At 65.8% G+C, this 41,163-nt stretch carries 39 protein-coding genes, 1 tRNA gene and 1 pseudogene; 26 read left to right on the top strand and 15 right to left on the bottom strand.

Annotation, left to right across the window (positions count from 1 at the left end; all coding sequences use genetic code 11):
* Positions 1 to 123: 123 nt before the first annotated feature.
* A complete protein-coding gene (locus ACN4E0_RS05275) occupies positions 124 to 276 on the bottom strand; it encodes a hypothetical protein (RefSeq protein WP_370033535.1) in 153 nt (50 codons plus the stop codon).
* Positions 277 to 443: 167 nt separating this feature from the next.
* On the opposite strand from ACN4E0_RS05275, the gene pspF reads away from it, so the two are divergent.
* From pspF to ACN4E0_RS05205, 14 genes are all read left to right on the top strand, one after another.
* Positions 444 to 1,466 (top strand): phage shock protein operon transcriptional activator, encoded by a 1,023-nt coding sequence (gene pspF / locus ACN4E0_RS05270; RefSeq protein ID WP_419566369.1) that lies wholly within the window; start codon positions 444 to 446, stop codon positions 1,464 to 1,466.
* A 172-nt stretch (positions 1,467 to 1,638) separates the two neighbouring features.
* Positions 1,639 to 2,202 (top strand): ribosome maturation protein RimP, encoded by a 564-nt coding sequence (gene rimP, locus ACN4E0_RS05265; protein WP_419566367.1) that lies wholly within the window; start codon positions 1,639 to 1,641, stop codon positions 2,200 to 2,202.
* Entirely contained in the window at positions 2,202 to 3,863 is a 1,662-nt protein-coding gene (gene nusA, locus ACN4E0_RS05260; RefSeq protein WP_419566366.1) for a transcription termination factor NusA, read from the top strand. Before rimP ends, nusA begins: the two co-directional genes overlap by 1 nt.
* Positions 3,844 to 4,530, top strand: a complete 687-nt coding sequence (locus tag ACN4E0_RS05255) for a DUF448 domain-containing protein (RefSeq protein ID WP_419566364.1) — start codon at positions 3,844 to 3,846, stop codon at positions 4,528 to 4,530. The genes nusA and ACN4E0_RS05255 overlap by 20 nt, the downstream gene beginning before the upstream one ends.
* A gap of 75 nt (positions 4,531 to 4,605) precedes the next feature.
* Positions 4,606 to 7,116 carry a translation initiation factor IF-2 gene (gene infB / locus ACN4E0_RS05250; RefSeq protein ID WP_419566361.1) on the top strand — a complete coding sequence of 837 codons (2,511 nt, stop codon included), beginning with the start codon at positions 4,606 to 4,608 and terminating at the stop codon, positions 7,114 to 7,116.
* Between the two features lie 141 nt (positions 7,117 to 7,257).
* A complete protein-coding gene (locus tag ACN4E0_RS05245; RefSeq protein WP_419566358.1) occupies positions 7,258 to 7,671 on the top strand; it encodes a PaaI family thioesterase in 414 nt (137 codons plus the stop codon).
* Entirely contained in the window at positions 7,671 to 8,207 is a 537-nt protein-coding gene (locus tag ACN4E0_RS05240) for a DUF1697 domain-containing protein (protein WP_419566355.1), read from the top strand. Before ACN4E0_RS05245 ends, ACN4E0_RS05240 begins: the two co-directional genes overlap by 1 nt.
* Positions 8,207 to 8,608 (top strand): 30S ribosome-binding factor RbfA, encoded by a 402-nt coding sequence (gene rbfA / locus ACN4E0_RS05235; RefSeq protein ID WP_419566353.1) that lies wholly within the window; start codon positions 8,207 to 8,209, stop codon positions 8,606 to 8,608. Before ACN4E0_RS05240 ends, rbfA begins: the two co-directional genes overlap by 1 nt.
* Positions 8,609 to 9,187, top strand: a complete 579-nt coding sequence (locus ACN4E0_RS05230; RefSeq protein WP_419566351.1) for a thymidine kinase — start codon at positions 8,609 to 8,611, stop codon at positions 9,185 to 9,187. It abuts the gene before it with no gap.
* 24 nt (positions 9,188 to 9,211) lie between these two features.
* The gene (locus ACN4E0_RS05225) at positions 9,212 to 9,904 is read left to right on the top strand and encodes a site-2 protease family protein (RefSeq protein ID WP_419566349.1); all 693 of its coding nucleotides are present in this window, start codon (positions 9,212 to 9,214) and stop codon (positions 9,902 to 9,904) included.
* Complete coding sequence (gene truB, locus ACN4E0_RS05220; protein ID WP_419566347.1) at positions 9,901 to 10,899, top strand: tRNA pseudouridine(55) synthase TruB; 999 nt, start codon at positions 9,901 to 9,903, stop codon at positions 10,897 to 10,899. Before ACN4E0_RS05225 ends, truB begins: the two co-directional genes overlap by 4 nt.
* A gap of 5 nt (positions 10,900 to 10,904) precedes the next feature.
* The gene (rpsO, locus tag ACN4E0_RS05215) at positions 10,905 to 11,174 is read left to right on the top strand and encodes a 30S ribosomal protein S15 (RefSeq protein WP_221600731.1); all 270 of its coding nucleotides are present in this window, start codon (positions 10,905 to 10,907) and stop codon (positions 11,172 to 11,174) included.
* Positions 11,175 to 11,347: 173 nt separating this feature from the next.
* The gene (gene pnp / locus ACN4E0_RS05210) at positions 11,348 to 13,651 is read left to right on the top strand and encodes a polyribonucleotide nucleotidyltransferase (RefSeq protein WP_419566345.1); all 2,304 of its coding nucleotides are present in this window, start codon (positions 11,348 to 11,350) and stop codon (positions 13,649 to 13,651) included.
* Between the two features lie 68 nt (positions 13,652 to 13,719).
* Complete coding sequence (locus ACN4E0_RS05205; protein ID WP_419566343.1) at positions 13,720 to 14,400, top strand: spermidine synthase; 681 nt, start codon at positions 13,720 to 13,722, stop codon at positions 14,398 to 14,400.
* Between the two features lie 10 nt (positions 14,401 to 14,410).
* Here the strand turns inward: ACN4E0_RS05205 and ACN4E0_RS05200 are convergent, their stop codons facing one another.
* The 3 genes from ACN4E0_RS05200 to ACN4E0_RS05190 all read right to left on the bottom strand — a co-directional run bounded on the left by ACN4E0_RS05200 (position 14,411) and on the right by ACN4E0_RS05190 (position 17,028).
* Positions 14,411 to 14,932: a DUF1993 domain-containing protein gene (locus tag ACN4E0_RS05200; RefSeq protein ID WP_419566341.1), complete on the bottom strand. Its 522-nt coding sequence runs from the start codon at positions 14,930 to 14,932 to the stop codon at positions 14,411 to 14,413.
* Positions 14,933 to 15,012: 80 nt separating this feature from the next.
* A complete protein-coding gene (locus ACN4E0_RS05195; RefSeq protein WP_419566339.1) occupies positions 15,013 to 16,194 on the bottom strand; it encodes a diguanylate cyclase in 1,182 nt (393 codons plus the stop codon).
* 156 nt (positions 16,195 to 16,350) lie between these two features.
* On the bottom strand, positions 16,351 to 17,028 hold the full coding sequence (locus tag ACN4E0_RS05190; protein WP_419566337.1) for a GcrA family cell cycle regulator: 678 nt from the start codon (positions 17,026 to 17,028) through the stop codon (positions 16,351 to 16,353).
* A 72-nt stretch (positions 17,029 to 17,100) separates the two neighbouring features.
* On the opposite strand from ACN4E0_RS05190, the gene ACN4E0_RS05185 reads away from it, so the two are divergent.
* Positions 17,101 to 18,006, top strand: a complete 906-nt coding sequence (locus ACN4E0_RS05185; protein ID WP_419566335.1) for an ABC transporter permease — start codon at positions 17,101 to 17,103, stop codon at positions 18,004 to 18,006.
* A 13-nt stretch (positions 18,007 to 18,019) separates the two neighbouring features.
* Here ACN4E0_RS05185 and hspQ read toward each other — a convergent pair whose 3' ends face one another.
* Positions 18,020 to 18,400, bottom strand: coding sequence for a heat shock protein HspQ (gene hspQ / locus ACN4E0_RS05180; protein ID WP_221600716.1), 381 nt, complete (start codon positions 18,398 to 18,400; stop codon positions 18,020 to 18,022).
* A gap of 162 nt (positions 18,401 to 18,562) precedes the next feature.
* On the opposite strand from hspQ, the gene ACN4E0_RS05175 reads away from it, so the two are divergent.
* Positions 18,563 to 18,652: transfer RNA gene (locus ACN4E0_RS05175), tRNA-Ser, on the top strand.
* 74 nt (positions 18,653 to 18,726) lie between these two features.
* Here ACN4E0_RS05175 and ACN4E0_RS05170 read toward each other — a convergent pair.
* Complete coding sequence (locus ACN4E0_RS05170) at positions 18,727 to 18,984, bottom strand: hypothetical protein (protein WP_419566332.1); 258 nt, start codon at positions 18,982 to 18,984, stop codon at positions 18,727 to 18,729.
* A 437-nt stretch (positions 18,985 to 19,421) separates the two neighbouring features.
* On the opposite strand from ACN4E0_RS05170, the gene ACN4E0_RS05165 reads away from it, so the two are divergent.
* Complete coding sequence (locus tag ACN4E0_RS05165) at positions 19,422 to 19,997, top strand: TMEM165/GDT1 family protein (RefSeq protein WP_419566330.1); 576 nt, start codon at positions 19,422 to 19,424, stop codon at positions 19,995 to 19,997.
* Positions 19,998 to 20,208: 211 nt separating this feature from the next.
* Here ACN4E0_RS05165 and ACN4E0_RS05160 read toward each other — a convergent pair whose 3' ends face one another.
* The 3 genes from ACN4E0_RS05160 to ACN4E0_RS05150 form a co-directional block, all read right to left on the bottom strand.
* A complete protein-coding gene (locus ACN4E0_RS05160; RefSeq protein WP_419566328.1) occupies positions 20,209 to 21,474 on the bottom strand; it encodes an amidohydrolase family protein in 1,266 nt (421 codons plus the stop codon).
* Entirely contained in the window at positions 21,471 to 22,865 is a 1,395-nt protein-coding gene (locus ACN4E0_RS05155; RefSeq protein WP_419566326.1) for a M20/M25/M40 family metallo-hydrolase, read from the bottom strand. The genes ACN4E0_RS05160 and ACN4E0_RS05155 overlap by 4 nt, the downstream gene beginning before the upstream one ends.
* A 179-nt stretch (positions 22,866 to 23,044) precedes the next feature.
* Entirely contained in the window at positions 23,045 to 24,547 is a 1,503-nt protein-coding gene (locus ACN4E0_RS05150; protein ID WP_419566324.1) for a sulfatase, read from the bottom strand.
* A 369-nt stretch (positions 24,548 to 24,916) separates the two neighbouring features.
* Between ACN4E0_RS05150 and ACN4E0_RS05145 the strand changes: the two genes are divergently transcribed.
* On the top strand, positions 24,917 to 25,924 hold the full coding sequence (locus ACN4E0_RS05145; protein WP_419566320.1) for a formylglycine-generating enzyme family protein: 1,008 nt from the start codon (positions 24,917 to 24,919) through the stop codon (positions 25,922 to 25,924).
* Here the strand turns inward: ACN4E0_RS05145 and ACN4E0_RS05140 are convergent.
* Together ACN4E0_RS05140 and ACN4E0_RS05135 are read right to left on the bottom strand one after the other, a co-directional pair.
* Positions 25,921 to 27,528: a phytoene desaturase family protein gene (locus ACN4E0_RS05140; protein WP_419566317.1), complete on the bottom strand. Its 1,608-nt coding sequence runs from the start codon at positions 27,526 to 27,528 to the stop codon at positions 25,921 to 25,923. The genes ACN4E0_RS05145 and ACN4E0_RS05140 overlap by 4 nt on opposite strands.
* Positions 27,525 to 28,691 carry an aromatic ring-hydroxylating oxygenase subunit alpha gene (locus ACN4E0_RS05135; RefSeq protein WP_419566315.1) on the bottom strand — a complete coding sequence of 389 codons (1,167 nt, stop codon included), beginning with the start codon at positions 28,689 to 28,691 and terminating at the stop codon, positions 27,525 to 27,527. Before ACN4E0_RS05135 ends, ACN4E0_RS05140 begins: the two co-directional genes overlap by 4 nt.
* A 39-nt stretch (positions 28,692 to 28,730) precedes the next feature.
* On the opposite strand from ACN4E0_RS05135, the gene ACN4E0_RS05130 reads away from it, so the two are divergent.
* A complete protein-coding gene (locus ACN4E0_RS05130; RefSeq protein ID WP_419566313.1) occupies positions 28,731 to 29,327 on the top strand; it encodes a TetR family transcriptional regulator C-terminal domain-containing protein in 597 nt (198 codons plus the stop codon).
* Here ACN4E0_RS05130 and ACN4E0_RS05125 read toward each other — a convergent pair.
* The 4 genes from ACN4E0_RS05125 to queF form a co-directional block, all read right to left on the bottom strand.
* Complete coding sequence (locus tag ACN4E0_RS05125; RefSeq protein ID WP_419566311.1) at positions 29,324 to 30,607, bottom strand: amino acid permease; 1,284 nt, start codon at positions 30,605 to 30,607, stop codon at positions 29,324 to 29,326. The two genes, ACN4E0_RS05130 and ACN4E0_RS05125, sit on opposite strands and share 4 nt — an antisense overlap.
* Positions 30,608 to 30,611: 4 nt before the next feature.
* A complete protein-coding gene (locus tag ACN4E0_RS05120; RefSeq protein ID WP_419566309.1) occupies positions 30,612 to 33,095 on the bottom strand; it encodes a TonB-dependent receptor in 2,484 nt (827 codons plus the stop codon).
* A gap of 154 nt (positions 33,096 to 33,249) precedes the next feature.
* On the bottom strand, positions 33,250 to 35,022 hold the full coding sequence (locus ACN4E0_RS05115) for a sulfotransferase (protein ID WP_419566307.1): 1,773 nt from the start codon (positions 35,020 to 35,022) through the stop codon (positions 33,250 to 33,252).
* 3 nt (positions 35,023 to 35,025) lie between these two features.
* Positions 35,026 to 35,484: a preQ(1) synthase gene (gene queF / locus ACN4E0_RS05110; RefSeq protein ID WP_419566304.1), complete on the bottom strand. Its 459-nt coding sequence runs from the start codon at positions 35,482 to 35,484 to the stop codon at positions 35,026 to 35,028.
* Between the two features lie 116 nt (positions 35,485 to 35,600).
* Between queF and ACN4E0_RS05105 the strand changes: the two genes are divergently transcribed.
* The 7 genes and pseudogenes from ACN4E0_RS05105 to ACN4E0_RS05075 form a co-directional block, all read left to right on the top strand.
* Entirely contained in the window at positions 35,601 to 36,695 is a 1,095-nt protein-coding gene (locus tag ACN4E0_RS05105) for a hypothetical protein (protein ID WP_419566303.1), read from the top strand.
* A gap of 37 nt (positions 36,696 to 36,732) precedes the next feature.
* Positions 36,733 to 37,566 carry a sulfurtransferase gene (locus tag ACN4E0_RS05100; RefSeq protein ID WP_419566300.1) on the top strand — a complete coding sequence of 278 codons (834 nt, stop codon included), beginning with the start codon at positions 36,733 to 36,735 and terminating at the stop codon, positions 37,564 to 37,566.
* A 2-nt stretch (positions 37,567 to 37,568) separates the two neighbouring features.
* A complete protein-coding gene (gene metC, locus ACN4E0_RS05095; protein ID WP_419566298.1) occupies positions 37,569 to 38,780 on the top strand; it encodes a cystathionine beta-lyase in 1,212 nt (403 codons plus the stop codon).
* Between the two features lie 2 nt (positions 38,781 to 38,782).
* Positions 38,783 to 39,850, top strand: a complete 1,068-nt coding sequence (locus ACN4E0_RS05090; RefSeq protein WP_419566296.1) for a mechanosensitive ion channel family protein — start codon at positions 38,783 to 38,785, stop codon at positions 39,848 to 39,850.
* Positions 39,851 to 39,947: 97 nt separating this feature from the next.
* Complete coding sequence (cobA, locus tag ACN4E0_RS05085; RefSeq protein WP_419566294.1) at positions 39,948 to 40,706, top strand: uroporphyrinogen-III C-methyltransferase; 759 nt, start codon at positions 39,948 to 39,950, stop codon at positions 40,704 to 40,706.
* The gene (locus tag ACN4E0_RS05080; protein ID WP_419566292.1) at positions 40,703 to 40,999 is read left to right on the top strand and encodes a DUF2849 domain-containing protein; all 297 of its coding nucleotides are present in this window, start codon (positions 40,703 to 40,705) and stop codon (positions 40,997 to 40,999) included. Before cobA ends, ACN4E0_RS05080 begins: the two co-directional genes overlap by 4 nt.
* Positions 40,999 to 41,163 (top strand): annotated as a pseudogene (locus ACN4E0_RS05075) (nitrite/sulfite reductase); the annotation flags it as partial. The gene ACN4E0_RS05080 and the pseudogene ACN4E0_RS05075, both read left to right, overlap by 1 nt.

The raw sequence follows: 41,163 nt of genomic DNA, 5'->3' as shown, positions 1-41,163 counted from the left end.
GTTCTACCTCTTCCTCGATCCGCGACAAGCGGGGGCGGGCCGAAGCGCCTTCGGCATCGCTGCCGCGGGGACTGTCGGGGGAGCGGCGCTCCGGCCCAAGGGGATCGTGGTCGGGAGGCAGGGTCATGCGATCTCGACCTGTTCATAGGCGGCCAGCGCCGGGCTGGGGGCGGTTACCGCGATCTGCGTGCTCAGCAGGACGAAGGTGACCATCGCCGCGATGCTGGCGATGGCGGCCTGTCCGAGCTGGCTGCGGAAGAAACTGCGGTTGTACATCTGGGCTACCTCCCTCGGGGCCATCTGGCCGATTGCTGTTGTCCCTTGTTCAGCAAGCGCCATGCCAAACCCGAAAAACGGGAGAATTGCTGGGGTCGTTGACCTTTCGACCAACGACTTGTTGGTTTCTGTTGCCAAGTATCGGGAAAAATTCCTATCTCTTGGTCATGGAGCGGGAAAACCAGTTCATTGGCCAGTCCGGGGCCTTCCTCGATGCGGTCGAGCGGGCCAGCCGCGCCGCGCCGATGCGCCGCCCGGTATTGGTCATAGGCGAGCGCGGGACCGGCAAGGAACTGATCGCTGAACGCCTGCACCGCCTGTCTACCCGCTGGGACGAACCACTCGTCACCATGAACTGCGCCGCCCTGCCGGAAACGCTGATCGAGGCCGAACTGTTCGGCCACGAAGCCGGCGCGTTTACGGGTGCTACCAAACAAAGGGTCGGAAGGTTCGAGGAAGCCGACAAGGGGACGCTTTTTCTCGACGAACTGGGCACGCTCTCGATGGGCGCGCAGGAACGACTGCTGCGCGCGGTCGAATATGGAGAGGTTACCCGCATCGGAGCGAGCCGCCCGATCCGCGTCGACGTCCGCATCGTCGCCGCCACGAACGAGGACTTGCCGGCCAAGGCCGATCGCGGCGATTTCCGCGCCGACCTGCTCGACCGGCTGAGCTTCGAGGTCATCACTCTTCCGCCCCTGCGCGTGCGCGAGGGCGACGTGCAGGTCCTGTCCGACTATTTCGGCCGTCGCATGGCCGCCGAACTCGGCTGGGAAGGCTGGCCCGGCTTCGCCACGCATGTCGCCGAGCAGCTCGAGAAGCACGACTGGCCGGGCAATGTCCGTGAATTGCGGAATGTCGTCGAGCGCGCGATCTATCGCTGGGACGACTGGAGCCAGCCGATCGGCCATGTCGTCTTCGATCCCTTCGACAGCCCGTGGAAGCCGGTGGACCAGCCTTCGCGCCAGGCCGAGGTGTCTGCGCCGCGTGCCGCAGCAGCTCCGCAAAGGGCCGATTTCGAGAGTGTCGACGACCTCCGCGCGGCGGTCGACGCGCATGAGCGTTCGATCGTCGAGTTCGCGCTCGGCAAGCATCGCTGGAACCAGCGCCAGACCGCCAAGGCGCTGGGGCTGAGCTACGACCAGCTGCGCCATTGTATCAAGAAGCACGCCCTGACCGACGACGAGTGACCCGCGGCGGAGGGGAGGGGTGTCATGCCCTCTTGCCTTTCTCGGGACTCGCGCCTATCTGCCTGTTCATCCCGACATTGTCGCGACACTGGAGGGGCTGGCGCCGCGAGGGGCCGGCCACAGAGACCTGTCGCAATCGCAGTGTCGCATGGGACCTGTATTTGGAGACCGAATGGCTGATCTTGCACGCTTGACCGAAGTGATCGAACCCGAGGCGCAGGCGCTCGGATTCGAGCTCGTGCGCGTCAAGATGATGCCCTCCGAAGCCGGTGACGGCGGCGAGGCGCTGCAGATCATGGCCGAGGATCCGGCGACCGGGCAGCTGATCATCGACCAGTGCGCCGCACTCTCGCGCCGCGTCTCGGACCGCATCGATACGCTCGAGGAGCAGGGCGAGGTGCTGATCGACGGTGCCTATCACCTCGAGGTTTCGAGCCCCGGCATCGACCGTCCGCTGACCCGTGCGAAGGATTTTTCCAACTGGGCCGGCCACGAAACGAAAATCTCGATGGCGAAGGGCTGGGACGGCCAGCGCAATCTGCGCGGGCTTCTCAAGGGCATCGACGGCGATATGGTCACCATCGAGGACCGCAAGGCGGGGGAGGTATCCGTTCCCCGCGACCAGATTCATTCGGCGCAGCTCGTTCTTACCGACGCGCTGATCGCCGCCACCCAGCCGCTCGATACGAGCGGTGCCGACGAAATCGTCGAAACTGAAGAAAAGGCAGACGACTGATGGCCAGTGCCATTTCCGCCAACAAGGCAGAACTCCTCGCGATCGCCAACTCGGTCGCTTCGGAAAAGATGATCGACAAGGCCATCGTCATCGAGGCGATGGAAGAGGCGATCCAGAAGTCCGCCCGCAACCGCTATGGCGCGGAAAACGACATCCGCGCCAAGCTCGACCCGCAAACCGGCGACCTGCGCCTGTGGCGCGTCGTCGAGGTGGTCGAGGAAGTCGAGGACTATTTCAAGCAGGTCGACCTCAAGGCTGCCGCCAAGCTCGACGCCAATGCCAAGGTCGGCGACTTCATCGTCGATCCGCTCCCGCCGGTCGACCTCGGCCGCATCGACGCGCAGAGCGCCAAGCAGGTGATCTTCCAGAAGGTCCGCGACGCCGAGCGCGAGCGCCAGTACGAGGAATTCAAGGATCGTGCGGGCGAAGTCATTACCGGCGTGATCAAGTCGGTCGAATTCGGTCACGTGATCGTCAACCTCGGCCGCGCCGAGGGCGTCATCCGCCGCGACCAGCAGATCCCGCGCGAAGCCGCCCGTGTCGGCGAGCGTGTGCGTGCGCTGATCACCAAGGTCGAGCGCAACAACCGCGGCCCGCAGATCTTCCTCAGCCGCGCGCACCCCGACTTCATGAAGAAGCTGTTCGCGCAGGAAGTGCCCGAGATCTACGACGGCATCATCGAGATCAAGGCTGCCGCCCGCGATCCGGGCAGCCGCGCCAAGATCGGCGTCATCAGCCATGACAGCAGCATCGACCCGGTCGGCGCCTGCGTCGGCATGAAGGGCAGCCGCGTCCAGGCGGTTGTTCAGGAACTGCAGGGCGAAAAGATCGACATCATCCCCTGGTCGGAAGATGGCGCGACCTTCATCGTCAACGCGCTCCAGCCGGCGACCGTCAGTCGCGTCGTGCTCGATGAGGAAGACGGCCGCATCGAAGTCGTCGTGCCCGACGATCAGCTGTCGCTCGCCATCGGCCGCCGCGGCCAGAACGTGCGTCTTGCCAGCCAGCTGACCGGCAACCAGATCGACATCATGACCGAGGAAGAAGCCTCGGAGAAGCGCCAGAAGGAATTCTCTGAGCGCTCGAAGATGTTCGAAGAGGAGCTGGATGTCGACGAAACGTTGTCGCAGCTGCTCGTCGCCGAAGGCTTCGCCGAACTCGAGGAAGTCGCCTATGTCGAACTCGACGAGCTTGCCGGCATCGAGGGCTTCGACGAGGAACTCGCCGAGGAACTCCAGAGCCGCGCCCAGGAGGCGATCGAACGCCAGGAAGCCGCGCACCGCGAGGCGCGCCGCGAACTGGGGGTCGAGGACGATCTCGCCGAGCTGCCGCATCTTACCGAGGCCATGCTGGTCACGCTGGGCAAGGCGGGCATCAAGACGCTCGACGACCTGGCCGATCTCGCGACCGACGAACTCATCCAGAAGAAGCGCGAAGCCCCGCGTCGCCGCAACAACGCCGATGGCCCGCCGATGCGGCGCCCCTCGATGCGCGAGCAGGACAAGGGCGGCGTGCTGGGCGAGTACGGGCTGAGCGAAGAGCAGGGCAACGAGATCATCATGGCTGCCCGCGCACATTGGTTCGACGACGAAGAGGAAGCTCCGGCCCCCGCCGAGACGACCGACACGCAGGAGGCCGCCGATGCGGACTCCACCCAATGAGCGCCTGACGTCCGACATCGCTGACACGCCCAAGGCCCGGAAAGCTTCCGAGCCCGAACGGCGCTGCATTCTTTCGGGCGAGACGGCCCCGCGCGAGACGCTCGTGCGGCTGGTCGCCTCGCCCGCAGGTCTGGTGCTGCCCGACGCCCATGAAAAGGCGCCCGGCCGCGGAGCCTGGATCGGCGTCACGCGCGACGAGTTGGCCGAGGCGCAGGCCAAGGGCAGGCTGAAGGGTGCACTCGCGCGGGCCTTCAAGACCGGCCATCTCGAATTGCCGGACGACCTGCCGCAAATGGTCGAGGACGCGCTGACTCGCGTGCTGCTCGACCGGCTGGGGCTCGAAATGCGCGTCGGAAGCCTTATCTTGGGGACGCAGCGCATTGCCGAAGCGGCACGCGGCGGAGCCGTTGCGCTTCTGCTGCATGCCCGCGACGCGAGCGAGGATGGCCGCAAGAAGCTCGATCAGGCCTGGCGCGTGGGGCGCGAGGCGGAAGGTTCAGGCGAACGCGGGCTCGAACTGCCTCTGGACCGGAACGCTTTGTCTGTGGCATTGGGCCGCGACAATGTCGTCCATCTGGCCGTTGCGGGCTCCGGGGCCGATGATGCTGCGGCCGCGAGGGTCATGAAACCCATGACGCGCCTCATGCACTATCTGGGGCAGGCTTAGCCGACCAACGATGGCCGCGCTTGCGCGCGGGCCGGATGACGAATTGAACGATACGAAGAAGAGAAACGAGCAAGAATGAGCGACGACGACAAGAAACCAACCCGTAAACCGCTGACCCTGAAGGGCGCGCAGCCGGGCGAGGTCAAGCAGACCTTCAGCCACGGCCGCACCAACAAGGTCGCGGTCGAGGTGAAGCGCCGCCGCAAGCTCGTGAAGCCCGGCGAGGCGGCTCCGCCTCCGCCGCCTCCGGCACCCGAGGTCGAGGCCGCACCCGCCCCGGCGCCTGCGCCCGCACCCAAGCCTGCGGCGCCCAAGAAGGCCGCGCCCGCCGGTGAAACGCCGCAGGAACGCGTTGCTCGCCTCCAGCGCGAGGCCGAGGAAGATCGCCTGCGGCAGGCCGAGGAAGCGCGCAAGCGTGAGGAAGAGCAGGCCAAGCAGGCCGCCGAGGACGAAAAGAAGCGCGCCGAAGACAACAAGAAGGCCGAAGCCGAGGCTGCCAGGAAGGCCAAGGAAGAGGCCCAGAAGGCAGAGGAAACTCCCGCCGCCGAGGAAGCTCCGGCCGAAGAAAGCGACAGTGGCACGCCGGCGCCCGCGCCGCGCCGTTTCACGCCTGTCGCGCGTCCCGAACCCAAGAAGCCCGAGCGCAAGAAGAAGGAGGAGAAGCCCGCCCGCGGTGCCGAAACTCCCGACAAGCGCCGGTCGGGCAAGCTATCGGTCAAGAAGGCTCTCAATGAGGACGAAGGCCGCCGTGCCCGCAGCCTCGCCGCCCTGAAGCGTGCGCGCGAAAAGGAACGGCGCCTGCAGGGCGGTGGTTCGAACAAGCCGCGCGAGAAGCAGGTGCGCGACGTCGTCGTGCCCGAAGCGATCACCGTCGGCGAACTGGCCAAGCGCATGGGCGAGAAGGGCGCCGATCTGGTCAAGGAACTCTTCAATCTCGACATGATGGTCACCGTCAACCAGACGATCGACCAGGATACGGCAGAGCTGCTCGTCGAACAGTTCGGCCACAACATCCAGAAGGTATCCGAAGCCGACGTCGATATCTCGGCCGAGCAGGATGTCGATCCCGAAGAGACGCTCAAGCCGCGTCCGCCGGTGGTCACCATCATGGGCCATGTCGACCACGGCAAGACCAGCCTGCTCGACGCGCTGCGCGGCGCCAATGTCGTCAAGGGCGAAGCCGGCGGCATCACCCAGCATATCGGCAGCTACCAGGTGAAGACCAAGGGCGGCGACACCGTCACCTTCCTCGACACGCCGGGCCACGCCGCCTTCACCCAGATGCGCCAGCGCGGTGCCAACGTCACCGATATCGTGGTGCTGGTGGTCGCGGCCGACGACGGCATCATGCCGCAGACGATCGAAGCCATCAATCACACCAAGGCGGCGGGCGTCCCGATGATCGTGGCGATCAACAAGATGGACAAGCCCGAGGCCGATCCGGACAACGTCCGCACCCGCCTGCTCGAACACGAGATCATCGTCGAGAAGATGTCGGGCGACGTACAGGATGTCGAAATCTCGGCCAAGACCAAGGCCGGGCTCGACGACCTGCTCGACAAGATCGCGCTCCAGGCCGAACTGCTCGAACTGAAGGCCAACCCCGACCGCATGGCCGAAGCGACCGTGATCGAAGCCCAGCTCGACAAGGGCCGCGGCCCCGTCGCGACCGTGCTCGTCACGCGCGGAACGCTCAAGCGCGGCGACACCTTCGTCGTCGGTACCGAGAGCGGCCGTGTCCGTGCGGTGGTCAACGACCAGGGCAAGCAGATCAAGGAAGCCGGTCCGTCGATGCCGGTCGAGGTCCTCGGCCTCGGCGGCGTGCCGAGCGCCGGCGATACGCTGACCGTGGTCGAAAACGAGCAGCGTGCCCGCGAGGTCGCCTCCTACCGCCAGGAAAAGGCGACCGAGAAGCGCACCGCACTCGCTCCGACCAGCTTCGACACGATGTTCAACAATCTCGCGTCGAACGTCGTCGAATTCCCGGTCCTCGTGAAGGCGGACGTCCAGGGCTCGGTCGAAGCGATCACCACCGCGCTCCACAACCTTTCGAACGATCTCATCAAGGTCCGCGTGCTGCATGCGGGCGTGGGTGCGATCACCGAAAGCGATGTGCAGCTGGCCGCCGCCTCGAAGGCGCCGATCATCGGCTTCAACGTCCGCCCCAACGCCAAGGCGCGCGAGCTGGTCAAGCGCGACGGCGTGGAGATGAAGTATTACGACGTCATCTACCACCTGACCGAGGAAATCGCGAAGGAGATGGCGGGCGAGCTGGGTCCGGAGCGGATCGAACACGTCGTCGGCCGTGCCGCGGTCAAGGAAGTGTTCCGTTCGGGCAAGAAGGACAAAGCCGCCGGCCTGCTGGTCGAGGAAGGCGTCATCCGCAAGGGGCTGCACGCCCGTCTCACGCGCGACGATGTCATCGTCTCGGCCACCACCATCGCCAGCCTGCGACGCTTCAAGGACGACGTGGACGAGGTCCGCACCGGTCTCGAATGCGGTGTGGTCCTTGCCGACACGAACGACATCCAGCCGGGCGACCAGCTCGAAGTCTTCGAAGTCGAGGAGCGTGAGCGCACTCTGTGAGCGAGCAGTCGGAGGAGGGCGAACCCGAGGATTTCAAAGCATTCGACAAATTGAGCGGATGCGGTTTTGATTTCCTTCGGGGATGCCTGCCTCTGGTAGCTGTCGTTCTTGTACCCATGGTGATGCTGGCGAGCCGATGAAATGAGTGATCTGACCACCCATGCTCTCGGCGCGGCGCATGCCGACCTGATGGGCGTGAAGTTCGAGAGCTTCGACCGGGAGCGCGAGGAAATCACCTTGCGCTTCCACGCGCCCGCCAGCTTCATCACTCCGCGCGGCAGCGTGCAGGGCGGCCTCGTCGCAGGCTTTCTCGACGAGGTCATGGGCTGGGCGCACGTCTGGGCGACCGACCAGGCCGAGGCCCCGCTCAACCTCGAGATTTCGATGAGCCTGCTCAAGCCCGTGCTCGCCGGTCCGCTGGTGGGGAAGGGACGCGTGGTGCGTCGCGGGCGCAAGGTCATCTTCCTCGAGGGCGAGCTGTTCGACGAGGCGGGCAATCTGCTCGCGCGTTCGACCAGCACCGCGATCCCGACCCCGCGCCCGGTGGCGAAATAGTGGCGCGCTACGCCGCGCTGCTGGGCTCGATCAACGTCGGCGGGAATCGGCTCAAGATGGCCGACCTCGTGGCGGCGATGGAAAAGCGCGGCTTCGCCAATGTCGAGACGGTCGTTGCCAGCGGGAATGTCCTGTTCGACCACGATCGCGCGCCCGACGCCGAATTGCAGGAGGCAATCGCAGGCCTGGTGACGGCGGATTTCGGGATCGACACCTTCGCTGCGGTCAGGACCCCGGATGAACTCGAATCCGCGCTGACCGAGAGCCCCTTTGCCGGCAAGGGCGAGGACAAGTTGGTGCACGTCCACTTCCTTGCCGACCAGCCCTCGCAGGCGCAGTTCGCCGCGCTGATTGCCGATCACGAGGGCCGCGGCCCGGAAAAGCTTGCTCCGGGCCGCCGGGCACTGCACATCGACTACGTGTCGGGCGTGGGGAACAGCAAACTCACAGGCCCTTTCATCGAGCGTCGTCTGGGGTGCAAGGGGACCGCGCGCAACGTCCGTTCGCTCAAGAGAATTATCGAGAAGCTTTCCTGATGGCCAAGCACCCGCAATCCACCCCCGAACAGCAGTCGGTTCGCGTCCTCAAGGTCGGCGAACGCGTGCGCCATATCCTGTCCGAGCTGCTCGCCCGCGGCGAGGCGCATGACGAGGTGCTCTCGGCCAGCAACATCGCCATCACCGAAGTGCGCATGACCCCGGATCTCCGGAACGCGAAGGCCTATGTGAAGCCACTGCTGGGAGAAGACGAGGGCGTGGTGCTCAAGGCGCTGCGGACCAACACCGCCTTCTTCCAGAAGGAGGTCGCGCAGCGGCTCGGCCTCAAATTCGCGCCGCGGCTCAGCTTCCAGCCCGACGAGAGCTTCGACGAGGCCGACCGGATCGAGCGGCTGCTCAACGACCCCAAGGTCGCGCGCGATCTCGACGACGAGGGCTGAGTGGCCAAGCTCTATTTCTACTATGCCAGCATGAATGCGGGGAAGAGCACCACGCTGCTGCAGACCGCCTTCAATTACGGCGAACGGGGGATGCGCGTGTCGTTGTGGACCGCGGCGCTCGACGACCGGCCCGGTTTCGGCGCTATCTCGAGCCGCATCGGCCTGTCCAGCGATGCGCACCGCTACGAGCCGGATACCGATATCGAGGCGCGCGTGCTCGCCGACCATGCCGAGGACCCCATCGCCTGCGTGCTGGTCGACGAGGCGCAGTTCCTGACCGACGACCAGGTCTGGCAACTCGCCCGGCTGGCCGACGATGCGGGCATTCCCGTGCTCTGCTACGGCCTGAGGACCGATTTTCAGGGGGAGCTCTTCCCCGGATCGGCCGCGCTGCTCGGCATTGCCGATTCGCTGGTCGAGATGAAGGCGGTGTGCGACTGCGGGCGCAAGGCAACGATGAACCTGCGCGTCGACGCCGACGGCAAGGCGGTGAGCGAGGGCGCGCAGACCGAGATCGGCGGCAATGATCGCTATGTCGCCATGTGTCGCAAGCATTTCCGCGAAGCGCTGGCGGGCTGACACCGCGCTCCCTATCTAGCCGCCATGACCGAAACGCTCCTCGTCGCGGTGATCCTGATCCCGTGCCTGATCGTCGCCATCGTCTTCCACGAGGTCGCGCATGGCTGGACCGCGCTCGCCCTCGGCGACCCGACGGCGAAGGAGCAGCGCCGCCTGTCGCTCAACCCGCTGCGTCACGTCGACCTCGTCGGCACGCTGCTGGTGCCCGGTGCGCTGGCGCTGTTCGGCGGGCCGGTGTTCGGCTGGGCCAAGCCCGTGCCGGTGCGCGGCGACCGGCTGCGCAACCCGCGCTACGGCATGGTCGCGGTCGCGGCAGCGGGGCCGGGTACGAATCTGCTGCTGGCGCTGGTCGGCGCGGTGCTGTTCGGCTTGATCTCCGGCGCAATCATTGCCGGTGGCGGAATGCCTCCCGAGTGGCTGTTGACCGCGGGCGGGATGTTCATCCTGATCAATGTCTTCCTTGCGCTGTTCAATCTGCTGCCGATCCCGCCATTCGACGGCTCGCACATCGTCGGCGGCCTTTTGCCGCGCAAATGGGCGGTCAACTGGCAGAAACTGCAATCACTCGGCATGCTGTTCTTCATCGTGCTGATCGCGGCGACCTGGGCATTCCCCGACAGCGGGCTGATCGAGCACACCGTGCTGCCGCCGGTTGTGTGGCTGCAGGAACGCTATTTCGAACTCGCTGAGTGGGTCGCTCGCGGGATCGCCGGATGAATCCGCAAAGACCCGCACCCCACGGCTGGCTGATCCTCGACAAGCCGCGCGGGCTCGGTTCGACGCAGGCGGTGTCGGCGGTCAAGCGCGTGCTGCGCCAGGGCGGCTATGCGAAGACCAAGGTCGGGCATGGCGGCACGCTCGATCCGCTCGCCGAGGGCGTCCTGCCGATCGCGCTGGGCGAGGCGACCAAGCTCGCCGGACGCATGCTCGAGAGCGACAAGATCTACGCCTTCACCATCCAGCTCGGCGAGGAGACGGACACGCTCGATACCGAGGGCGAGGTGATCGAACGCAGCGATCGCCGCCCGCCCATGGCCGCCATCGCTGCCGTGCTCGATCATTTTACCGGCGAGATCGAGCAGGTCCCGCCGGCCTATTCGGCCGTGAAGATCGACGGCAAGCGGGCCTATGACCGGGCGAGGGCAGGCGAGGAAGTGCCCATGAAGACCCGCGCGGTGACCATCCATTCGCTAGGTTTCGTTGGCGAACGCGACGACGCCGAGCTGCGCTCGGCCTTCGCCACCACGGCCGGACGGCCCGATCCCTACGACGCGCAGGCTCCGCTCGAGCTGGCCGACAGTGTCACGCTCGTCGCGCATGTATCGAAGGGAACCTATATCCGAAGCCTCGCACGGGATATCGCGCGGGCGCTTGGAAGCGTGGGGCACGTCACCTATCTCAGGCGCATCAAGGCCGGGCCGTTCCGCGAGGAACAGGCGATTTCGCTGGACAAGCTGGAGGAAATCGCTAAGGGCGCGGCCATCGAAAACCTCCTCCTGCCGCTCGAGGCGGGGCTGGACGACATCCCGGCCTTGCAACTCGATCCCGACAGCGCGCAGGCGGTCCGCCAGGGCCGGGTATTGTCGGGGCTGCCCCATGCCGACGGGCTCCACCTTGCGACACTGGACGATGTGCCGGTGGCCCTGATGGAACTCTGCGGAGGCACGGCCAAGGTCGTGCGGGGTTTCAACCTACCGGATGTCGCGGAGTAGAATACATGTCGGTTACCGCCGAGCGTAAAGCTGAAATCATCAAGGACAACGCCGTCGCCAAGGGCGACACCGGTTCGCCCGAAGTCCAGGTCGCCATCCTCACCGAGCGCATTCGCAACCTGACCGAGCACTTCAAGTCCAACCACAAGGACAACCACTCGCGCCGTGGCCTCCTGATGATGGTCAACAAGCGTCGCAACCTGCTCGCCTATCTCAAGAAGACAGACGTCGAGCGGTACAACGCGCTGATCCAGAAGCTGGGTCTTCGCAAATAAGAGTTTCTCGAAGGGGCGGCTCAGGTCGCCCCTTCGTTTATCCGGCATCCGCGCAATCCGGTGCGGAAGCGGAAAATGGAGGCGAGAAACGCCTCGAACCGGACCGGGACGGCATACCCGGCACTGTAGGCCCCGCCCGGCAATCAGGCCCGGCGGGTTCATAAGGAAACTTCATGTTCGACACGAAAACCGTATCGCTGGAGTGGGGCGGAAAGACCCTCACTCTGGAAACCGGCCGCATTGCCCGTCAGGCTGACGGCGCGGTCCTCGCCACCTATGGCGAAACCGTCGTTCTGTGTGCGGTCACTGCCGCCAAGAGCGTCAAGGAAGGCCAGGACTTCTTCCCCCTGACCGTCCACTATCAGGAAAAATTCTCCTCGGCCGGCCGCATCCCCGGCGGCTTCTTCAAGCGCGAGCGCGGTGCGACCGAAAAGGAAACGCTGACCAGCCGCCTGATCGACCGTCCGGTCCGTCCGCTGTTCCCCGAAGGTTTCTACAACGAAATCAACGTCATCGCACAGGTCTTCAGCTATGACGGCGAGTGCGAGCCCGACGTGCTGGCGATGATCGCTGCCTCGGCCGCGCTGACCATTTCGGGCGTTCCCTTCATGGGCCCGATCGGCGCCTGCCGCGTCGGCTTCAAGGACGGCGAATACATCCTTAACCCGAAGCAGACCACCGCGCTGGCCGATGACGGCCGCCTCGACCTCGTCGTCGCCGCGACCGGCGATGCCGTGATGATGGTGGAATCGGAAGCCAAGGAACTAACCGAAACCGAAATGCTCGGCGCGGTCGCCTTCGCCCACGACAACATCCGTCCGGTCGTCAACGCGATCATCGACCTTGCCGAACAGGCCGCCAAGGAACCGTGGGACGTCGCCTCGCAGGACGGCAACGACGACATGAAGGCGGCTATCAAGGCGATGATCGGCAAGGACATTGCCGAAGCCTACAAGCTGACCGACAAATCGGCCCGATCGGACGCGCTCAATGCGGCGCGCGACAAGGTCAAGGCGCACTACGCCAGCGAGGAATTCGACGGCCAGGCGCGCATGACCGCGATCAAGCTGACCAAGAAGCTCGAAGCGGAAATCGTCCGCGGCGCCATCCTCAAGGACGGCACCCGCATCGACGGACGCAAGCTCGACCAGGTTCGCCCGATCGAGGCGATGGTCGGCGTGCTCCCGCGTGCGCACGGCTCCTCGCTCTTCACCCGCGGTGAAACGCAGGCGCTGTGCTCGACGACGCTCGGCACCAAGGACAGCGAGCAGATGATCGACGGCCTCGAAGGCCTGTCGTACGAACGCTTCATGCTGCACTACAACTTCCCGCCCTATTCGGTCGGTGAAGTCGGTCGTTTCGGTGCGCCTTCGCGTCGCGACACCGGCCACGGCAAGCTCGCCTGGCGCGCGCTGCACAACGTGCTGCCGACGCATGAGGACTTCCCCTACACGATCCGCGTCCTGTCGGACATCACCGAGTCGAACGGCTCGAGCTCGATGGCGACGATCTGCGGTGGCTGTCTGTCGATGATGGACGCCGGCGTTCCGATCGAACGTCCGGTTTCGGGCATCGCCATGGGCCTGATCCTCGAAGGCAGCGACTTCGCGGTCCTTTCGGACATCCTGGGTGACGAAGACCACCTCGGCGACATGGACTTCAAGGTCGCGGGTACCGAGACGGGCATCACCACGATGCAGATGGACATCAAGGTTGCCGGCATCACGCAGGAAATCATGCAGAAGGCGCTCGAGCAGGCGAAGGCCGGCCGCGCGCACATCCTGGGTGAGATGAACAAGGCGCTGACCGGTTCGCGCACCGAGGTTTCCAAGCACGCTCCGCGCATCGAGACGATCCAGATCGACAAGTCGAAGATCCGCGACGTCATCGGCACGGGCGGCAAGGTGATCCGCGAGATCGTCGCCGAAACCGGCGCCAAGGTCGACATCGACGACGAAGGCGTGATCAAGATCAGCTCGTCCGACAGCGCCCAGATCGAAGCCGCCAAGGCCTGGATCCAGGGCATCGTCGAAGAGCCCGAGGTCGGCAAAATCTACAACGGCAAAGTCGTCAACATCGTCGACTTCGGTGCCTTCGTGAACTTCATGGGCGGCAAGGACGGTCTCGTCCACGTCAGCGAAATGAAGAACGAACGTGTCGAAAAGCCGACCGACGTCGTGTCGGAAGGCCAGGAAGTGAAGGTCAAGGTCCTCGAGATCGACCAGCGCGGCAAGGTCCGGCTGTCGATGCGCGTGGTCGACCAGGAAACCGGCGAAGAGCTGGAAGACACCCGTCCGCCGCGCGAACCGCGCGGTGACCGTGGTGACCGGGGCCCGCGCGGCGGTGGCGGCGACCGTCGCGGCGGACGCGGCGGCGGCGGTGGCCGTGGCGGCGATCGCGATCGCGGCCCTCGCCGGGATCGCGGCGATCGCGACGGCGGTGGCGAAGCCCACGTGCCGGACTTCCTGAAGGACTGATCCTTCGCTAATCGGTAACGGAGGGGTCGCAGGTCCGCCTGCGACCCCTTTGCTTTGGAGACCATGCAATGCTGCCCCGCGAAACGCTTGCCACCGCGGAAGTGCCCGATGGAGAGACGCTGACGCTCGTCAGCCACGGGCGCGATTTCATCATCATGCTCGGCCGCGACGAGTTGATGGGCACGCGCATGCAGTTTTCGGAAGAGCAGCTCGCGATACTCACGCTGGCCGAGCTCGATGCGCCGCGCCCGCGCGTCCTGATCGGCGGCTATGGCATGGGCTTCACCTATCGCGCCGCGCTCGCGAACCTGCCCGAAAAGGGCTCGGTGACCGTGGCGGAAATCGTCCCCGAGATCCTCGATTGGGCCGAGGGGCCGCTGGCTCACCTGACCGGCGACAGTCTCGCCGATCCGCGTGGGGAGGTTGTCATCTGCGACGTCGCTGCGCTGATCGACGATGCCAATGACGGCACCACTGCCAAATACGATGCGATCCTGCTCGACGTCGACAACGGCCCCGATGGCATCGTCCGCGACGCCAACTACCGCATCTATTCGAAGACCGGCCTCGGCAAGGCGCGCGACGCGCTCAAGCCCGGCGGAATCCTCGCGGTATGGTCGGCGGCGCCGGACCACAAGTTCACCGTCCGGCTGAAGGAAAGCGGCTTCGACGTCGAGGTGCGCGAAGTGCGCGCGCGGCCCAACAACAAGGGTCCGCGCCACACGATCTGGTTCGCCCGCAAGCGGTAGGCAACGGGCTTCAGGCGATGATCCGCAGGCGCCCCATGAAATCGCGCTTGCCCACTGGCACGCCCTTCATCCGCAGGATGTCGTAGGCGGTCGCGCAGTGGAAATAGAAATTCGGCTGGCTGAAGCTGAGCAGGAAATCTTCGGCGGTGAAATCCATGCGCGCGTCCTTGAATTCGAAGCGCATGGGTTGGCCGATGAAGCCTTCCATCTCCTCTACGGTCAGCGCTTCCATCGCCGCGACCGCGCCGTCCAGCTTGGCGCGCAGGTCGTCGAAACTCGTCGGTGGCGGGTTGAGATCGGGCGAATAGACGCCCTCGCGCACGCCTTCGATCGATCCCTGCGTGTGTTCGGCCACGCATTTGATCTGGTAGCACCAGGGCAGCATATCTTCGTAGACGCGGGCGCCGATGAAGTCGGCGTGTTCGCGATCGTGCTCCGCGCACCATTTTTCGGCCGTGTCGATCAGGTGGTGGGCGGTGCCCAGCATTTGCAGCGCGCTCGGGACATAGGCGGCGTGAAGTGACAGTGGCATCCGGTTCCTCCCTCGGTGTCTCAGCTTCGGCATAGCCCGCTGACGTCGGCTTGCCAGTATAAATACCGGTCCGGGCGCGCTCAGGCGGTCCGGACCAGATGTGCTCCCACCGTCCCGCAAGGCGAATGCACCAGCAGCGTATCGCGCCCCGCATCCTTGGCAGCATAGAGCGCGATGTCGGCGCGCTTGATCGCTGAATCGAGTGTGTCATCGGCGGTCACCTCCGCTACGCCCGAGCTGGCGGTGACAGGGAAGGGCAGCTTGGGCACCAGCTCGAGCACCGAGATCGAGATCCTGCGGCGGATGTTTTCTGCGAGATTGAGCCAGTTCGGGCCATACAGCAGGGCGACGAACTCCTCGCCGCCGTGCCTCGCAACGAACACGTCTTCGTGCTTCAGCCCCTGGGCCACCGCACAGAGAACCTCATCGCCGACATCGTGACCAAACATGTCGTTGATTCGTTTGAAATGGTCGCAGTCGATGACCGCCAACCCGCTAGGCCTGTCCAGCTTCGGATTGGCGAAGGTTTCGACCAGCCCGCGCCGGTTGGCGATCTGCGTCAGCGGGTCGATCGCGTTCGCTTTCACCGCCGCGCGCATGCCGGCGCGGGCCTCGTCGCGCTCCTGCTCGATGCGCGCCAGCCCATCGCCGATACCCGCAGTGGTGACCACGAACTCGATAGAGAACGCGATCAGCATCGCCTCGGCGTAGAAAGGCATGGCCTCCAGCCTTACCAGTTCGAAATAGAAGGCGACGAAGCCGATCGCCAGCGACGGTGCCCAGGCACAGGCCTGGAACGCCGCCCTGCGGCTGCCGGCGCGAACCGCGCTGGTGAGCCCCACGACCAGCGCGACGACCAGGCTGGCGAGGATGAGATCGTGCAGCCAGTCGAGTGCAGTCGAATGGGCTACCGGACCTGCAAAAAGCGAAATGAAGACGCCGACTGGGAGCATTGACCACAACAGGATCCGGGTTTTCCTCAATCCGAACTCGGCACCGATGTAGGTCGCGAGGAGCGGGCCGGTGATCGCCACCATGAGATCGGTGGCGAAGACGCGGACCGCATGCCACTGTACCGGGTTGTCGTAGAGTGCCCCTGCCGCGGGTTCGAAGGTCAGGGCGAGCAAGCCGATCGAAAGGCCGCGTACCGTCATCCACAGCAGGAATTGCTGCCGCATGATGATGGCCAGCGATAGCGACGAGGCGGCAAAGACCACGACGAGCGCCAGGAAGGCCCCGAAAGTGATGCTTGTCCAGTCCATGTTCCCCCCACGCCCCTTTTGCGGTCTCGAACGAGACCGTTCCCCCACAGCAGTCGTGGCCCCGCGAATCCGCAGGGCCAGTCGTCTTGCCTAGCGATGTTGCCGCCGCAATATCTTGCTGGAGGCCGGAGCGATCCGAAGGGACTTAAACCTTGGTCAGCGCACCCGCGGGCCGCCGAAGGGGAGCGGCGGAGGGGGACGGCGCGCGCCGCGCGGCAGCTGTGCCTGATAGGCCCGACCGCAATGTTCGACGCAGTACGGGAAGCCGGGGTTCACGGCTTCGCCACAGAAATGGAAATCGGGTTCGCCCGGGTGGCCCATCGGCCAGCGGCAGACCTTGTCCGAAAGGTCCAGCAGGCTGGTCTTGTCGGCGATCTCGGGGCTCGGCTTGGCCGGCACCAGGCGGCGCGGCGGAGCGGGGGGAATCGGCGCTTGCTGGTCGCCGGGGCCCTGGCGCAGGAAGCCGCCCGGGCCGACCGAGACGATCTTGGGCAGATCGGAGTTCTTGTTGGGCAGCGGCTGCGAGGGAACTGCGGCATCCGCCTTGGGTGCGGGCGTGGCTGCCGGCTTGGCCGGCGCGGGAGCGGGGGCCTTGGCGGCGGGTTTCGCGACCTTCTTGGCGACCGGCTTGGGCGCGGCTGGCTTGGGCTTGGACGCGGGCTTCTTCTCGTTCGCCTTGACCGGCGAGGGACGCGATTTCAGGCCGAGGCGATGCGCCTTGCCGATCACGGCATTGCGGCTGACACCGCCCAGTTCGTCGGCGATCTGGCTGGCGGTCGAGCCGCCTTCCCACATCTTCTTCAGCGTTGCGATCCGTTCGTCGGTCCAGCTCATTGCGCAGTCCTGTTAGTCGTGTCTCGACGCCACGGCTTGCATGCCGCGGCGCTTGGGCCTAGTCGCGCCCCCATGGTCGATCAAGCCCAGCCCGCGCCGCCCGGAAGCGATCACCCGGACGCATCCTTCATCGAAGAAAATGCCGGAGGGAAGGGCCGGTTTCCGCCGCGGGGGCGCCCGGTGATCCGTGGGATCAACGGGATTGGCCTGTGGAGCCTCTATATGAAGGAGGTGCGCCGGTTTCTCAAGGTCCAGACGCAGACAATCTGGGCTCCGGCGGTCACCACGCTGCTTTTTCTTGTGATCTTCTCGGTTGCGCTCGGTCGCGGCGGGCGTGAAGTGTTGGGAGTCGGCTTCCCGACCTTCGTCGCGCCGGGGCTGATCGCGATGGCGATGATGCAGAATGCCTTCGCCAATTCCAGCTTTTCGCTGCTTTCGGGGAAGATCCAGGGGACCATCATCGACCTGCTGATGCCACCCCTGTCGGAAGGCGAACTGATGGCGGGTATCGTCGGTGCGGCGATAACACGCGCGGTGGCGGTCGGCTTCGTCGTGGCCGGCGCCATGCTGCTCTATCCCGGCATCAGACTCGCGATGGCGCACCCCTGGGCGGTGGCGTGGTTCGGGCTGATGGGTGCCGCGATGCTGTCGCTGCTCGGTCTGCTGGCATCGATCTGGGCGGAAAAGTTCGATCACAATGCCGCTGTGACCAATTTCGTCATCGCGCCGCTGGCGATGCTCTCGGGCACCTTTTACGTGATCGACCGGCTCGCACCCGCCTTCCAGGCGATCAGCCACGCGAATCCGTTTTTCTACGTGATATCGGGCTTCCGCTACGGGTTCCTCGGCCAAAGCGATATCGGTGACGGCGCCGCCGGTGCGGTGGCGCTCGCCGGTGCCGGCCTGCTGGCGCTCAACGCGCTGATCGCGCTGGGCACCTACGCGCTGCTGCGATCGGGCTGGAAGATCAAGAACTGAGCGCGTCCGGCGCTCAGTGCGTCATGCTCCGCCGCAGGCGATAGCGGCCGTTCTCGAAATGCTCGAAATACTGGTGCACGTCGGGGTGCGAGACGGGGCCCGAAATCGAGTCCGTCACCAGGTTCTGCTGGCTGACGTAGGCGACGTAGTCGCTCTCGTCGCTTTCGGCGAGCAGGTGGTAGAAGGGTTGGTTCCGGTCGGGCCGGATGTCTTCGGGAATCGCCTCGTACCACTCGTCGCTGTTGGCGAAGACCGGATCGATGTCGAAGATCACGCCACGGAAATCGAACACCCGGTGTTTGACCACGTCGCCGATGGCGAAGCGGCTCTTGACGCGGCGGGGGGCATCGATGGTGCGACCGGCCTGGGCTGAGAAATACTGTGCTCGATCCATGGGAAGCAAGGATATGGGGCCTGGGGCGGCGCTTACAATGGGGGCGGGGCGATGTTCCCCCGAATTCTCGCGAAAAGGGGCTTGGCAAGGCAGGGGTGCTCGGCTAATCGGCGCGCCTCGCTTCGACCGGGGCCCCTGGCCCGCAAGCGCACCCGACAGAGCGGAGAGGTGGCAGAGTGGTCGAATGCGCCGCACTCGAAATGCGGTATACGGGCAACCGTATCGAGGGTTCGAATCCCTCCCTCTCCGCCATCGTCCAACTATCCGTTATCGAATGATTTCCCGCTTTGCGGAACGCGCGCGGTTCTGCGGGCTGCGCGCCACCTTTACGGTCTGGTGAGAGCGCTTCCCGGGCGGGTTGAGTCAAGTTGGCCGCATTTCTCTCCGGAAAAGACGATGTCATCGATCATCGCCTGGTCTCCGTATGCCGGCTCGGCGATCAGCTCGGCGCGGAGAAATTTGAAGGTATTGCTTGCCCGCGCGCCGCTACGTTTCTTCAACTCACGCCCGACCCAGCTCGTGCCACACATCTCCGCCTGATACGCGAATGTAACGCCGGTCGGGCTCGTCTGGAACGTGATCATCGCTCCCCCTTCGAGCGCCACGTCTGGGCAAGAAGATCTGGATGGCACGGACGGTGCCTTTGGCGCGATAGGTCATGGCCGCTCTCGTCCGCCGAAGCGAATGCGTGCCGTATTGGGCTTTGCGCAGGCCGACGGCTTTGACGGGTCGGTAGCGGGCACTCGGTTTCTTGCAGACTTGTCTGCTAATCCTCCATACTGCGGCAAATCACTGCAGAATGTTGAAAATGCGCGCCGGTGCTGTTAGGCGCATCGCGTCATCTGGGGAGTAGCCCGCCGCCTTGCGCGGTTCCCTCGCGTCAACATACTCGGCTGAGAGGTCGTGGCGCAGGGGTTCGGACATCTTCGTTCGGGCAAGACCAATGGCACCTGATTTCCGTCCGGCCGGGCGGGAAGTCGGGTGTCGTTGCAGTCTTGAAAGCCCGGCCTGGAGATGTCCCTTGGAAGCAGTTCTTACTTCGACGGCCATCGTCGCGCTTGCCGAAGTCGGCGACAAGACGATGCTGCTCGCCATTGTGTTGGCGACGCGATTTCGCAAACCGTTGCCGATCGTGCTCGGCATTCTGGTGGCAACGCTTGCCAACCACGGGATGGCTGCCTTTGTCGGCCAGTCTGTCGCCGCCCTGCTGGAAGGGCGATGGTTCCGCTATGCGGTTGCAATCAGCTTCGTCGCCATGGCGCTGTGGACCTTGGTGCCCGACAAACTGGATGGGGACGAAGAGCCTGAGGCGCCGCGGTTCGGGGCGTTTCTGACGACGACGATCGCTTTCTTCATCGTTGAGATGGGGGACAAGACGCAGGTCGCGACTATAGCTCTCGGGGCGCAGTTCCAGAACGTGGTGCTGGTGACGCTGGGTACAACGCTCGGCATGATGCTGGCCAACATCCCGGCGGTTTATTTCGGCAAGGCAATCGTCGAACGGGTATCCCTGAAACTCGTCAGGACGATGGCGGCATTCCTGTTCCTGGTCATCGGCATATGGGTATTTCTGGATACCGCGAACCTGGCTGTGTGAGAACCGGCCAGCGGGTCGCGGTCAAGTGCGAGGCATTCAACTTCACCGACTGCGGGCTGCTTGAAGAACGCGTTACGAATATCGGCCGCGATGCCATCGATCAGGGCCAGCAGCCTGCGGGCTCGGTGCGCGACGAGACGGACAGCCGAGCCAGCCGGGCCTCGTCTATGCGGTCTCTCTGCTCCGCCAAAGGTTCTGGCGATCCTTCCCTTTAGCGAACCAGTTCGCCGCCCTGCATCACATGCGCGACGGTTTCGAGCGCAGAGACATCGTCCAGCGGATCGACCGTGACCGCGATAAGGTCGGCGTATTTGCCCGGCGCGATCGATCCCAACTCGTCCTCGTGCCCGATCACCGTGGCGGCGCTCAGCGTGGCCGCGCGGATGGCCTGCGCGGGGGTCATGCCGTTGGCGACCATATAGGCGAATTGGCGCGCGTTGAGGCCGTGCGGATAGACTCCCGCGTCGCTCCCGAAGGCAAGCGGGACGCCCATCTCCACCGCGCGGCGGAAATTGTCGCGCTGGATCTGCGTGGTCTCGCGATTCTTGCGCAGATATTCCTCCGGCCAGCCCTCGCGCGTGCCGACCTCGTCGATCCAATCGCCGTTGAAGACGTCCATCACCAGCCAGACGCCCTGCACCTTCGCCATGGCGAGGCCTTCCTCGTCGATCAGGCTGGCATGTTCGATGCTGCGGGCACCGGCGCGGATGGCGTTCTTGATCCCCTCGGCGCCATGCGCATGCGCGGTGGCATAGCTGCCATGCGCCTTGGCGACGGCGATCGCGGCACGCATCTCGGCCTCGGTGACCTCGGGTTCGCCGGGCTCGGTACCGATGGCGAGCACGGCGCCGGTGGCGATGATCTTGAGGAAGTCGACCCCGTGGTCGAACAGGAACTCGGCCTTCTCGGCTGCCTCAGCGGGACCGGTCAGCACGCCCAGCCGCATGTCGGCGGGCAGCTGGTCGTTGGGGACCACGCCGTTCAACTCGCCGCCCCCTCCCGGATGCGTCAGATAGGCCCCGGCAACGAACATGCGCGGCCCGGGAACGAGCCCGCGATCGATCGCATCGCGCAGCGCCACATCGGTCAGACCGCGATAGGTCCCGACGTCGCGCACGGTGGTGAAGCCCGCCTCGAGCGTGATCCTGGCGTTGTGCGCCCCGGTGAGCGCGGTCAGCTGCGGCGAGGTCTTGAGCGGCAGGGCCAGGTCGGCATCCTGTCCCGCATCGGCGAGGTGGGTGTGCAGGTCGATGAGGCCGGGCAGCACGGTATAGGCCGACCAGTCGATCCGCTCGGCGCCTTCGGGGGTGGCGCCGCAGGCCTCCACGCGCGCGATACGCTCGCCTTCGACGAGGATGCATTGCCCCGCCGCCGTCGTCCCGTTCTCGACATCGAGCAGCCCGCCCGTCTCGACATAGAGCGACCCCGCGGAAGCCGGCGCGGCGAGCAGCGCGACGGCGAGGGCGAGCGCCCTCACTTCGACGCCAGTTCGGTCAGCAGCACGTGGTAGTAGTCGATGCTCCTGGCGATATTGGTGATCGGCACGCGCTCGTTGAGCCCGTGGGCATAGCCGTCGCTGTCCTTCATGAAGGTGCCGCTCGCTCCGTAGCTCGGCACACCCAGCGCGCGGTACCACATCGAATCCGACGCGCCCGAGGACTGCGAGGCGATGATCGGGACATCGCCGAAGGACGCGCGGATCGCCTTGGTCGCGGCATCGACGAAGGTCTTGTCGTAGGGCGAGGCATCGGCCTCGGTGACATACTCCGGATTGATCTCCTCGATCGTCAGCGCGGGTTCGTCCGCGACGTCCTTCAGCTCGGCGATGATCGAGGCTTTCGAGTGCCCCGGGAAGATGCGGCAATTGACGTAGCCGGTGGCGCGCTGCGGCAGTGCATTGAGCGCATGCCCGCCTTCGATCATCGTCGGCACGCAAGTCGTCCCGATTGAACCAATTGTGGCTGGATTGGCGCGCAATACGGCGATCGCTGCCTTGTCGGTGGGGTCCTTGGCGAAGGCACGCATGGCGGCGGCGAGCAGCGGATCGCCCTCGAAATCGGCGGCCTTGGAGAAATAGTCGCGGGTGATGTCGTTGACTTCGGGGGTAAAGCGGTAAGCCCCGATCCGGGCCAGCGCAGCCGATAGCTGGGCGATGGCATTGGTGTCGGTCGGCGCTGAACTGTGGCCGCCGGGATTGGTGACCTCGAGCTTGAAGTCGCCATAGGTCTTCTCTGCACCCTGCCAGACCCAATAGGCGGGCTTGCCGGTCGCCTCGTCGAGGACGCCCGAATTGCCGTCGACATTGAGCACCAGCTTGGCGTCCTTGAGTTTTTCGGCGATCATCTTGGAGGTGATCATCGTCGTCTCTTCATCGCCCGAATAGGCGATGACGATGCTGCGCTTCGGCTTGAAGCCCTGCTGGCGCAGCAGGATCGTGGCGACCATCGCCTGGACCGCGTCGAACTTGGTGTCGCTCGAACCGCGGCCATAGAGCATCCCGTTTTCGACCACGGCAGTGAAGGGATCGCGTTCCCAGTCCTCGGGCTTGGCCTCGACTACGTCCATATGCGCCGAAATGACGATCGGGCCGAGCGAGGGATCGCTGCCGGGCCAGGTCGCGATCAGATAGGCGGTGTCGTCGATCGGGACGATCTCGATGTCGTCGGCCGACCAGCCGCCCTTCAGCAGCGTGTCGCGGAACAGTTCGGCCACCCTGCCGGTCTCGTTGCCTTCGCCGCGCACCGAACGAATTCCGATCGCCTGCTGCGAGAGGTCGATGACTTCCTGTACGGCGGCCGGAGTGCTCCTGGCGGACGCGGGAGCTGCGGCGATGGACAAGAGGCTGAGGGCAATCAGGCTGGCACGCATGCGGATAGTTCCTCCGTGGGTTTCAGGGAGGCGTAGCACCCCTTCGGGCGCGATCAAATCACCGAAACGCTCGTCCGCTTGCCGCAGTCGAGTTCACGTCGCCCGCACCGTCGTGGTCCCGAGCGGCGGTTGCGATGCCGCCGGGATCTGCGAAAAAGAGGGCGCGTCCGAAAGGTCCCTTAACTCACGCGCCGCCGAACGACCTTCCAGCCGTCGACGCGCAGCTTTTCCAGCGCTGTCACTGCGTCGGCATAATTGGGATCGCGGGCGACGTTGGTCGTTTCGGAGGGGTCGGCCTGAAGGTCATAGAGCTCTTGGCCGCGCACCCGTCCGGCGGTGTCGATCCAGGCCGTGTAGCGATAGCGGTCGGTGCGCACGGTCTTCCCGGTGAGATAGCCGAGCCCCTGGGTGTAGGCTGCCTCTCGCTGGTACTGGGCGAAGGCGGCCTCTTTCCAGGCCCGGGTAGGCCAATAGAGAAGCTGCGCGAAGGAAAGGCCCTCAAGATCATCGGGCGTGGAGAGGCCGGTAATCGCGGCCAGCGTGGGATAGATATCGACCGACTCGACGATGCCCGACACTCGGGTGTTGGGCGATGTCCATCCCGGAGCGCGGACAATCAGCGGGATGCGAATATCGATATCTGCATTGCTGTGTTTGGCCCAGTAGCCGTGGTCGCCCAGCTTGAAGCCATGGTCGCCCCAGAGCACGACGATCGTGTCGTCTTCGAGACCATTGGCTTTGAGGCCCGCAAGCAGTTCGCCGACCAGGCCGTCCACGTAACTCACCGCAGCCAGATAGCCCCACTGAAGTTCGGTTGCCTTGCTTGCGGGGAGGTTCCGCCCGAGGCCTGCGAGATCGGCGTAGGCGCCTATCTCACCCTGAACGAAGGACCAAGCGTAGTTACCCTTCTGGCCTTCAGGGTTGATTGGCCGAGGGAGCGTGGACGGAGAGTATTTGTTCCAGTCTTCCTGTGGCGCGATAAAGGGCAGGTGCGGATGGCGGATGCCCACGGCAAGAAAGAAGGGCGCGCCGCTGTCTTTGAGTCTTGCCATGTCCGCCACGGCGAGCTTGGTTGCCCTCGTATCCAGCAGCGTCTCGCGATCCGGCCACCGGGCTGTCGACGCCGCGAAGGTATCGATCTTGGGTGCGCGCGCTTCCTTGTGCGGCTCGCTCCATCCGTCGGCATCGTCGGTGCTGTGATGGTAGATCTTGCCAATGCCTACTGTCGTGTATCCACCTGCCTTGAAGGTATCGAGCAAGGTCACTGCGTCGGGCGCATAGTCGTTCACGGTTCGATCGAGATTGATGATACCCGTCGTACTGGGACGCTTTCCGGTCAGCAGCGCCGCACGCGAGGGCCCGCACACTGCCTGGCTGACGAAAGCCCGTTCGAAGACTGCACCGGATCGCGCCAAGGCATCGATATTGGGCGTCTTCGCCACCAGATTGCCATAGGTGCCGAGATCCGGACGAAGGTCGTCGACCATGATGAATAGGATATTGTTCCGCGCCGTGGCTGGTGCGGGGGGCGGGGGCGGAGTCGGTGTGGGGGTTGGTGCAGGCGTCGGTGTCGGGGTGGGCGTCGACACGGGAGGCGTTGTCGCCACCGGCGGCGGAGCGGACCCGCTGCTCCCTCCACCGCAACTCACGCACAGCGTCGAAAAAGCCGCCACTGCGGCCATGTGAATAGAGCGCACGCCCACTACCCCAATCTTCCCGTAAAATTTCGTGAAAGTTCGAATCAATTCCGAAATCAGGTGCCTTTGGAGCCCCCGGCGTCCGCTATACTTGCAGAACGGCATTCTTGCAGCGATTTTCGTCTGGCGTCAGCGAAAAGCCCAAGAAGACATCCCTGCGTTGCTTGACGAGCACACCCCAAGCGATTGCCGCTGCTGGTGATGTCAAAGCGAGGGAAAATCTGTAAGGCCGGAATCCAGATGCAGATGGAGATCGTTCTGTGGCCGGTCGACGCTTGGGAATGCCATCAAACGCCATGCGATCGGCGGTGAAGCCGGTTTTAGGAGGACATGATTTTGCGTGGTAAGTTCGCCATGGCACTCGGTACTGCATTGCTGGTTGGGTCGGGGCTGGCGATCGTCGGTCTCACGGGCGGCCTGAACTCTGAGGGGAGCGCCGACAGATCGACTGCCGGGCCGGCGCGCGATTGCCGTAGCTTGCCCGATGGCACCGTCAGCCTTCCGGGTGGCACGTTCTCCATGGGCCAAACCGATGTCTATGCCGAGGAAGGTCCGGTGCGGCAGACGAAGGTCGACGGGTTTCGCATCGATCTGCACGAAGTCACCAATCGGCAGTTCGCCCGCTTCGTCAAGGAAACGAACTATGTGACGCTGGCCGAAAAGCCCGTCGATCCGGCGCTTTTCCCGGTTCCCGTCGACCAGGTTCCGCCGGACATGCTGCTACCCGGCTCGGCGGTATTCGTCGCTCCCGACAAACCCTCCAACAATTATGCCGACTGGTGGGAATATGTGCCGGGCGCGAACTGGCAAAAGCCCTATGGTCCCGACGGGCCCGGCGCGGTCCCGAACGAACCCGTCGTCCATCTCTCCTATGCGGATATGGAAGCCTATGCCGCCTGGCAGGGCGGACGTCTGCCGACGGAAGCCGAGTGGGAATATGCGGCCTCAGCGGGTGACCCGAAGTACACTACCCAGCCCAGCGAAGCGAACAGCTGGCAGGGCGTCTTCCCGGTCTTCAACGAAGAGAGCGATGGTTACAGGGATATCGCCCCCGTCGGCTGCTACGCTGCCAATTCGAACGGGCTCTACGACATGGTTGGTAACGTGTGGGAAATGACCAGCGACTTCTACCGCGCCGGACACGACCCCGACGACCGGGAAAACCCCCGAGGGCCCGGTATCGAAGCGGCCTACGATCCCGGCAATCCCGATTTTCCCTCGCGGGTCATGAAGGGGGGAAGCTATCTGTGCGCACCGAACTACTGCCAACGCTATCGGCCCGCTGCCAGAAGCGGTCGCGATCCGTCGATGGGAGCCAGCAATGTCGGGTTCCGGCTCGTCTATGACGCCGGCCCAGGCTAGATCGCCGAAAACCTCCGCCAGTTGCCGCGGTCGAAAATGACCTCGCGTGCGCAATTATGGCCCGGCGCGCCGGTGACGCCGCCGCCCGGGTGAGTGCCCGCGCCGCACATGTAGAGGCCCTTTACCGGCCCGCGATAGGCACCGTTTCCGAGCACGGGGCGCGCCGACCACAGCTGGTCGAGGCTCATGTGGCCATGCATGATATCGCCGCCGACGAGGCCGAACTTGTCGAAGAGGCCCTTGGGGCTGAGCACCTGACGTCCGAGGATCGAGGCGCGGAAGCCGGGCGCGACTGCCTCGACCGTGTCGATGATCGTCTCGGCGGCTGCGTCCTCCTCGTCGTCCCAGTTCCGCCCGTCGGGAAGCTCGGGCGCGAATTGCTGGCAGAACAAGCTGGCGACGTGCTGGCCGGGAGGAGCGAGGCTGTCGTCGACCGTGCTCGGAATCAGCATTTCGACAATTGGTCTTTTCGACCAGCCGTGCACCTTCGCATCGAGAAAGGCCTTGTCCATATAGGCGAGCGTCGGCGCCAGGATGATGCCCGATTGGTGATGCTCGCCGGGCTCGGGCAAGGCGGTGAAGCTGGGCAACTCACCGAGCGCCACGTTCATGCGGAAGGTGCCGCCACCCGCTTTGAATCCGCGCATCCGGCGGCGGAAATCCTCGGGCTGGTGGCTCTCGGCGAGCATCTTCCCGTAGAGCAGCTTGGGCCCGACGTTGGCGATCACACGTTTCGCCGCGATCTCCTCGCCGCTTTCGAGCCGGACGCCCGCGACCGTATCGCCGTCGACCAAGACCTCGGCGACGGGGGCTTCGAGGCTGATCTCCACTCCGTTCTCGCGGCAGACCTCGGCCATGATCTGCGTGATCGTGCCCATGCCGCCGACGCAATGGCCCCAGGCGCCCTTCTTGCCGTTCACTTCGCCGAAGACGTGGTGGAGCAGGACATAAGCGCTGCCCGGTGTATCGGGGCTGGCGTAATTGCCGACCACCGCGTCGAAACCGAAGGCGGCCTTGATCGCCTCGCTCTCGAACCACTGGCCGAGGAAGCTGGTCGCAGACTTGGTGAAGAGGTCGAGGATGTCGCGCTTCGCCTCTAGCCCCAGCCTGGCCATGCCCCAACCTTGCGCCGCGCCCGACAGCAGCGTGCGGAAGCCTTCGCCGACATTGGGCGGGCTCTTGAGTGCAAGGTCGCGGAGAACCTCGGCCACGCCCTCGAGCGCGTCGTAATAGGCGGGCAGCGCCTCGGCATCGGCATCGGAGAATCTGCGGAATTCGGCCTGCGTCCGCTCGATCCCGCCGCCGAGCTTGAGGTAACCGCCATCCTCCTGCGGCAGGAAGTTCGAGATCGGCCGCTCGATCACCCTGTATCCCCGGTCGACCAGCCGCATGTCGCGGATGACCTTGGGTTGCAGCAGGCTGACCGTGTAGCTCGCTACGGAATTGCGGAACCCCGGGTGGAATTCCTCGGTCACAGCGGCGCCGCCGACGACATCGCGCCGTTCGACGATGCGCACCTTCAACCCCGCCTGCGCGAGGTAGAAGGCGCAGACGAGCCCGTTGTGGCCTGCGCCGATGATCACGGCGTCGTATTGCTTTGTCATTTGTGGCTCCAGCCGGCAGGGGGTTGGTGTTCGCGGCGTGCCTCGGGAATGATGTCGCGTATGCGCTTGCAAAAGTGCCTGAGGCAGACTTCCTTGTCGGACAGCGGTCCCATCGAGAAGCTGCGCGACGCCATCCCGTCCTGCACCCGGGTGATCAGCGCGGTATCCTCGGCATTGACCTGCCGGTTGATGCGCCAGTTGCAGTAGCGCGCGGCGCGCATTGCCCGCCTTTCGTCGGGCAGGACATAGCTGATCTCGCGGATCAGACAGGTGGTCGGCCCGGTCGGCAGCCACTGCATGAAGTCGACCTGGTCGGGATAGATGTCGAAGGCGACGTTTGGCCAGAGCTTGAAATAGAGCCAATGGCGCTGGCTTTCCTCGGGCAGGTGCGGGACGGGCGGAAGCAGCTTCTGGTACATCCGCTCGGACCAGTTGGCGCTCTCGCGTTCGACCATGTCGCCCCACATGCGGTCGACATTGGTCTCGGCCTCCACCCCATAGCTCCTGCCGAACAGGCGGGTGAGGCCCGGATGTGCGACGGGGATGTGGAGGCCGTCGGAATAATTGTCGCCGACGTTCTTCCAGTTGACGTCTCGCGGGCGCAGCGTGACGCGGCCGAGCGCGGTGAGGTCCTCGAAGCGGTAGGGTTCGACCATCGCCTGGTAGGGCGCCATCATCTGTGCGACCGACGGGCCACCGTCGTCCTCCAGCCGGACGAAGACGAAGCCGCGCCAGATCTCGAGCTCGACCGGAGCGAGTCCGGCGCGGGTCTTGTCGAGCGTCGGGTAGCTGGCGCTGTCGGGCACGCCGGTCAGGCGGCCGTCGAGGTCGTATGTCCAGGCATGATAGGGGCACACCAGTTTCTTTGCGCAGCCGACGGCGCCGTCGACCAGTCGCGAGGCGCGATGGCGGCAGACATTCGTGAAGGCGCGCAGGATATCGTCCCTGCCGCGCACGACGATCACGCTCTCGCCGCAATAGTCGAGCGTGTGCCAGTCGCCGTGGTTCGGAATGTCGCTGACGTGGCAGACGACCTGCCAGCTGGGGCGGAAGATGCGTTCGAGTTCGAGGCGGTGGAATTCCTCGTCGTGGTAGGTCCAGGCCGGGAGGCTCCAGCCGTCGAGGGGGTCTGGTTGACCAAGTACATCCGCCTGCGTTGCCATCGCGCCCTCCTTGCTATACGCTCGTATAACAAGCTAGCCATGACCACACAACCGGCCTTTACCCGCGCTGCGCCCGATGCGCGCCGCCTGAGCCTGATCGAGGCGACCGGACGCGTGCTTGCCGCAAAGGGCGCGGCGGGAGTCTCGGTGCGCGCGATCTGCGCGCAAGCAGGGGTCTCGCCCGGCCTCCTGCGGCACTATTTCGCGGGCGTTTCGGAGGCGATCGCGGAGACCTATCGCTGGACCGGCGCACGCATCGCCGAGGCGCTGGCCGAGGCGGTCGCCGAAGCGGGAGAGGACCCGCGCGCCCGCGTGCTCGCCTATCTCACCGCCAGCTTCCGCCCGCCGATCGCCTCGCCCGAGCTGCTCGCGAGCTACGTCGCCTTCTGGAGCCTCACGCGCAGCGATGCCGCCGTCGCCGCGGTGCGGGCCGAGGTCTATGGCGACTTTCGCGAGGAACTCGAACGCCTGCTCGTCGCATGGCGCCCGCAGCTCGCCGATCCAAGCCTGACAGCAATTGCGCTGACCGCGCTTATCGACGGGCTGTGGCTCGAACTGTCGCTCGGCGGGGCGCCCTTCAGCACCGGACAGGCGGGCGAGCTCGCCGCGCGCTGGCTCGATACGCTGGCGGCCTAGCCGCGCCGTGCCCACCAGTAGAGCGGGAGCCCGGCGAGCATCAGCACGAGGCTCCAGCCGCTGGCTTCCCAGCCCGCACCCCACAGCGTCCAGACCGCGTAGACGGCACCCGGCAGCGCGACCACGCGTGCGATGCGCAGCCGCCAGGCGGCCAACGCGCAGGCGAGATAGAGCCACAGCGCCGCGCTGGTCGAAAGCAGCAGCACGAATTCGTAGATCGCCTGCATCGAACGGCTCGCATTGATGAGCAGGCAGAGCGTCGCGATCACGCTCGAGGCGATCAGCGCCTGTAGAGGCGTGCCACGGGCATCGGTGCGCGCGAACCAGGCGGGCAGCATCCGCCGCATCGCCATGTTGCGGGGCAGTTCGCCCTGCATCAGCACCCAGCCGTTGATCGCGCCGACGCAGCTGATGATGGCGAAGACCGTCACCAGCGATGCGGCCTCGGCCGACCAGTAGCGCGCGACGAAGCTCGCCAGCGGGGCGGGGGAGGCCACGGCCTCCGCCTCGGGCAGCATCAGCGCGACCGCCGAGCACACCAGCAGGTAGATGAGGCCGGTGAGCGCCGTGCCCCACATGGTCGCACGCGGCACGTTGACCTCGGGGTTCTCGACCTGCGCGGCGGCGAGGCTGGCGCATTCGAAGCCGAGCAGCGCGAACAGCGTCAGCGCTGCCGCGCCGCGCAGGTCGGTGCCGTTGATCGTCGCGGGTTCGTAGGGGCGGATTTCGGCACTGCCATCGCCGAGGACGATCGCCGCGACGACGATCACGGCGAGCAGCGGCAGCGTCTTGAGCACGACCGTCAGGATCTGGAAATTGCCCGCCGCATGGACTCCGCGCAGGTTGATCAGCGTCATCGCCCAGACGAGCGCGATCGAGCACAGTGCGGGGGCCATCGGCGTCGTGCCGATCCAGGGGACGAAGGCCGATAGATAGCTGATCGCCGCCACCGCGATGGAGACCACCGCAGTCCACACCGAGACCCAGTATATCCAGGCGACGAGGAAGGCGGCGACTTCGCCGAAGCCTTCCTCGACGAAGCCCATCGGGTCGCGCGCCGCGGGCAGGGCCCTGGTCAGCACCGCGAGGAGCCAGGCGAGCACCAGCGTCCCGGCAATGGTCACCAGCCAGCCGAACACGGCGTTCCAGCCGAAGGGGGCCAGGCTGGCGGGCAGCAGGAACACGCCCGACCCGATCATGTTGCCGACGACCAGCGCGATGGCAGCGAAAAGGCCGAGCTTGCGACCCGGCCTTTCCGTGGTGTCGGTCGGTGCGGTCACCGGATCAGAAATCGAAGCCAGCCTTGAGCCCGACGATCCGCGGCTTGATCACGACGTCGTAGAAGACACCGCCCGTCGTGCTGACCCCGTCGGGATCGCCGCAGGTGGTCTCGAGGCACTGGACCCCGCTGTTGATCACCCCGCGTTCGTCGAACAGGTTGGTGGCGAAGAGTTCGAACCGCATGCCATCCTTCTTCACCCCAAAACTCAGATCGACCGTCGTGTAGGCGTCGAAATTGCCTTTCAGAGCGTTCTGGAAAGGTCGCAAATCGCTGCGGCGCTTGCCGATGTGTGCCAGCGCGCCCTGGATATGCGCGTCCCATGATCCAAGCGGGAATTCGTAACGTGCCAAGGCGTTGCCCTTGAACTTGGCGGTGACCGGGAGTCGTGATCCGGAAGGGGCGAGCGTCGTGTTTTCCTCATTCGTCCCCGGATCGATCATGCCGTTGCCGTTGAGGTCGACGTCGACCGTACAATCGAAATCCGAAACCGCGATGGCACAGAAATCGCGCCGGATCTTTGCGTCGTTGTAGCTGCCCGAAAGCGATAGCGTCAGGCCGTTGGCGGCATAGGTGAAATCGGCCTCGACGCCACGGATGCGGGCGATCCCGGCATTGCGGATCTCGGTCAGGCCGTTCAGCCCGAGGAACGACAGCTGAATGTCGCTCCAGTCCTCCTGATAGACCGCGCCGTTGAAGGTCACGTCGCCGAAGCGGGTCTTCCAGCCAATCTCGTAATTGTCGAGCGAGTCGGGTCCATAGGGATCGAGCGTTCCGCGCCGGTTGATGCCGCCGGGGCGGAAACCCTGCGACCATGTGGCATAGACCAGCACGTCGGGATTGATCGTGTAGGTCGCGTTGAGCTTGTAGATCGCGTCGGTATCGGACGTGGTCTTGTCGAGATTGGTACAGGGGGAGCCGTCGACCACCGGCGGCGCCAGCGTCCCGCCGGGATTCTCGTTGAGCGGCGGTCCATCGGTGGTGAAGCAGGCCGACACGCCGGTGCGCGAGGAGAAGTTCTGCGCATAGCCGAAGAAGCCGATCAGCGAGTTCTTGTACTTGTACAGGCGCGCGCCGCCGGTCAGCGTCAGCTGGTCGGTCACGTCGAAGCTGATCTCGCCGAAGGCCGCATAGTCGCGGTCGGTGCGATCCTGCCGGGTCAGCCAGATATCGCTGGCGGTGCCGGGGACCACGTTGACGTCTGCGATGCCGTCGATGATGTAATTCTGCGTGATTTCGTGCTTCTGGCGCTGCGCGAACAGTCCGCCGATGAAGCGCACGGGCGCCGTCTGCGGGCTCGAAATGCGGATTTCGCCGAAGGCGCGGCGGTATTTGTCGCCGCCCTGGATGTACTGGTTCGGGCTGACGAGGTCGCCGGCGTTGTCGTAGAAATAGGCCCCGTAGCCATAGAGCGCGTCGTAGAAATAGGCGTAGTCCGAATAGTCGGATTCGACCCGGTCCTTGCGCCACAATCCGCCGCCGGTCGCAACCAGGTCCCAATTGCCGATCTTGCCCTCGACGGTCAGCGCCGCCTGCAGCCATTGGTCCTTCGAATATTCGCGATTGTACTGCACGGTCTGGAGATCGTCGTTGACCGCGGTGGAGCGTTCCTGCGCGAAGCTGCCATGTGCGGTCTGGACCTGGCCCATCACGGTGGGACGGATCGTCCAGTTGTCGTCGAGCTCGATGCCCAACGCGATGCGGCCGCCATAGGTGTCGACATCGTTGTAGTCGTCCTCGACGAAAGCCCCATTGTTCTGTGTGATGCCCGAACTCGGATAGGTGCGGCTGCCGGGGATGTTGTCGATGTAGCCGCCATCGTGTCGATACCACCCGACCACGCGCAGTGCGGCGCGATCGGACAGGGCGAAATTGTAGAAGCCTTCGATCGTCCCGCCCAGGTCACCATGCGCGACCATGTTGCCCTCGAGGTCGATCGCCCCGTAGCTGTCGCCGTAGTCGGGCTGGTTGGTGACCAGCTTGATCGTGCCCGCCATCGAGCTGGCGCCGTAGAGCGTGCCTTGCGGCCCCGCCAGCGCCTCGACCCGGGCGAGATCGTAGGCATGGATGTCGAGCGCGCCCTGGATGGTCGTGATCGGCATTTCGTCGAGGTAGGTGCCGACAGTCGGCAGAGAGGCCGAATGGTTGGCGTTCTCGCCGCTCGCCACACCGCGGAAATAAACCTGGCTGAAACCCGGCGCGGCGGTCTGGATGGTGACCGAGGGGAGGAACTTGACCGCATCCTGCAGCTCGCTGACCTGGAGCTGGTCGAGCTTCTCCGTGCCGAAGGCCGTGATGGAGGCAGGAACGTCCTGCAGATCCTGTTCGCGCTTGTTGGCGGTGACGATGATGACGTTGCGGTCGGTCGGCGTGGTTGCCGTTGTGCCCTCTGCGTCCTGCGCGAAGACCGGCGTCGAAATCGACAGGGCCGGCCCCGCGAGCAGGCTCGCGGCAAGAGACAGGTGACGCGTCGAAGGCTCGAATGGCATGTTTACCTCCCTAAATGCGACCCGGTCATATAACCGCCACTTTTCAGCCGCTTTGCCAAGCCCGACATGGCCCCGCCGGTCGATTACACACAGCTTTCTGTCGATTGTATGGCACAATTGCCACGCCAAGCTGCAGCTGGACGCAAGGAAGTTGCTAGCGCGCGTAGGTTTGCGGAAGGTCGCGCAAAGTAGCCTCCAGTGGGCCCAGCCACGCGCAATAGGGCTGCCACTGGCCCACGCCATCGCGGTTGATCGGGCGCCTGACCTGTTCGGACGACGCAGTGCGCACCGCCCGGTCGGTCTCGTGGAAGGCGAGGCAGGCCTGCTCGAAGGGCAGGCCGAGATGGGCGAGCATCGCGCGCACTTCGGTCTCGGGGTCGTCGAGCAGGCGTTCGTGGATCACGCGGTGGATACGCCCGGGCAGGACCGCATCGTAGTGGTCCATCGCGCGCACATAGTCGGCGTAATAGCGGCCGATGTGGTCGAGCGAATAGGAGAAGCCCTGGCCCTTGGCGAAATGCTGGCGGAAGTTCGAAAAGCAGCAGTCCAGCGGATGGCGCCGCGCGTCGACGATCTTCGCATGGGGCAGGATCAGGTGGATAAAACCGGCATAGCTCCAGTTGTTGGGCAGCTTGTCGATGTAGAAGGGCTTGCCGGTCTTGCGCTGAACCCGGGTGCGGGCGAGGAATTCCTCGCCGAGTTCGGCGAAGCGTTCGCGCGGGAGTTCGGCCACCGCGTCGGGCCAATCGCGCAGGTCGCCGCCGGCCTTCTTCGCCTCGCGCATGGCGATGGCGGGGATGTCGGGCAACTCCATCGTGCCCTCGACCATCGAGTGGCTGGCGAGGATCTGTTCCAGCAGCGTCGAGCCCGCGCGCGGCAGGCCGAGAATGAAGATCGGGTCCGGGCTCGGATCGCCGACTCCTGCGTGCGCGGCGAGGAATTCGGGGGTGAGCACCTCGATCGTCCGGTCGACCAGCGCGGTGATCGTCTCGGGCTCGTAGCCCAGTTCCTCGCTGCGCAGCGCATTGCCGCGCTCGTAGTGGCGAAAGCTCGCCTCGACCTCGTGCCGGTCGGCATATGCCTTGCCGAGCGCGAAATGGAGGTGAAGCGCGTCCTCGTGGCCCGGATCGCCCGCCAGCGCGGCCTCCATCGCGGCGACATCCTCGTCGCTGAACTTCACGGTCTTGAGGTTGGCGAGGCTCCACCAGACCTCGCCCAGATCGGGCTGGACCGCCAGTGCCGCACGATAGGCGGCCACGCCATCCTCCTGCCGTCCGACCGTCTTGAGCATGTGGCCGTAGCTCATCTGCAGCTTGGCATGGTCGGGGAAGGTTTCGACCAGCTCGGCATAGAGCCTGAGCGCCTCGTCGTAATCGCCGATCCGACCGAGCGTCGCGGCCATCAGGTTGCGATTGCCGGGGTTGGCCGGGTCGCGCAGGATCACCTCGTCGAGCACCGCGGCGGCCTCTTCGTAGCGGCTCTGCTTGTAGAGGACATTGGCGAGATTGGCGCGCGCGGCGGTGAAACCGGGGGCCAGCTCGAGCGCGCGGCGCAGCAGCGTCTCCGAATCGCCGAGCCGGCCGATCCGCGCGGCGAGTTCGGCCATCAGCCGGATCGCGGCGGCATCGGTCGGCTGGTCGCGCAGCCTCTGGCGCAGCAGCCGTTCGGCGGTCTGCAGGTCGTTGTCGAGCATGGCGCCGGCGATCGCGATCATCTGGGGCTCGAGCGCGGTGGCGCGGATCGCGGCCATCTCGGCCTCGCTCGCCGCCTCGTCCTCGCCGAGCCTGCGCAGCGCGCGGCCGAGCCAGCGCCAGGCGCCGGTGTTGCGCGGGTCGCGCGCGACGACGGTGCGCAGTTCCTCGGCCAGCGCGCCCGGATCGCGTTCGAGACGCTCGGGCAGCGGGAGACGCGCGGGCGCGCCGCTCATCCGTCAGCCGCGTCCGCGATAGGAGGAAACGCCCTGGTCGGGCAGCCACAGGCCTGCGGGCGGGGCGCCGCTCTGCCAGAAAACGTCGATCGGGATGCCGCCGCGCGGGTACCAATAGCCGCCGATGCGCAGCCATTGCGGCCGCATCTCGTCGAACAGCCGCTGGCCGATGCCGACGGTCACGTCCTCGTGGAAGCCGCAATGGTTGCGGAACGACCCGAGGAACAGCTTGAGGCTCTTCGATTCGACGATCGTTTCACCGGGGGCGTAGTCGATCACGAGATGCGCGAAATCGGGCTGGCCGGTGACCGGGCACAGCGAGGTGAACTCGGGCGCGGCGAAGCGGACCATGTAGAGCTGGCCCCGGCGCGGGTTGGGGACGTAGTCGAGCTCGGCCTCCTCGGGCGAGGCGGGCAGCGCGGTATTCGCGCCGAGGAACTTGGGGGCAGGTGTGTCGCTCATGCCGCGCTCCTGCCGCGAAGCGCTCGCCAGCGCAAGCCGGGGCTTGGAAGCGCGCGCTTCAGTACCTATTCAGCGCGGCTCCGCACTGTGCGCCTTTTCCTGCGAAACGATCCCCCGTGAAGCATCTTTCGACCCGCCTTTCCCTGCTCGCCCTTGCCGCCGCGCTGCCCGCCATGGCGCAGGCGCAGTCGGCCAGCGATTTCTCGCTCCAGCCCGCGCCGACGCCCTCGGCGAGCCCGCAGGCTCAGGGCCCCGCCGATACGCGCGCCGGAGTCCCCATCGCGCCGCGCGCGGTTAACACGCCGACCCCGACCCCCGCGGCGACCCCGACGCCTCGGGCCACGCAGGCGCCGCCGACCGCGCAGCCGACGCGGGCCCCCTCCGCCGGGCCGACGCCGGTGCCGAGCCCGCTCCCGACGGTGACGCAGCGAGCGGTGGCGACGAGCGCGGCGCAGCCGCAGGCCTCCGCGCCGCCGCCCGAGGCCGCCACCGACACGGCAACGCCGCGAGTGCTCCCGACGTCGACGGCCACTCCTCCGGCAGCCATCGCCACGGCCACGCCCGAGCCCGAGGCGCCGGGCGAGGACTTCCCCTGGCTGCCCGTCGCCGCGGTGGCGGGCCTGATCGCGCTGCTCGGTGCGGGCTTCGTCGCCTGGCAGCGCCGGCGCGAGGCCGTGGTGCCCGAAATCGAGCGGCCGGTCGTTGCAGGTGCCGGCGCAAGCCCCGCAGTGCCGCTGCCCGACGCCCTCGCGGTCGGTATCGAGCACGAGAAGCTCATCCGCAGCGCCGCCTTCGCGACGCTCAAGTACCGCATGACGCTCGCCAATCGCACCGGCGCGCCGCTGACGCAGCTGGCGGTGGGGCTCGATCTCGTCTCGGCGCATGCCGCGCTGCCGGTGGAACAGCAGCTCGCCACGGCCGCGACCGCGCTGGAGCGCCGCCACGAGATTGCGCGCATCGGACCGCACCAGAGCGTCGCGATCGAAGGGCAGGTGCAATTGCCGCTGGCGCAGGCGCATGTCATCCGCCAGGGCCGCCATCCGCTGCTCGTGCCGTTGCTGCGCGTGCGGATCGACGGCCCGGGCGAGGAGGCGCTGGTCAAGACCTTCGTCGTCGGACAGGGCGTCCCCGGCGGTACGCGCGTCCAGCCCTTCAACCTCGACGAAGGTCCGCGCAGCTACGCCCCCATCGCCCAGCGCGAGCTTGCCTAGCTCGACTTCGCCCGCTGCGCCCGCTAACCGGGCGGAGATGGATAGTCTCGTTTCGACCCAATGGCTTGCCGACCGGCTCGGGACGGGCGGCCTCGTCGTGCTCGATGCCACGATGCACCTGCCCGACTCCCCCCGCAACGCCGCCGCCGACTTCGATGCGGCGCATATTCCGGGCGCGCGGTTTCTCGACCTGGTCACCTTCGTCGATCCGGCATCGGAAGTGCCCAAGGCGCTCCCCAGCGCGCGGCAGTTCGCCGGCCGGCTGGGCAGGTTGGGAATCGCGCCCGGCGACCACGTGGTGCTCTATGACGACAGCCAGATCCGGAGCGCCGCCCGCGCCTGGTTCATCTTCCGGCTCTACGGCTTCGAGAGCGTCGCCATTCTCGACGGAGGCCTCGCCAAGTGGAAGGCCGAAGGGCGAAGCCTGGACGAGGGTCCCGCCTTCTGCGCCCAGACCGAATTTCCGCTGCCGACCCCGGTCCGCGAAGTCCGCACGAAGGCCGAAATGCTCGCCAATTGCGGGGCTTGCGAGCAGCAGGTCGTCGATGCGCGCGACGCCGCGCGCTTCGCGGGCGAGGAGGCGAGTGGCTCCGAAGGCCATATCCCCGGAGCCGCCAATGTGCATTTCCCGCTACTCTTCGCCGAGGACGGCACCTATCGCGCAACCGGCGAGATCGCAGCGCTGTTCGCCGATGCCGGTCTCGATCCCGCGAAGCCGGTCGTCACCTCCTGCAACAGCGGGATGACCGCCTGCGTCCTCGCCTTTGGCCTGCACCTGGCGGGCAGGGACGACGTCGCGCTCTACGACGGAAGCTGGCTCGAATGGGGTGCCGATCCCGACATGCCCAAGGAAAAGGGGGCGTCGCGCTGACCATGGCGGGTGGAGACCAAGGCAATGATCGCCCCGCCACGCGGCTCGTCACCGGGGGGCGGTCGGGCGATTTCGCGCAACACGTCGTCAATCCGCCGGTCTGGCGCGCAAGCACGCATCTTTACGCGAACTGCGAAGACCTGAGAGAGCGAAAGGCGCAAAACCGGGACGGGCAATTCTTCTACGGCCGTCGCGGCGCGCCGACGCAATGGGCGCTGTGCGAGGCGCTGACCGCGATCGAGCCTGGTGCGGCGGGAACCGTGCTCTATCCCAGCGGTCTCGCCGCGCTCGTCGGTGCCCTGCTGGCGGTGCTGCGCAGCGGCGACGTGCTGCTGGTGGCGGACAATGCCTACGATCCGACCCGCAACGCCGCGACCGGGCTGCTCAAGAGCCTTGGCATCGAGCACCGCTTCTTCGATCCGCTCGACCTCGAGGCTTATCAAGCCGCCTTTTGCGAGCGCACCCGGGCGGTGATGCTCGAGGTCCCGGGCAGCCTGACGATGGAGGTCTGCGACATTCCCGCGCTGGCGCGCATCGCGCGCGAGAAGGGCACGGTGAGCCTGGTCGACAACACCTGGGCCACCGCACTCGGCTTCCAGGCGCTCGAGCACGGCTGCGATATCGCAGTGACCGCGCTGACCAAGCATGTCGGCGGCCATTCGGACGTGATGATGGGGGCGGCCAGCGCGGGCGAGCGCTGGTATCGCCGCTTGCGGCTCGGTGCGCAGCAACTGGGCCACGTGGTTTCGCCCGACGATGCCGCACTGGTCCTGCGCGGGTTGCGGACCATGGGCGTGCGGCTCGAACGCCAGAGCGCCAGCGCGTTGGCGATCGCCGAATGGCTCGACGCTCGCGAGGATGTGGCGCATGTCCTCTCTCCCATGCTCCCCGGCACGCCCGGTCATGCGATCTGGCAACGCGATTTCACCGGCGGCTGCGGCCTTTTCAGTTTCGTCCTCAAGGGGCGTGACGATGCCGCGCGCTGCCGACTGGTCGATGCGTTGCGCCTGTTCGGGATCGGCTACAGCTGGGGCGGCTTCGAAAGTCTCGCGCTGCCCTTCGACGTCGAGCCCGTGCGCGGTGTCATGCCTTGGCCCCCGGCGGGATGGGGGCTTGAGGATTGCCATGCCATCCGGCTATCGATCGGACTCGAAGACAGGGACGATCTGATCGCCGACCTTGCCAAGGGCTTCGCGGCGATGAACGAAGGATAGACGTGCAGGGCGCAACCCCGACCAGCGTGGCCAGTACCGCCTCCGCTCCTCCGGTCGAACAGGCCTGGAGCCTGGCCGAGCCGGTAAGGGAGGAGAGCTCCGTCGCCGCCGCCGAAGGCGCCAAGGAGGCGCTCAGCTCGAAGAGCGAGACGGTCGGCTCGGTGATCGACACGCTCGATGCCGTGGCCTTGTCCTTCGGATCCTTCCGCATCTCGCTGTTCGATGTGCTGATCGTCAGCGCGGTGATCGTCGGCGTCCTCGTCTTCGCATGGTTCGTCAGCAAGATGGGGCGGCGACTGATGCGCCGGATGACCCGGCTCGACGAAGCACAGCAATTGCTGGCCGAGAAGATCGTCACCATTCTCGTCTGGGCGGCGGCCTTCTTCCTCGGGATCGACCTCCTCGGGATCGACCTGACCGCACTGGCGGTATTCTCGGGCGCCTTCGGCCTGGCGATCGGTTTCGGCCTGCAGAAGACCTTCGGCAACCTGATCGCCGGGATCATCCTGCTGATGGACCGTTCGATCAAGCCGGGCGACGTCATCGCGGTGGCAGACATGGCGGGCAACGAGAGTTTCGGTCAGATCCGCAAGATCGGCATCCGCGCCGTTTCCGTGACCACGCGCGACCAGCGCGAATATCTGATCCCCAACGAAAACCTGATGATCAACCAGGTCGAAAACTGGTCCTATTCGTCGAAGAACGTTCGCATGCAGGTGCCCGTCGGGGTCAGCTACGAAGCCGACATGAAGCTCGCAGAAGAACTGATGCTCGAGGCGGCGAAGAGCTCCGAGCGCGTCCTCAAGGCTCCCCCGCCGACGGTCTGGATGAGCGAATACGGCGACAGTTCGGTCAATTTCATCATCCACTGCTGGATCCAGGACCCCGAGGAGGGCGTAGGCAATGTGCGCAGCGCGGTGCTCAAGAAACTGTGGTGGCTGTTCAAGGAGAACGGCGTCGAAATTCCCTTCCCCCAGCGCGACCTGCATATCCGTTCGAGCGACCAGTTCGACCGGCTGATCGACATCATGGCGCAGGGCAGGGGCGGGGCGGCAGACGCGAAAGATTAGGTTGCCGGGCGCACAGCACCGGTTTCAAAATCTCGGCTTCCACGCCAGACACGCATTGTGATTGGCGCCAGGCGACCCCGACCCGCATCTTGCGGGCATGTCACATTCCGGAACCATCTTTCTCGTCGGCGCGGGACCGGGCGACCCCGATCTCCTGACGATCCGCGCGGCGCGGCTGATCGAACGCGCGCGCGTTATCGTTCATGACGGCCTCGTCGACCCGGCGATCCTCGCGCTGGCGCGCAAGGATGCCGAGCTGATCTCGGTCGCCAAGCGCCGTTCGCACCACACCCTGCCGCAGGAGGAAATCAGCGATTTGCTGGTGCGCATCGCGCGCTCGGGCGAGGACGTGGTCCGCCTGAAGGGAGGCGATCCCTTCATCTTCGGGCGCGGCGGCGAAGAGGCCGAGGTCGCGCATGCAGCGGGCGTGCCGGTCGAAGTCGTCCCCGGCATCAGCGCGGCCAATGGCGCCGCGGCGGCTGCGCAGATCGCACTGACGCATCGCGAGGCATCCTCCATCGTCAGCTTCGTCGCCGGCCAGTGCAAGGGGCTGAAGGATCAGGACTGGGCGGGCCTTGCGGGCAAGGGCCGCACACTGGTGATCTACATGGGCGTCAAGACCGCGCCGCAGATTGCCGAGAAACTGATCGAGGACGGGCTCGCGCCCGACATGCCCGTGGCGGTGATCGAGAACGGCACGCGGCCCGAAATGCGCGTGCTGCGCGGACTGCTCGCGGGCCTGCCAGAACTGGTCGAGCGCGAGGCGGTCGTCAGCCCGGCGCTGATCGTCATCGGCGAGGTGACCGCACGCGATGCCGCGGCGCTCGCCCGCCAGGCGCAGGAGGCCGCACGATGAGGCTGCTCACCGGAAACGATCTCAAGACCGGCGCGGTCACCTGGTGGACCGGCAGCGACTGGTCGATCCATGTCGAAGACGCCGCCGACGTGACCGGCAGCGAGGACGAGATCGCCCGCCGCGAGGAAGCAGCGCGCCGGGTCAATTCTCCCTACGCGGTCGATGCCGAAATGCACGAGGGCTCCCCCCGGCCCTCGCACATCAAGGAGCGCGTCCGCGCGCTCGGCCCGACCGTTCGCCCCGACCTGTCCCTCAAGCCGGCCGATCCCGACATCGGCAATTGGGTGATCTGATGTACAAATACGATAGCTACGACCAGGCGATGGTCGATGCCCGCGTCGAGGAATTCCGCGACCAGGCGCGTCGCCGCCTCGAAGGCAAGCTTACCGAGGACCAGTTCAAGCCGCTGCGGCTGATGAACGGCCTCTACCTCCAGCTCCACGCCTACATGCTGCGC

Source organism: Qipengyuania sp. (genome assembly GCF_048550555.1).
Classification (GTDB): Bacteria; Pseudomonadota; Alphaproteobacteria; order Sphingomonadales; family Sphingomonadaceae; genus Qipengyuania.
This window is presented reverse-complemented; position numbering and strand designations above follow the sequence as displayed.

Excerpts from the sequence above, each read along its gene's own strand:
- ACN4E0_RS05275 (WP_370033535.1), bottom strand. The coding sequence starts at position 276 with ATGTACAACCGCAGTTTCTTCCGCAGCCAGCTCGGACAGGCCGCCATC.
- pspF (WP_419566369.1), top strand. The coding sequence starts at position 444 with ATGGAGCGGGAAAACCAGTTCATTGGCCAGTCCGGGGCCTTCCTCGAT.
- rimP (WP_419566367.1), top strand. The coding sequence starts at position 1,639 with ATGGCTGATCTTGCACGCTTGACCGAAGTGATCGAACCCGAGGCGCAG.
- nusA (WP_419566366.1), top strand. The coding sequence starts at position 2,202 with ATGGCCAGTGCCATTTCCGCCAACAAGGCAGAACTCCTCGCGATCGCC.
- ACN4E0_RS05255 (WP_419566364.1), top strand. The coding sequence starts at position 3,844 with ATGCGGACTCCACCCAATGAGCGCCTGACGTCCGACATCGCTGACACG.
- infB (WP_419566361.1), top strand. The coding sequence starts at position 4,606 with ATGAGCGACGACGACAAGAAACCAACCCGTAAACCGCTGACCCTGAAG.
- ACN4E0_RS05245 (WP_419566358.1), top strand. The coding sequence starts at position 7,258 with ATGAGTGATCTGACCACCCATGCTCTCGGCGCGGCGCATGCCGACCTG.
- rbfA (WP_419566353.1), top strand. The coding sequence starts at position 8,207 with ATGGCCAAGCACCCGCAATCCACCCCCGAACAGCAGTCGGTTCGCGTC.
- ACN4E0_RS05225 (WP_419566349.1), top strand. The coding sequence starts at position 9,212 with ATGACCGAAACGCTCCTCGTCGCGGTGATCCTGATCCCGTGCCTGATC.
- truB (WP_419566347.1), top strand. The coding sequence starts at position 9,901 with ATGAATCCGCAAAGACCCGCACCCCACGGCTGGCTGATCCTCGACAAG.
- rpsO (WP_221600731.1), top strand. The coding sequence starts at position 10,905 with ATGTCGGTTACCGCCGAGCGTAAAGCTGAAATCATCAAGGACAACGCC.
- pnp (WP_419566345.1), top strand. The coding sequence starts at position 11,348 with ATGTTCGACACGAAAACCGTATCGCTGGAGTGGGGCGGAAAGACCCTC.
- ACN4E0_RS05205 (WP_419566343.1), top strand. The coding sequence starts at position 13,720 with ATGCTGCCCCGCGAAACGCTTGCCACCGCGGAAGTGCCCGATGGAGAG.
- ACN4E0_RS05200 (WP_419566341.1), bottom strand. The coding sequence starts at position 14,932 with ATGCCACTGTCACTTCACGCCGCCTATGTCCCGAGCGCGCTGCAAATG.
- ACN4E0_RS05195 (WP_419566339.1), bottom strand. The coding sequence starts at position 16,194 with ATGGACTGGACAAGCATCACTTTCGGGGCCTTCCTGGCGCTCGTCGTG.
- ACN4E0_RS05190 (WP_419566337.1), bottom strand. The coding sequence starts at position 17,028 with ATGAGCTGGACCGACGAACGGATCGCAACGCTGAAGAAGATGTGGGAA.
- ACN4E0_RS05185 (WP_419566335.1), top strand. The coding sequence starts at position 17,101 with ATGGTCGATCAAGCCCAGCCCGCGCCGCCCGGAAGCGATCACCCGGAC.
- hspQ (WP_221600716.1), bottom strand. The coding sequence starts at position 18,400 with ATGGATCGAGCACAGTATTTCTCAGCCCAGGCCGGTCGCACCATCGAT.
- ACN4E0_RS05170 (WP_419566332.1), bottom strand. The coding sequence starts at position 18,984 with ATGATCACGTTCCAGACGAGCCCGACCGGCGTTACATTCGCGTATCAG.
- ACN4E0_RS05155 (WP_419566326.1), bottom strand. The coding sequence starts at position 22,865 with ATGCGTGCCAGCCTGATTGCCCTCAGCCTCTTGTCCATCGCCGCAGCT.
- ACN4E0_RS05150 (WP_419566324.1), bottom strand. The coding sequence starts at position 24,547 with ATGGCCGCAGTGGCGGCTTTTTCGACGCTGTGCGTGAGTTGCGGTGGA.
- ACN4E0_RS05145 (WP_419566320.1), top strand. The coding sequence starts at position 24,917 with ATGGCACTCGGTACTGCATTGCTGGTTGGGTCGGGGCTGGCGATCGTC.
- ACN4E0_RS05140 (WP_419566317.1), bottom strand. The coding sequence starts at position 27,528 with ATGACAAAGCAATACGACGCCGTGATCATCGGCGCAGGCCACAACGGG.
- ACN4E0_RS05135 (WP_419566315.1), bottom strand. The coding sequence starts at position 28,691 with ATGGCAACGCAGGCGGATGTACTTGGTCAACCAGACCCCCTCGACGGC.
- ACN4E0_RS05130 (WP_419566313.1), top strand. The coding sequence starts at position 28,731 with ATGACCACACAACCGGCCTTTACCCGCGCTGCGCCCGATGCGCGCCGC.
- ACN4E0_RS05120 (WP_419566309.1), bottom strand. The coding sequence starts at position 33,095 with ATGCCATTCGAGCCTTCGACGCGTCACCTGTCTCTTGCCGCGAGCCTG.
- ACN4E0_RS05115 (WP_419566307.1), bottom strand. The coding sequence starts at position 35,022 with ATGAGCGGCGCGCCCGCGCGTCTCCCGCTGCCCGAGCGTCTCGAACGC.
- queF (WP_419566304.1), bottom strand. The coding sequence starts at position 35,484 with ATGAGCGACACACCTGCCCCCAAGTTCCTCGGCGCGAATACCGCGCTG.
- ACN4E0_RS05100 (WP_419566300.1), top strand. The coding sequence starts at position 36,733 with ATGGATAGTCTCGTTTCGACCCAATGGCTTGCCGACCGGCTCGGGACG.
- metC (WP_419566298.1), top strand. The coding sequence starts at position 37,569 with ATGGCGGGTGGAGACCAAGGCAATGATCGCCCCGCCACGCGGCTCGTC.
- cobA (WP_419566294.1), top strand. The coding sequence starts at position 39,948 with ATGTCACATTCCGGAACCATCTTTCTCGTCGGCGCGGGACCGGGCGAC.
- ACN4E0_RS05080 (WP_419566292.1), top strand. The coding sequence starts at position 40,703 with ATGAGGCTGCTCACCGGAAACGATCTCAAGACCGGCGCGGTCACCTGG.